Genomic DNA, 56,227 nt, shown 5'->3' with positions numbered 1-56,227 from the left:
GGAGCGCGGCATGTCCACGCTGCTCGTGGGCCATGTCACCAAGGACGGCGCGATCGCCGGGCCCCGGCTGCTCGAACACCTCGTGGACGTCGTCCTGTCCTTCGAGGGCGACCGGCACGCGCGCCTGAGGCTCGTCCGAGGGGTCAAGAACCGCTACGGCACGACGGACGAGGTCGGCTGTTTCGAGCTGCACGACGAGGGCATCACCGGGCTCGCCGACCCGTCGGGGCTCTTCCTGACGCGCCGCGCCGAAGCCGTCCCGGGGACCTGTCTGACCGTCACTCTCGAAGGCCGCCGTCCCCTGGTCGCCGAGGTCCAGGCGCTCACCGTGGACTCCCAGATCCCCTCCCCGCGCCGTACGACATCCGGTCTGGAGACCTCCCGCGTCTCGATGATGCTCGCCGTCCTGGAGCAGCGCGGCCGGATCAGCGCTCTCGGGAAGCGGGACATCTACTCGGCGACGGTCGGCGGGGTGAAGCTCACCGAGCCCGCCGCGGACCTCGCCGTCGCGCTCGCCCTGGCGTCCGCCGCCAGTGACGTCCCGCTGCCCAAGAACCTCGTGGCGATCGGCGAGGTGGGGCTCGCGGGCGAGGTCAGACGGGTCACGGGCGTCCAGCGCCGGCTGGCCGAAGCCCACCGTCTGGGCTTCACCCACGCCCTCGTACCGACCGATCCGGGCAAGGTCCCCGCCGGCATGAAGGTCCTGGAAGTGGCCGACATCGGCGCGGCTCTGAGTGTCCTTCCGCGCTCGCGTCGTAGAGAGGCCCCACGGGACGAGGAGCAGCGCCGGTAGACTTTGCCCTGGTCTCGCCCGTCCGTACGAACCGAGCGCGACCGGAAACCCGCGACCGGAGGAGTGCAGTGGCAGCCAACGACCGGGCAGCAGCTCCCGGAAAGTCCGGTGGGAGCTCCGGTGCCGATGGCCTGATGCGCGCCGCACTCAGCGCCGTGGCACCTGGCACGGCACTGCGTGACGGGCTTGAACGGATCCTCCGCGGCAACACGGGCGGACTCATCGTGCTCGGCTCCGACAAGACCGTCGAAGCGATGTGCACGGGTGGATTCGTCCTGGATGTCGAGTTCACGGCGACGCGTCTGCGCGAGCTGTGCAAGCTCGACGGCGGCATCGTCCTCGACAAGGACATCACCAAGATCCTCCGGGCGGGGGTGCAGCTCGTGCCCGACCCGACGATCCCGACGGAGGAGACGGGCACCCGGCACCGCACCGCGGACCGGGTGAGCAAGCAGGTCGGCTACCCCATCGTCTCGGTCTCCCAGTCGATGCGCCTGATCGCCCTGTACGTCGACGGTCAGCGCCGTGTCCTGGAGGACTCCGCCGCGATCCTCTCCCGCGCCAACCAGGCGCTGGCCACCCTGGAGCGCTACAAGCTCCGCCTGGACGAGGTGGCGGGCACGCTGTCGGCGCTGGAGATCGAGGACCTCGTCACGGTCCGGGACGTCTCCGCGGTCGCCCAGCGCCTGGAGATGGTGCGCCGTATCGCCACCGAGATCGCCGAGTACGTGGTGGAACTGGGCACGGACGGGCGGCTGCTGACCCTCCAGCTCGACGAGCTGATCGCCGGCGTCGAGCCCGACCGTGAGCTGGTCGTCCGGGACTACGTGCCCGAGCCGACCGCCAAGCGTTCGCGCACGGTCGACGAGGCGCTGTCCGAGCTGGACGCGCTCAGTCACGCCGAGCTCCTCGAACTGTCCACGGTGGCCAAGGCGTTGGGCTACACCGGCTCTCCCGAGGCGCTCGACTCCGCGGTCTCCCCGCGGGGGTTCCGTCTCCTCGCCAAGGTGCCGCGGCTGCCCGGCGCGATCATCGACCGGCTCGTGGAGCACTTCGGCGGTCTCCAGAAGCTGCTCGCCGCGAGCGTGGACGACCTCCAGACGGTCGACGGCGTGGGCGAGGCCCGGGCCCGCAGCGTCCGCGAGGGCCTGTCCCGTCTCGCGGAGTCGTCGATCCTGGAGCGCTACGTCTAGGACCCGTGCGGCGACGTCCGCCCGACGGGGCGAACGTCGCCCGCCGGGGTGCCAGGAGTCCTCGCGAGGGGACCCGGGCCCCGGGTCCGCCGGAGTTCACTTCCGTCGCGGCGGGCGCGCTCAGTCCTTGGACAGGACGAACGACGTCTGCGCCTTCGCCAGTCCCGGTGCCTTCGCCTCGACCAGGTAGGTGCCCGCGGAAGCCGAACCCGAAGGGGGCGTGGCGCACGCGGGGGCGCCGGGCTTGCGGTCCCACTTCACCGTGTGGACGGCCTGGCCGCCGGCCGGAACGCGGAACAGCATGGCGGCGGCGTCCTTCGGGCAGTCGTCCGAGGCCCAGATGTCCTTGTCGTCGCCCGCCTGAGTGATCGTCAGAACCGTGCTCTTCGGGCCGAGATCGACCTTGCAGTCGCCGCCCGAGGCGTTCTTGGCGATGAGCTCGATCTCGGGCTGCTCTCCGGGCGCGTAGGTGTTGCGCACGCTCTTGAGCGTCAACTTCACGGCGCCCGGGGTGCAGTTGGGGACGGTGGAACCGGCCGGGAGCCGGTCGGCCGCCCCGCCGCCGCCGTTCTTGGCACCGTCGTCGGAGCCGGCACCGCCGGTGCCCGATCCCGTGGAGCCGTCGCCCGAACCGTCGCCCGAGCCGTCCCCGGAACCGTCGTCCGACGCGCCGCCGTCGCCGCTCCCGCTCCCGCCGCTGTCACCGCCGCCGCTCGACTCGTCGCGTCCGCCCGGGTGTTGGCTGATCGCGGGGCCCGAACCGGAGGGTCCCGGCGTGATCGTGGAGGCGGGATTCTTGCCGTTCGACCCGCCGGCGCCGTTGTTGCCGCCCCCGCCTCCGGTGCCGACCACCCAGACCGTCAGAAGCGCCAACAGCCCTAGTACGGACAGCAGAACGGCCCTCCGACGCCAGTAGATGGTGGAGGGTAGCGGCCCGACCGGATTGCGCAGAGATCCCACGGCGCAAACTGTACGAGAGATCGACCCCGCCGCAGGCCCCACCCGCCGCCCCGGTACCAACTTTTCCGGATCATCATTCCGGCGGACACCCGTCCCGGGGCCGTGACGGCCGCGTATGCGGTCTTTCACCACCGCCCGCCCCCGGCGTCGTCCCCGCATCCTCACCGCCGCATGGCAGGATCGACATCGCCATGACTGCACCCACCAGGCCCACCGGGCCCATCCGGAACGCCCCCGGCGAGGACCTCCACACTCCCGTCATCGCCTGGTTCGACGAGCACGCCCGCGATCTGCCCTGGCGGCATCCCGATGCCGGCCCCTGGGCGGTGATGGTCAGCGAGTTCATGCTCCAGCAGACCCCCGTCAACCGTGTCCTGCCCGTCTACGAGCAGTGGCTGGCCCGCTGGCCGCGCCCCGCCGATCTGGCGAAGGACGCGCCCGGGGAGGCGGTCCGCGCCTGGGGACGGCTCGGCTATCCGCGCCGCGCCCTGCGTCTGCACGGCGCCGCGGTGGCCATAGCGGAACGGCACGGCGGTGACGTACCGACCGATCACGCGCAGTTGCTGGCGCTGCCCGGCATCGGGGAGTACACGGCCGCGGCGGTCGCCTCGTTCGCGTACGGCCAGCGCCATCCCGTCCTGGACACCAACGTCCGCAGGGTCTTCGCCCGAGCCGTCACCGGCGTGCAGTACCCGCCGAACGCCACCACGGCCGCCGAGCGCAAGCTCGCCCGCGCCCTGCTGCCCGAGAGCGAGAGCACGGCGGCGCGCTGGGCCGCCGCCTCCATGGAGCTCGGCGCACTGGTCTGCACGGCGCGGAACGAGGCGTGCCAGCGCTGCCCGATCGCCGCGCTGTGCGCCTGGCGGCAGGCCGGCAAGCCCGAGCACGACGGACCGCCGCGCAAGGGGCAGACGTACGCGGGCACGGACCGCCAGGTGCGCGGAAAGCTGCTGGTCGTTCTGCGGGAGGCGCACGTGCCGGTTCCGCAGACCGCGCTGGACCGGGTGTGGGACGAGCCGGTGCAGCGGGGCCGCGCGCTCGACGGACTCGTCGCCGACGGACTGGTCGAGCCGCTCCCCGGCGGTCTGTATCGGTTGCCCCTCACCTAGGGCCTGCCCGGCAAATGCCATAGCCGGATCAACCAGGCCATAGGGCCACGTTCCTCTACCCCGTTCCCATAGCCGTTACACAACCGACGGACAGCCGAGTGCTGGCCGCAGGCTGTCTCGGACAACCCCGTGACAACGGCTCCGTAGCTTCAGTGCCGTACCGCAGCGAGTGCCGCCCGACCGGCGGCACGGCAGCGGCGGTTCGCAGGCAACGGACAACCGGCAGCAGGCGGGTCGGAAACGGGGACGGAGGCGGTTGATCATGGCGCAGGGCGAGGTGCTCGAATTCGAGGAGTACGTCCGAACCCGGCAGGACGCGCTGCTGCGCAGTGCCCGCCGTCTGGTCCCCGACCCGGTCGACGCCCAGGACCTGCTCCAGACCGCGCTCGTGCGGACGTACGGCCGCTGGGACGGCATCGCGGACAAGCGTCTCGCCGACGCCTACCTGCGCCGCGTGATGATCAATACGCGTACCGAGTGGTGGCGGGCCCGCAAGCTCGAGGAGGTGCCCACCGAGCAACTGCCGGACGCGTGTGTGGAGGACGCCACCGAGCAGCACGCGGACCGTGCGCTGCTGATGGACATCATGAAGGTGCTGGCACCCAAGCAGCGCAGTGTGGTGGTGCTGCGACACTGGGAACAGATGTCCACGGAGGAGACGGCCGCCGCGCTCGGCATGTCGGCCGGAACGGTCAAGAGCACGCTGCACCGGGCGCTGGCCCGGCTCCGCGAGGAGCTGGAGAGCCGCGACCTGGACGCCCGCGCGCTCGAACGTGAGGAGCGGGAGCGTTGCGCGGCCTAGGAGTCCGGGGCAGAACGGCCCTGAAGGCGGGGAGTTCGGCGGCTGCCGGGCTCGCCGCCCTCGGCCTTTTCGTGACCGCGTGCGCCACCGGCGGCACCGGTGCCCGCGACGAGGGTCCGGCGGGCAGCGACGCGGTCGCCAAGGGCAGCATCAAGCCCGTGGTCTCCGGCTCGCCCTCCACGTCCCCGCGGCGCGTGGACGCGGTCAAGCTCGTCAAGGGCGATCCGGCGGTCAGCGCGGCGGTCAAGCGCGACCTGAAGCCGTGCGTCGCCGACGAGTACCCGGTCGACGTGTCGTACGGGGACCTCACCGGCGGCTCCGCGAACGACATCGTGATCAACGTGATGACCTGTGCCGACGCCGTGGGTGTCGGCAGCTACGTCTATCGCGAGGAGAACGGCCGGTTCCAGAACGTCTTCAAGGCCGAGGCGCCTCCGGTCTACGCCGAGATCGACCGGGGCGATCTCGTGGTCACCCAGCAGCTGTACGAGAAGGGCGACCCGGTGTCGTACCCGTCCAGCGAAGAAGTGATCACCTACGGCTGGTCCTCGACACGCTTCGTCGAACAGTCCAGGATCCACAACGACTACAGCAACGCGGTGGGCGGCTCCCCTTCGCCCGCCCCGGACGCGAACTGAGAGCGGGCGGAGCAGCCGGATGGCAGAACAGACCCACGTCCTGTTCGTCGAGGACGACGACGTCATCCGCGAGGCCACACAACTCGCCCTTGAGCGCGACGGCTTCGCGGTCACGGCCATGCCCGACGGGCTGTCGGGCCTGGAGGCGTTCCGCGCCGACCGTCCCGACATCGCCCTGCTGGACGTGATGGTCCCCGGGCTCGACGGTGTGTCGCTGTGCCGCCGTATCCGCGACGAGTCCACCGTGCCGGTCATCATGCTGTCGGCGCGCGCCGACTCGATCGACGTCGTGCTCGGCCTGGAGGCCGGCGCCGACGACTACGTGACCAAGCCCTTCGACGGTGCTGTGCTGGTCGCCCGTATCCGCGCGGTGCTGCGCCGCTTCGGGCACGCGAGCGGTGGCGCGGGCGCTGCGGCCGACGGGGCCGCTCCGGTGGAGGGCGGGGTGCTCGTCTTCGGTGAGCTGGAGGTCGACACCGAGGGCATGGAGGTGACCCGGGGCGGTGCGCCGGTGGCGCTGACGCCCACCGAGATGCGGCTGCTCCTGGAGTTCTCGTCCGCGCCGGGCACGGTGCTGAGCCGCGACAAGCTGCTGGAGCGGGTGTGGGACTACGGCTGGGGCGGGGACACCCGGGTGGTCGACGTCCATGTGCAGCGACTGCGTACGAAGATCGGCCAGGACCGTATCGAGACGGTCCGCGGCTTCGGCTACAAGTTGAAGGCCTGAGCACACCATGCGGGGGATATTTCAGCGTTCCGCGGCGGGGAAGCCCTCGGCCGCGGCGCGGGCACGGGTTCCGGGGGGACGGGTGGAAGCGGGGGCCGGCGTGAGCACGGGTTCGCGCGAGGGGACCGGCGCCGGGCCGGGTTCCGGCCGGGGCGAGGTACTCGGCGGGGGCAGGGGCGGCGGGCCCGGCGCGGTCACCGGCCGGGGCCGGGGGATCGGCATCGGGATAGACCGGTGCACGGATTCGGGTACGAGCATCCGTACGGGCATCCGCTGGAAGCTCAGCACCGCGATCGCCCTGGTCGGCGCGCTGGTCGCGGTCGCCCTGAGCCTGGTCGTGCACAACGCGGCCCGCGTCTCGATGCTGGACAACTCACGCGACCTGGCCGACGAGCGCATCCAGCTCGCCGAGCGCATGTACGGGCCGGGCCGGCCGCCGCCGTTCGGGGCGAAGATAGACGATCCCTCCATTCCGTCGGACCTGATGGTGAAGGTCTCGGAGGGGCGGCGGGCGACCTACGTCTCCGACAGCGCGACCGGTGTGCCGGACATCTGGGCCGCCGTGCCGCTCAGGAACGGCCAGGTGCTGTCCTGGCACGAGCGGTTCACGGACCGCAACGCGGACGTGATGAAGGACCTCGACCAGGCGCTGATCATCGGCTCGATCGCGGTCGTCTTCGGCGGCAGCGCGCTCGGTGTGCTGATCGGCGGCCAGTTGTCGCGCCGGCTGCGCAAGGCGGCGGCCGCGGCGAACCGGGTCGCCAAGGGCGAACCGGACGTCCGGGTCCGGGACGCGATCGGCGGTGTCGTGCTCGACGAGACCGACGACCTGGCGCGGGCCGTGGACGCCATGGCCGACGCGCTCCAGCTGCGCATCGAGGCCGAGCGCCGGGTGACCGCCGACATCGCCCATGAACTGCGCACCCCGGTGACCGGGCTGCTCACGGCGGCCGAACTCCTGCCGCCCGGCCGTCCCACCGAGCTCGTACGGGACCGCGCGCAGGCCATGCGCACGCTCGTCGAGGACGTCCTGGAGGTCGCCCGGCTCGACGGGGCCTCCGAGCGGGCCGAGCTGCAGGACCTCCTGCTCGGCGAGTTCGTGGCCCGGCGGATCTCCGCCAAGGGCGCGGACGTCGAGGTGCGGGTGGTGCACGAGTCGGAGGTCACGACGGACCCGCGCCGACTGGAGCGGGTCCTGCTCAACCTCCTGGCGAACGCGGCCCGGCACGGCAGGCCGCCGATCGAGGTCACCGTCGAGGGCAGGGTCATCCGCGTCCGCGACCACGGGCCCGGTTTCCCCGAGAAGCTCCTCGCCGAGGGGCCGAGCCGGTTCCGCACCGGCAGCACCGACCGTGCGGGAGACGGCCACGGACTCGGCCTCACCATCGCCGCGGGCCAGGCCCGGGTGCTCGGTGCACGGCTGACCTTCCGCAACGTACGGCCCGCCGGGGCTCCGGAAGGCGTGCCCGCCGAGGGCGCGGTCGCGGTGCTGTGGCTGCCGGAACACGCGCCGACGAACACGGGCAGCTACCCGATGCTGCCGCCCTCCGGGAAGTAGCCGCGGCGGCGGGCGCCGGTCCTGCCGGGTCCGTCCTAGCGGCTCCAGTCCTTGTCCAGGTCGAGCTCGCCCTCACGGTGCTGGGTGAAGGAGAACCAGTTCCCCGAGTCGTCGCGGAACAGCGCTTCCGTGCCGTACGGACGCTCCTGCGGTTCCTGGAGAAACTCCACGCCGCGGTCCTTGAGCTTCTTGAAGTCGCCGTGGATGTCGTCGGTCCGCAGCACGCCCGCGCCAAGCACGCCCTTGGCGATCAGCTTCTTCATCATCTCCGCGGACTCGGGGTCCATGGCGGGCGGTCCGGGCACCATGAGGGTCAGGTCGATCCCGGGCTGGCCCGGGGCACCGACCGTGAGCCAGCGCATGCCGCCCTCGCCCATCGTCATGTCCGTACGGACTTCGAGCCCGAGCTTCTCGGTGTAGAACTCCTTGGCCCGGTCCTGGTCGAGGACCCAGACGGTCGAGATGGCGAGTCCTTTGATCATGGTGTGCTCCAGGTGTGCGGGATCGCGAGGTGCGCGCGATCGGGCCCGGTCGTCGTCGGCCGCGCGCGCTCTGCCACGGTAGGCACCCGCCCCGTCACGGCGCTTCTCCGGAATTGCGCTCTCCGGCACCGGTGCCGTCATCGGCTGCCGCGCCCGGCCCGGTCCGGAAGCCGCCGGCCCAGAGCATCGCGTAGCAGCCGGGTATGAGGGCGGCACCCCGTCCGACGTGCTTCGCCCGGTACTCGCTCGGCGTCATCCCGGTCCATGTCCTGAAGCGCGAGGAGAAGGTGCCGAGGCTGCTGAAGCCGACCAGATGGCAGATCTCGGTCACCGAGAGGTTCGCGGTGCGCAGCAGGTCCTCCGCCCGGTCGATGCGCCGGTGCGTCAGATACCGGCCCGGGGTCTCGCCGTACGCCGCCTTGAAGGCGCGTACGAAGTGATACCGCGAATATCCGGCGCGCGCCGCCAGCGCGTCGAGATCGGTGCCGGGCTCGGCCCAGTCCCGGTCGATGACGTCCTTGGCGAGTCGCAACTGCCGCATCCGGTCCACGTTCCCGATGGTGGCACGCGGCACTGACAGTGACCCCGCGCGGAAAAGGCCGGCACAGCGCAGGAGAAGGCGGGCACAGGAGAAGGCCCCCGGGGCGGACAACGCCGGGGGCCTTCGGTGTGAGGAGTTCAGGGGCCGGGAGGGCCGGCCCCGCGATCAGGTCAGACCGGCTCGGCGAGCTGGACCTGGGGTGCCGCGTCCGACGCCTCGCCCTCGCCGGGCTTGGGCGCGCCCGCTCCCTTGAGGGCGACCTCCTTGACGAACACCGACGAGATCATCACGATCACGGCCACCGACGCGCCCAGCAGGAAGGCCGAGTGCGTACCGGCCGACACCGCGTGCTGGTAGGCCTCGCGCGCCGCCGCCGGCAGCTTCGCCAGGCTCGCCGCGTCGAGCTGCGGGGACTGCTCGGTGATCTTCGAGCCCAGGGCGCCGGCCTTCTCGGCCATGACGTCCTTGACGCGGTTGTTGAACAGCGCGCCCATGATGGCGACACCGAACGACGAGCCGAGCGTACGGAACAGGGTGCTGGAGGAGGACGCGACGCCCATGTCCTTCATCTCCACGCTGTTCTGCGCCACCAGCATGGTGACCTGCATCAGGCAGCCCATGCCCAGGCCGAGGACGGCCATGTAGACGCCGGACATGAAACGGGTGGTGTCCGTGTCCATCGTCGACAGCAGGTAGAGGCCGATCACCATCAGCACACCGCCGAGGACGGGGAAGATCTTGTAGCGGCCGGTGGCGGTGGTGACCCGGCCGGCGACCATCGACGTCACGAGCATCGCGCCCAGCATGGGCAGCAGCAGCAGACCGGAGTTGGTCGCGGACGCGCCCTGCACCGCCTGCTGGTACAGCGGCAGGAACAGCGTGGCGCCGAACATGGCGAAGCCGGTGACGAAGCCGATGATCGACATCAGCGTGAAGTTGCGGCTGCGGAAGATGTGCAGCGGCAGGATCGGCTCGGCGGCCTTGGTCTGCCAGAAGACGAACCCGACCAGCGCGGCGACACCGAGGCCGATGAGCTCCATGATCCGCGCGGACGACCAGGCGTACTCCGTGCCGCCCCAGGTGGTGACGAGGACGATGGAGGTGATGCCGATCGTCAGCAGCACGGCACCGAGGTAGTCGATGCGCGTCTCGGACCGCTTCTTCGGCAGGTGCAGGACGATGCTGATCGCGGCGAGCGCGACCGCGCCGAGCGGCAGGTTGATGTAGAAGGACCAGCGCCAGCCCCAGTTGTCGGTGATGGTGCCGCCGATCAGCGGACCGCCGATCATCGCCAGCGCCATGATGCCGGCCATCATGCCCTGGTACTTGCCGCGCTCACGGGGCGGGATCAGGTCACCGATGATCGCCATGACGCCGACCATGAGACCGCCGGCGCCGAGACCCTGAATGGCCCGGAATCCGATCAGCTCGCCCATGTTCTGGGCCATGCCGCTGAGCGCGGAGCCGATCAGGAAGATCACGATCGACGACATGAAGGCGCCCTTGCGCCCGTACATGTCGCCGACCTTGCCCCAGATCGGGGTGGAGGCCGCGGTGGCGAGCGTGTACGCCGTCACGACCCAGGAGAGGTGTTCGAGTCCGCCGAGCTCACCCACGATGGTCGGCATGGCCGTGCCGACGATCATGTTGTCGAGCATCGCCAGCATCATCGTGAGCATCAGCGCGAGCAGGACCACGCGCACGCTGCGCTGCGGCTTCTCGCCCTCGACCGGTTTCCCGGTCACCTCAGCGGCCGGTTCGGCCTCTTTTGTCTTGTCCGCCATCGCTTCCACTCCCCTGAGTTGCTTCTGCCGCCGTCCGGCCACTTACTTGCCGACCGGCAAGCTGACTACACTCAGGAAAATAGCTTCGCAACTAGCCGGGCGTCAAGTAAGTTGCACTAGTTTTGCCAGCCGGTCGACAGGTAAGTTTCAAGGGAGCGCTAGGAGTACGAGGATGGGCGGCACCATGGACGGCATCAAGCGGCAGCGCCGGGGCGACACCCGGCAGCGCATCCAGGACGTCGCTCTCGAACTGTTCTCCGAGCACGGCTACGAGAAGACCTCGCTGCGCGAGATCGCGGAGCACCTCGATGTCACCAAAGCGGCGCTCTACTACCACTTCAAGACCAAGGAAGAGATCCTGATCAGCCTCTTCCAGGATCTGACGCGGCCGCTCGACGAGCTGATCGAATGGGGCGGGCAGCAGCCCCACAGCCTGGAGACCAAGCAGGAGGTGCTGCGCCGCTACAGCGAGGCACTCGGCGGCGCGTCCCCGCTCTTCCGCTTCATGCAGGAGAACCAGGCGACGGTTCGCGAGCTGAGCATCGGCGAGACCTTCAAGGACCGCATGATCAGCATGCTGGAGATCATCAAGGAGCCCGAGGCACCGCTGACCGACCAGGTCCGCTGCATCAGCGCGCTCTTCACGATGCACGCCGGCATGTTCGTCCTCAAAGACGTCGAAGGCGACCCCGAGGACAAGCGCAAGGCCGTCCTGGAGGTCGCGATCGATCTGGTGACCCAGGCCCACGGAGAGGCCAACGGGGGCGGAGCCTCCTAGAGCCGGGCGGGGGCGGCGCCTCCCAGGGCCTGGCAGCCCTTCGCGTCGCCGCACCCCGCGCACAGAAGCGGGGGCCCCCCCCCCCCCCCCCCCCCCCGGGGCCCCGCGGGGGGGGCCCCGGCCCCCCCCCCGCCCCCCCCGCCCCCCCCCCCCCCCCCCCGCCGCCCCCCCCCCCCCCCCCCCCCGCCCGGGGGCCCCCGCTTCTGGTTCCGCCCTCCGGCGCTGCGCGCCGGGGCTCCGCGCCGGTCACCGGCGCGGGCGGGTCAGACCTTGACACCCATGTTGTGGAGGAACGTCACGGGGTTGACGGCCGAACCGTAGTTGGGGGTCGTACGGATCTCGAAGTGCAGGTGCGGGCCACTGGAGTTACCGGTGTTGCCGGACAGGGCTATGTGCTGACCGGTGGAGACGACCTGACCGATGTGCACGTCGATGCGCGACAGGTGGGCGTACTGCGAGTACGTACCGTTGGCGTGCTTGATGACGACGGCGTTGCCGTACGCCGGACCGTCACCGGCGCCGTTGCCGCCCGCCTTGACGACGGTGCCGCCGTGGGCGGCCATGACGTTGGTGCCCGTCGGCACGGCGAAGTCCTGGCCGGAGTGCTTGTGGGCCCACATGCCGCCGGCCTGGTTGAAGCTGGCGGACAGGGAGTACTTCGCGACCGGGTCGATCCAGGAGGCGGCCTTCTTCTTCGCCGCGGCCTTCTTGGCGACAGCCGCCTTGGTGGCGGCCGTCTTCTTCGCGACGGCGGCCTTGGCCTGAGCGGCGGCCTGGGTGTGGACGGCGTTGGCCGCGGTGACGGTGGCGCTGCTGCTGACGCCCGTTTCGGCGGCGGTCGCGACCCCTGCGCCCAGCACGACCGAGGCTCCCAGACCGACGGTCAGAACGGCCGCCCGAGTGCGGACCATGGACGTAAGGGACTTGCGGGACGTGACGCGCTTCGACATGAATACCTCGTGGAGACGGGGACAAGGGACTGAGCAACCACTCCGGCGAACTGCCTGCCGCCGTGTTGGCCATTCATTGGTAACCCGCGCCCCCAGCCGCACTCAAACCCCCCATCTACGGTGCGAAGTAGTACTTCACCCCGAAACTTCCCGAACCTTGACACCTCGGACATTTGGCGAAGGATCTTGTCCCTTTGGCCCGGAAAGCAGGGTTTAACCCCACTTCAGGCCTGCGCATCCCTTGCTAAACCCGCTCTCGGCCCGCTCGTCCGGACCACCTGCAGACAGCCCTCCCCACCCCGGGCCAAAGGTCCTTTTTGTCCGTTTTCGCATACCTACTACTCGCTCTAGTACCGGCCAAAACGCCTGTGCCGCATGTCACCGGGGGGCCCGGTCCGGGACCCCCCGAATGTGACGCGGGCTACGCCGCCGGCCCCTGTTCTCAAGGGTCTTGGGGGCGTTCGCGGACCCCTCGGGGGCACCCTCCGCGCCTCTGTGCCGATCGGCTGTCAGAACATACGGTTGTCCTTCTGGCTCAACGCTCTCCCGGGGGATCGTCATGGACCCAGTCACCGTCGGCACGCGCCTGGCCTCCAGCGTGGCCGCGCCGCTGGTCAGGAAGCTCTTCGTGGCCGAGGGCCCGGGAGCGGGCCTCGTGGACAGGCCCGTACGGATCTCGGCCCTCGTCTCCTTCAGGGGCGAGAAACGGGCCGTCGGAGAGAAGGAACTGGCCGGTCTAGCCGCCACCCTGGTCGGGCGGGCGCTGCGCGGCGGGGAGCGCCCCTTCCCCGCCGACGAGGAACAGGCCGTCGTGCACGCCCTCGGCGCCACACTGCACGCCCTGGGCGACCTCACCATGACGGACGTCCAGGCGGTCGAGCTCGGCCACCGGGCGCTCGCCCTGCGCCTGCGCGCGGCCGCCGGGAACCCCGACCGGGACCTGTCCCTCGACGCGACCGTCTTCTACGAGAGACTGCTCGACACCGCCTGCCTCCACATCCTGCACTTCTTCACCCAGCGCTCGGCGTTCGTCCCCCGCACCCTCGTGGAACAGAGCCGCAGACAGCGCGAACTCATCGCCAAGGTGGACGAGCTGATCGCCCGCACCCCCATGACGGGCGGCACGGACCAGGCCTTCGAGCAGCGCTATCTCGCCCATCTCGCCACCCGGCACAGCCACCTCACCATCTACGGCATCGACCTCGTCAACTCCCCGGAACGCTGGCCGCTGGACGCCGCCTACCTCAGCCTCCAGGCCTTACGCCCCGTGGAGGACGAGGAGACCGCCTCGCTGGACGGTGTGCGCATCGCCCCCGCGGCCGCTTCCCTGCCCGCCGAACAGGCCCTGTCGGAACAGGACCTCGTCCTGCTGCGCGGCGTGGCCGGTTCCGGCAAGACCACGCTGGTGCAGTGGCTTGCGGTGACCGCGGCGCGCGGCGAGCGGGGAGACCGCATCCCCTTCGTCCTCCCGCTGCGCACCCTCGCCCGCCGCCCCGACGGCCTTCCGGCCCCCGACGCCTTCCTGTCCGCCGTCCGGATCCCCTTCCACGCGACCCAGCCGGACGGCTGGAGCGACAGGGTGCTCCGCCACGGCCGCGGACTGCTGCTCGTCGACGGACTCGACGAGATCCCCGAACGGGACCGCGGACACACCCGCCGCTGGCTGCGCGAGCTCCTCGACGCCTACCCCGGCAATCAGTGGCTGGTCACGTCACGCCCCTCGGCCGTACGGGAGGACTGGCTCGCTCCCGACGGATTCACCGAACTCGTCCTCTCGGCGATGACCGGCGACGACGTGGCGGCCTTCATCCGCCGCTGGCACGCCGCGGCACGCCTCGACGCCTCCGGCAGGGACGGCCTCGACGGCTACGAGCGTTCCCTCCTCGACGCCGTCCGGACCAAGCCGGACCTCGGCCGCCTCGCCACCAACCCTCTGATGTGCGGCCTGATCTGCGCGCTGCACCGGGACAGGCGGGGCTATCTGCCGCACGGCAGGCAGGAGTTGTACGACGCCGCGCTCTCGATGCTGCTGTCGCGCCGCGACGAGGAACGCGACATGTTCGTCACCGGAAACGGTCACGACGGCGTCCATCTCACGGAACCGCCGCAGATCCAGCTCCTGCAACGGCTCGCCTACTGGCTCATCCGCAACAACCGGGCGGAGATGGACCGCGCCCGCGCCGAACGCATCGTCGCCGACGTCCTGCCCTCCCTCCCGGCCGCCGCCCGGCAGGGCGACGCCGCGCAGATCCTGCGCCACCTCATCGTCCGCAGCGGACTTCTCCGCGAACCCGTCCCGGGAACCGTCGAGTTCGTCCACCGCACCTTCCAGGACTACCTGGGCGCCAAAGCCGCCGTGGAGGACGGGGACTTCGGGCTGCTGGTGCGCAACGCCGGGGAGTCCCAGTGGGCGGATGTCATCCGCATGGCCGTTGCCCACGCCCGGCCACGCGAACGGGCCGAACTGCTCGGCTCCATGACCGGCGCCGCGGCCCGGCTCGACCAGGCGGCCGCGACCCGTGTACGGCTGCTCGCCCTCGCCTCGCTGGAACACGCCACCCAGCTCGCGCCCGAGGTACGGGCCGCCGTGGAGGGCGACGCGGCCGCGCTCATCCCGCCGAGAACGTCGGCGGAGGCCCGCGCCCTGGCCGAGGCGGGCCCCCTCGTCCTGGAGCTGCTGCCCGGACCGGAGGGGCTGACCGAGGACGAGGCCCACGGCGTCGTGGTCACCGCCTCCCTGATCGGCACCGACGCGGCCATCCCCGTACTGGCGCGCTTCCGCTCGCATCCGGCCCGGTCCGTACGAGCCCAACTCGCCTGGGGATGGCACAGGTTCGACACCGAGCGGTACGCGTCCGAGATCATCGCCCGGCTGGACCCGGCCGGCCTGTACTTCTCCGCGCACTCGACCGCCCAGCTCCACGTGCTGCGCGACCTGGGCGGCCGGCCCCAGGTGCAGATCGTGGGAGACATCGACCCGGCGGAGCTGCGCACCTGCCTGCTCCCGGACCAGGTGACCCGGCTGATGCTGCGGCACAACCACCGCCTCGGGGATCTGGGCTTCCTGACGGCACAGCGGCGACTGGAGCAGCTCAACCTCGACGGGTGCACGGGGATCGGTGATCTCGCGCCGCTCGCGGAGCTGCCGCTGCGGGGGCTTTACCTGATGTCCGACTCGGGACGGCCCCCGGTCCCCGACGGTCTGGCGCGGCTGACCTCGCTGCGGGAACTGAACGTCGGACACCGGCTCACGGGCCGGTCGCTGAGCGAGACCCTCCCCCTGGACGCGCCGCTGGAGGTCATCTGCTTCGGGCGGGACGTGCTCCGCGACACCGGGATGCGGGGGCTGCGCCACTGGCGGTCCCTGCACACCCTGTGGCTGAGCCGGGAGCCCGGCGAGCTCACCCCCGACGACTGGTCCGAGGTCGCCGCGCTGCCCGCGCTCAGGGAACTGCGGATCCACCGGGCCGCCCTCGGATCCCTCGCGTCGGCGCCGCCGCTGCCGTCCGTCGAACACCTGGAACTGAGAAAGCCCGCGGGGAACGAGGACCTTTCCGGACTCCGGGCCTTGCTGCCGAATCTGCGGACGGTCAATTTCGCCCTCACTTCGGACACCGGAACCGTGCCGGAACAACTCTCGGGTCAATTGCCGGGCGAACACACGACGACCACGACCCACAACGTTCTGTGACTCCCGCCCGGTCGAAAGGGCTGCTCCGGGACCGGGGAAAGGGACCGGCCCCGGAACCGGAAAAAAGGGGCTGCCCCGGGACCGAGGTCCCGGGGCAGCCCCTTTTCAGGCGGACCCTGAGGTCACGCCTCCTTGCTCAGGTTCGGACCGGCACCGCCGGCGGCCTGCTCGATCGGCGGGACGTCGGGAAGCGCCGACTTCTCCTCACCGCGGAAGGTGAAGGCCTTGGCCTCGCCCTCGCCCTCCGTGTCGACGACCACGATGTGGCCGGGACGGAGCTCGCCGAAGAGGATCTTCTCGGAGAGGACGTCCTCGATCTCGCGCTGGATGGTCCGGCGCAGCGGCCGGGCGCCCAGCACGGGGTCGTAGCCCTTCTTCGCGAGGAGCGACTTGGCACTGGGGCTGAGCTCGATGCCCATGTCCCGGTCCTTCAGACGCTCGTCCACCTTCGCGACCATGAGGTCGACGATCTGGATGATGTCTTCCTCGGTCAGCTGGTGGAAGACCACCGTGTCGTCGACACGGTTCAGGAACTCGGGGCGGAAGTGCTGCTTCAGCTCCTCGTTGACCTTGGCCTTCATCCGGTCGTAGTTGCTCTTGACGTCACCCACGGCCGCGAAGCCGAGGTTGAAGCCCTTGGAGATGTCCCGGGTGCCGAGGTTGGTCGTCATGATGATGACCGTGTTCTTGAAGTCCACGACCCGGCCCTGGGAGTCGGTCAGACGACCGTCCTCCAGGATCTGCAGCAGCGAGTTGAAGATGTCCGGGTGGGCCTTCTCGACCTCGTCGAAGAGGACGACGGAGAACGGCTTGCGACGGACCTTCTCGGTCAGCTGGCCGCCCTCTTCGTAGCCCACGTAACCGGGGGGCGAACCGAAGAGACGCGAGACCGTGTGCTTCTCGCTGAACTCCGACATGTCGAGGGAGATCAGCGCGTCCTCGTCACCGAAGAGGAACTCCGCGAGGGTCTTCGACAGCTCCGTCTTACCGACACCCGAGGGGCCGGCGAAGATGAAGGAACCACCGGGACGCTTCGGGTCCTTCAGACCCGCTCGCGTACGGCGGATCGCCTGCGAGAGCGCCTTGATGGCGTCCTTCTGGCCGATGACCCGCTTGTGGAGCTCGTCCTCCATGCGCAGCAGACGCGAGGACTCCTCCTCGGTCAGCTTGAAGACCGGGATGCCGGTGGCGGTGGCCAGGACCTCGGCGATCAGCTCGCCGTCGACCTCGGCCACGACGTCCATGTCGCCGGCCTTCCACTCCTTCTCGCGCTTGGCCTTCGCCGCCAGCAGCTGCTTCTCCTTGTCGCGGAGAGAGGCCGCCTTCTCGAAGTCCTGGGAGTCGATGGCCGACTCCTTGTCGCGGCGCACGCCCGCGATCTTCTCGTCGAACTCGCGGAGGTCCGGCGGCGCGGTCATCCGGCGGATGCGCATCCGGGAGCCGGCCTCGTCGATCAGGTCGATCGCCTTGTCGGGCAGGAAGCGGTCCGAGATGTACCGGTCGGCGAGCGTCGCCGCCTGCACCAGGGCCTCGTCCGTGATGGACACACGGTGGTGGGCCTCGTACCGGTCGCGCAGACCCTTGAGGATCTCGATCGTGTGGGGGAGGGAAGGCTCCGCCACCTGGATCGGCTGGAAGCGGCGCTCAAGGGCCGCGTCCTTCTCAAGGTGCTTGCGGTACTCGTCCAGCGTCGTCGCACCGATGGTCTGGAGCTCACCACGGGCCAGCATGGGCTTCAGGATCGAAGCGGCGTCGATGGCGCCCTCGGCGGCACCCGCACCGACCAGCGTGTGCAGCTCGTCGATGAACAGGATGATGTCGCCGCGGGTGCGGATCTCCTTGAGGACCTTCTTCAGGCGCTCCTCGAAGTCACCGCGGTAGCGGGAGCCGGCGACCAGCGCGCCGAGGTCCAGGGTGTAGAGGTGCTTGTCCTTGAGGGTCTCGGGCACCTCGCCCTTGACGATGGCCTGGGCGAGACCCTCGACGACGGCGGTCTTGCCGACGCCGGGCTCACCGATGAGCACCGGGTTGTTCTTCGTGCGGCGGGACAGCACCTGCATGACCCGCTCGATCTCCTTCTCGCGCCCGATGACCGGGTCGAGCTTGGACTCACGAGCGGCCTGGGTGAGGTTCCGGCCGAACTGGTCGAGGACCAGGGACGTGGAGGGGGTGCCCTCAGCAGGACCGCCACTGGCGCCGGCGGTCTCCTTGCCCTGGTAGCCGGAGAGCAGCTGGATGACCTGCTGCCGCACCCGGTTGAGGTCTGCGCCCAGCTTGACGAGGACCTGGGCGGCGACACCCTCGCCCTCGCGGATCAGGCCGAGCAGGATGTGCTCCGTGCCGATGTAGTTGTGGCCCAGCTGAAGGGCCTCGCGGAGCGACAGCTCCAGGACCTTCTTGGCACGGGGGGTGAAGGGGATGTGGCCTGACGGGGCCTGCTGGCCCTGGCCGATGATCTCCTCCACCTGCTGGCGGACCGCCTCGAGCGAAATCCCGAGGCTCTCCAGGGCCTTAGCGGCGACACCCTCACCCTCGTGGATCAGGCCCAGGAGGATGTGCTCGGTGCCGATGTAGTTGTGGTTGAGCATCCGGGCTTCTTCCTGAGCCAGGACGACAACCCGCCGCGCGCGGTCGGTGAACCTCTCGAACATCGTTAATCGCTCCTCAGAGCGGTCAGGCAGTAAGGGGACGCTCCCCTCCCTGTCCTTCCGCAGCTTAGTCCCGCAAGCGGGGACCGCTCATTCCAACTGCCGACACCGTCCTTGGCCTCCTGACCCCGAACGCCGACATCTGCTCCAACCTGATGGTGCGAGACGATGTTCCCGCAGGCCAGGCAGATACCCTCTCCCGCTGTACGCCGATGGCGAACGTGAGATGCCCGAGCCCTGCGTGTCGCCCCTCCCACTAGGCATGTCTTACCCGTGCGCACGGACAGTCCATGCCGCGCGCACCGGTTCCCTCCGCTACGGGCGAACATCCATGCCCGGCGGAACGCTCCCGCACGCCCCTTTTCTCGGCACTCTGCGCGTTCGCAGAAACACCCAGCGTAACTCCGGGGGCTTTTGACGGTTGCTCCTTGCATGGTTCCCACCGTCCCTGTGCCCCGCCGGCCGTCCGATCCGGGTGATCCGGTCGATCCGGTACGTCATTGGTACGAGAACGAACTGGGCTGGGCGACAGTGCCCGGGCCGCCGGTACGGCTGGTCACGGGGCTGTGCTTCGACGTCCTGGAGGTGCCGGCGGAGGCGGGACTGCCCGCCCTGCGGCATCTGGGCCGGCATCTGGGACCGGCTTCTCCGGTGGCCCTGTACGGGGAGCGGATGCGGCTGCTGGTGGCCGCGGGGAGCGCGGAGGAGCTGCCGGGACTGCTCGACTGGCTGGAGTGGGGAAGTCTCGCGCTGGATCTCACGGCGATCGGCGCGGGCGGAAGCGTCGAGGCTCCCCCGCCGCCGGATCCCGGGGGCGCGGTGACGCCGGATGCCGGGGCTCCGGCGTCGCCGGGTCCCCTCGCTCCGCCGCCGGCCGGGTTCGGGGCCCGGCCCGAGGGCCGGCCCGAAAACGGTCCGCGAGCCCGTACCGGCGACCGCCGGCCGGCCGGTCCGGAAACGCGGAGAGGCCCACGAGGGGCCGCCCGCTGGCTGCGGCCCCCGATGCCCGGCCGCTCGGTGGAGGCGGCACTGCCGACACTGTCGGCGCTGGGCGGCGGGGCCGTCGGCGGGGGCGTTGGGGGCGCCCCCGATCTCGTACGACTGGTGCAGACGATGGCGACGCAGTGCCACCGCGTCAGGCTGCGGCGAGCGGGTGCTCAGCCGTTGGCCTTCTCGTAGGCCTCGCGAATGGACGCGGGAACGCGGCCGCGGTCGTTGACCTCCAGGCCGTTCTCCTTCGCCCAGGCGCGGACCTGCGCGGTGTCCTGGCTGCCACCGGAAGCGACGCGGGCCTTTCCGCGTCCGCCCGAAGCGCGGCCTCCGGTACGACGGCCACCCTTCACGTACGCGTCGAGAAGGCCACGGAGCTTGTCCGCATTGGCGGTCGTGAGATCGATTTCGTACGTCTTGCCGTCGAGCGCGAACGTCACGGTCTCGTCCGCCTCGCCGCCGTCGAGGTCGTCGACAAGAAGGACCTGAACCTTCTGTGCCACCGGATTTCCTTTCATCGATAACTTCAGGGCAAGGAGGGCCCCGCGGCGTCCGCCGTTTCGCCGTCCCTTGTTATATGCAGTACTGCAGTACGTCGGAAAGCAAACCGCTTTTGCTGGAAAAACACAAACCCCTGGCAGAGACTCACTGGACTCCGCCCGTCCGGAAACGTGCGCGTTTCGGACATAGGGAACGTGGGCAGCGCACTCCGCCGGAATAGCCGGTCGCGATCACAGATGCAGAAGCATCCGGCTGTTGCCCAGGGTGTTCGGTTTCACTCGTTCGAGACCGAGGAACTCCGCGACGCCCTCGTCATAGGAACGCAGGAGCTCGGCGTACACATCGGTGTCGACGGGTGTCTCACCGATCTCCACGAAGCCGTGCTGCGCGAAGAAGCCGACTTCGAAGGTCAGACAGAAAACCCGTCGAACACCGAGCCAGCGGGCGGTCTGGAGCAACTTCTCCAGCAACTGATGACCGACACCCAGGCCCTTGACCGTGGGGTTCACCGCGAGAGTGCGGACTTCCGCGAGGTCTTCCCACATCACGTGCAGGGCACCGCAGCCGACCACCTCGGCGTTGTCGTCGCGTTCCGCGACCCAGAACTCCTGGATGTCCTCGTAAAGGGTGACCGTGGCTTTGTCGAGCAGGATACGGCGGCGCACGTTCGCGTCGAGGAGTCCTCGTACGGCCGCGACATCGCTGGTCCTGGCCCGCCGGACGGTGACGGCTTTTGCGGTGACTTCGGGATGCTCCGCCGGAAGCCCTGCCGGAACCTCCGCGGGATGCTCTGCTGACATGAGCGGACGCTATCGCCCGGAGGCGTCCCCGTCAGCGGCGGGGTTCTCGCCGGAGGGCCCGGGCGCCGGTGGCCTTTCGGCGGCTTCGGGGGCCTGTGGTTCCGGCCCTTGCACCATGCGTACGGCATCCCTGAGGGCGACCCGCTGTTCCTCGCTCATCATCCCGAAGAAGGCGACGAGGGCGGCCGCCGGGTTGTCGCTCTGCGACCAGGCGTCGTTCATCAGCGCAGCCGAGTAGGCGGCCCGTGTGGAGACCGCCTCATATCGATAGGCCCGGCCTTCCGCCTCGCGGCGGACCCAGCCCTTCTGATGGAGATTGTCCAAAACGGTCATCACCGTGGTGTAGGCGATGGACCGTTCCTGTTGAAGGTCTTCCAGGACTTCCCGAACGGTCACCGGGCGGTTCCACTTCCACACCCGCGTCATGACCGCGTCTTCGAGTTCTCCCAATGGGCGAGGCACAGTTCAGAACAATAGTGGGAGATGGCCAACAAAAAGGGCGTACGACTCGAAGGACGCAGGAAACGTCCGAGTCGTACGCCGATGACAGCGCGGCCGGGCGCGGGGCGGGCGGCCACCGACGGGGGCTCGCCCGGAGCCCCGCGGGGCCGCCCGGGGCTCAGGCCCCGGCGTCCTTGGGGGCCGAGGCCTGCTGGGCGGCCTCCACGCGGGCGAGGGCGGCGTCGACGACGCCGTCCTCCTTGGCCTTGTTGGCCCCGCCCTGGCTCTTCACGATCGTCACGATGAGCCCGATGAAGAACACGGCCATCACTACCGGGGGCACGAGCGCGGAGACATAGTCCATGCCCCCAGAGTAGCTAGCCCGCCGCGAGCTGCCGCGGCGGGTCCGCCGGGGGCGGGCCGGGCTTGCGCCGCGGTGGGAAGACCTCGCCCGGGGTGGGGATGGGCCGGTCCGGGCGGGGCGCCCCGGCGGGCGGCCGGGGCTGCGGTCCCGGCTCGGGCCTCCTGTCGGGCTCCTCGGCGGCGCGGCCGCCGGGCAGGGCCAGCAGACGGGTGCGGGACGGGGGGACCGAGGCGAGCGCGCGGCCGGAGAGCCGGGCCCGCACGTCCTGCTCGGCGATGACCCGGCAGCGCTCCAGAAGAGCCGCCGCGGCGGGGTTGCCGCGCAGCGCGCGGAGCGCGGCGAGGTCGTCGGGGTTCGGCCGGTACCCGGAGGCGAGGGCCTCCTCCAGGAGGGGGAGGTAGCCGGCGACGGTGCCCGGCAGGGCGGCCCGGTAGCGGGCGAGGTCGGCCAGCAGGAAGGCCCGGAGCCTGGCCCCCTCGTGGGCCGCCTCGTCGAGGGACTCGGCGAGGCGGAGGCAGTCCTGGACGTCCTCGGCCGAGACGGGGCTGGGGTGCAGGGCGAGGGCGAGGGCACGACGGAGCACACGCAGCTCCTCCGCGCCGAACGCCATGCCGCCGTGGGATCCGTAGGGCGTGGGCATGGGGCGACGATACGTGCTAATCAGACAAAATCCGCATAGCGGAAGAAATGTGGCGCGTCCTGTCTCCCCTGAGGGCGCGGGGGCGAGCGCGCCGCGCGACCGGGAGCGCCGTGAGAGAACCGCGTGCGGGAGAACCGCGTGCGGAGCCGCGGTGAAGGAGAGCACCGAGGCGGGGAACACCGGGCAAAGGGACCTCGGCGGGGAATTCCGTTCCGGATTCCGGAGGAGCGCCCGGCCGCCGCCCCGCCGAAAGGGAAGGAAAGCCGAAGGGGCCCCGCGTTCGCGGGGCCCCTTCGGTACCGGCTGCCCGCGTCACGCGGGCGCGGTTCACATGCGCGAGACGTTCCGCTCGTACACCAGACGCAGCCCGATCAGCGTGAGCCACGGCTCGTGCTCGTCGATCACCGAGGACTCGCCGAGGACCATCGGAGCCAGTCCGCCGGTGGCGATGACGGTGACGTCCTCGGGGTCGCCTGCGAGCTCGCGCGCCATCCGGTTCACGACGCCGTCGACCTGGCCGGCGAACCCGTAGATGATGCCGGACTGCATCGCCTCGACGGTGTTCTTGCCGATCACCGCGCGCGGCCGGGCCACCTCGATCTTCCGCAGCTGCGCGCCCTTGACGCCGAGCGCCTCGACGGAGATCTCGATGCCGGGAGCGATGACACCGCCGACGTACTCACCCCGCGCGCTGACCGCGTCGAAGGTGGTCGCGGTGCCGAAGTCGACGACGATCGCCGGTCCCCCGTACAGCTCGACGGCCGCCACGGCGTTGATGATCCGGTCGGCGCCGACCTCCTTGGGGTTGTCCGTGAGGATCGGCACGCCCGTCTTGACGCCGGGTTCGACGAGGACGGCGGGGACATCGCCGTAGTAGCGCCGCGTCACCTCGCGCAGCTCGTGCAGCACGGACGGCACGGTCGCGCAGATCGCGATGCCGTCGATGCCGTCGCCGAGCTCCTCGCCGAGCAGCGGGTGCATGCCCATGAGGCCCTGGAGCAGCACGGCGAGTTCGTCGGCCGTCCGGCGCGAGTCCGTGGAGATGCGCCAGTGCTCGACGATCTCCTCCCCGTCGAAGAGGCCGAGGACCGTGTGGGTGTTGCCCACGTCGATGGTCAGCAGCATGGCCGGGGTTACTCCGCCGCTCGCAGGTCGAGACCGATGTCGAGGATCGGGGAGGAGTGCGTGAGCGCGCCCACCGCGAGGAAGTCGACGCCCGTCTTCGCGTAGGCCCCGGCGGTGGCGAGGGTGAGCCGGCCGGACGCCTCCAGCAGGGCACGGCCCGCGACCAGGGCGACCGCCTCCTCGCACTCCGCGGGCGTGAAGTTGTCCAGCAGGATCAGGTCGGCGCCCGCGTCGACGACGTCGCGGAGCTGGTCCAGGGTGTCGACCTCGACCTCGACGGGCACCTCCGGGAACATCTCCCGTACGGCCTTGAAGGCCTCGGCCACACCGCCGGCGGCGACCACGTGGTTGTCCTTGACGAGTGCCGCGTCGGACAGCGACATGCGGTGGTTGACCCCGCCGCCGCAGCGCACCGCGAACTTCTCCAGGGAGCGCAGGCCCGGCGTGGTCTTGCGGGTGTCCCGCACCTTCGCCTCGGTGCCCTCCAGGGCGTCCGCCCACGCGCGCGTGGCGGTCGCGATGCCGGACAGACGGCACAGGAGGTTGAGGGCGCTGCGTTCGGCCGTCAGCAGGTCGCGGGTGCGCGTGGTGACACTCAGCAGCTTCTGGCCGGCCTCGACGCTGTCGCCGTCCTCGACGTGCCGCTCGACCTCGAACTCGTCGGTGCAGACCACGGACAGGACGGCCTCGGCGACGCGCAGGCCCGCGACGACGCCCGCGTCCCGGGCGGTGAAGTCCGCGGTGGAGACCGCGTCCTCGGGGATGGTCGCGACCGTCGTCACGTCCACGCCGTGGTCGAGGTCCTCCTGGATCGCCACGTTCGCGATGTCCTCGACCTCCAGGGGGTCGAGTCCGGCGTCGGCGAGGAGCTGGGCCAGAGCGGGATCGAGGCCGCACTCCATGTACGCCTCGTCCATGTCTGCGCCACAGCCGCAGCCGTCGCCGCAGCCGCCGCTCTCGGCGAGGGGAAGGTCGTGGGTGCTCACTTCGGTCACTGCTCCTGGGGACGGGACGGGGGCGCCGGGTGGGGCTGCCGGGATGTCGGGGGGAAGTCTGCGGTATCGGTGGTGCCGACGGCGAGCGTCCGGTCGGGATTCAGCCGTACGACGATGTGGCGGCGCCACTGGTCGTCGTCGCGGTCGGCGTGGTCCTCCCGCCAGTGGCAGCCCCGGGTCTCCTCGCGCAGCAGGGCGGCGGCGACCAGGACACGGGCCACGCACATGAGGTTGGTGGCCTCCCAGGTGTCGACGCCGGGCTCGGAGGTCTTGCCGTTCTCGTCGAGGGCGTCCCGCGCGTCGGTGTGCAGCCGCTGGAGCTGCTCGGCCGCGGTCCGAAGGGACGCGGCGGAGCGCAGTACGCCGGCGCCGCCCGTCATGATCCGCTGGATCGCGAAACGGGTCTCGGGGGCGAGCAGCGGGTGCGCGGGCGTCTCGGGGCGCGGCACCGGCTGGGGCACGCGCGCGCGCAGACCGTCCTCGGCGTGGCTCGCCGCGATGTCCGCGGCGATCCGCTCGGCGTAGACGAGGCCTTCCAGAAGGGAGTTGGAGGCGAGCCGGTTGGCGCCGTGGACGCCCGTGCAGGCGACCTCTCCGCACGCGTACAGGCCGGGGACCGTGGTGCGGCCCCGGGCGTCGGTACGTACGCCGCCGGAGGCGTAGTGGGCGGCCGGGGCGACCGGGACGGGCTCGGTCACCGGGTCGATGCCGTTGACGCGGCAGGCGGCGAGGATCGTGGGGAAGCGGTGCTCCCACATGGCGGCGCCGAAGTGCCGGGCGTCGAGGAACATGTGCTCGGCGTCCTGCTCCTGCATGCGGCGCATGATGCCCTTGGCGACGATGTCCCGGGGCGCCAGTTCGGCCAGCTCGTGCTGTCCCACCATGAAGCGCACGCCGTCCGCGTCGACCAGGTGGGCGCCCTCCCCCCGTACCGCCTCGGAGACCAGCGGCTGCTGGCCCTCCGCGTCGGCTCCGAGGAAGAGCACGGTCGGGTGGAACTGGACGAATTCGAGGTCGGAGACCTCGGCGCCCGCGCGCAGTGCGAGGGCCACGCCGTCGCCCGTGGAGACGGACGGGTTGGTGGTCGCGGAGTAGACCTGGCCCATGCCGCCGGTCGCGAGGACCACGGCGGGGGCGTGGACGGCGCCCACACCGTCGTGCTGGCCCTCTCCCATCACGTGCAGGGTCACGCCCGCGGTGCGGCCCTCGGCGTCCGTGAGGAGGTCCAGGACGAGCGCGTTCTCGACCGTGCGCAGGCCGCGCGCGCGGACCGCCTCGACCAGGGCCCGGGAGATCTCGGCGCCCGTCGCGTCGCCGCCCGCGTGCGCGATGCGGCGACGGTGGTGGCCGCCTTCACGGGTGAGTTCGAGGCGGCCCTCGGAGGACTCGTCGAAGTGGGCGCCGGTCGCGATGAGCCGCCGCACCGCGTCGGGGCCCTCGGTGACGAGGATGCGCACGGCCTCCTCGTCGCACAGGCCCGCGCCCGCGACCAGGGTGTCGTCGAGGTGCTGCTCGGGGGTGTCGCCCTCGCCGAGGGCGGCGGCGATGCCGCCCTGCGCCCAGCGGGTGGAGCCGTCGTCCAGGCGGGCCTTGGTGACGACGACGGTCCGCAGCCCCGCGGCCTCGCAGCGCAGCGCGGCGGTGAGCCCGGCGACGCCGGAGCCGACGACGACGACGTCCGCGGTCAGGGCCCAGCCCGGGGCGGGCGCGTGCAGGCGTATGCCGGTGCCAGTGGCGGTCTCTGAACCTGTGCCTTTGCCGGTCACGAGGCGGCTCCGAAGGTGAGGGGAATGTTGTCGATCAGGCGGGTCGTGCCGACCCGGGCGGCGACGGCGAGGACCGCCTCGCCGGTGAAGTCGTCCGGGACCTCCGTGAAGTCGTCCGGGTCGACGAGCGCGAGATAGTCCAGGACCAGCGGGGGCCGCAGGCGGGCCGCCTCGTCGAGGACCAGCCGGGCGGCCGAGCGGACCCCGCCGGGCCAGCCGGGGACGGCCTTGGCGACGGCGTGCGCGTCGGCAGCGGCCCGGGACTCGCCCAGGGCGCTGAGGGCCTCGGCGCGCTCGCGCGTGGCGGGCACCTCCAGGGCCCGCGCGCGCAGCGCCTCCTGGGCGGCGTGCCGGTCACGACCCGCGAACAGGGCCTGAGACAGGGCGAGCGCGGTGCGCCGCTCCTCGGCCGAGAGGTAGCGGTTGCGGCTGGAGAGGGCGAGCCCGTCCTCCTCGCGCACGGTGGGGACGCCGGTGATCTCCACGCCGAAGTTCAGGTCGCGTGCCATGCGCCGGATCAGGGCGAGCTGCTGGGCGTCCTTCTGGCCGAACAGGGCCACGTCGGGCCGGGTCAGGTGCAGCAGCTTGGCGACGACGGTGAGCATGCCGTCGAAGTGACCGGGGCGCACGGAGCCTTCCAGGCGCTCCCCCATCGGGCCCGCGGAGATCCGGACCTGGGGCTCGCCCCCGGGGTAGACCTCCTCGACGGAGGGCGCGAACACGACGTCCGCGCCCGCCTGTTCGGCGATCTTCAGGTCGGCGTCGAGCGTGCGCGGGTAGCGGTCGAGGTCCTCGCCCTGCCCGAACTGGAGAGGGTTCACGAAGACGGTGACGACCACCTCGCCCCCGTCACCCGCGATCTCACGGGCGGTGCGGATCAAGGTGGCGTGGCCCTCGTGGAGGGCGCCCATGGTCATCACGACGGCTCTGCGGCCGGTCCGGGCCCGCGCGGACAGTTCGTCGGCGGTGCGCAGCAGGGCGGTGGTCATCGGGTGTCTCCCTCGGTCCCCTGGGTCGCGTCCGTCCCGGCGGCGAGTACCCCCAGGAGGTCCTCGGCGAGTTCCGGCTTGAGCAGTCCGTGGGCGAGCGCGCGGTCGGCGGTCGCGCGGGCCATCGCCAGATACCCGGCGACGGTCCCCGGGGCGTGCCGGCGCAGTTCGGCGACGTGCGCGGCGACCGTGCCCGCGTCCCCGCGCGCGACGGGTCCGGTCAGGGCCGCGTCGCCCGACCTGAGCGCGTTGTCCAGAGCGGCGCCGAGGAGCGGGCCGAGCATGCGGTCGGGGGCCGCGACACCGGCGGTGCGCAGCAGTTCCATCGATTCGGCGACCAGGGTCACCAGGTGGTTGGCGCCGAGCGCGAGGGCCGCGTGGTAGAGCGGCCGGGACTCCTCGGCGATCCACTCGGGCTCGCCGCCCATCTCGATCACGAGGGCCTCGGCCGCCAGTCGGAGCTGCTCGGGGGCGGTGACCCCGAAGGAGCATCCGGCGAGCCGCTGGACGTCCACGGCGGTGCCGGTGAACGTCATCGCGGGGTGCAGGGCGAGCGGCAGCGCGCCCGCCCTGAGGGCCGGGTCGAGCACGCGCGAGCCGTACCGTCCCGAGGTGTGCACCAGGAGCTGTCCGGGCCGGACGGCGCCCGTCTCGGCGAGTCCCTCGACGAGCCCGGGGAGCGCGTCGTCGGGAACGGTCAGCAGCACGAGGTCGGCGCGCTCCATGACCTCGGCCGGGGACACCAGCGGAACGTCGGGCAGGAGCTGCGCGGCACGCCGCCTGGAGGCGTCGGAGACGCCGGAGACGGCCACCGGGCGGTGTCCGGCGAGCTGGAGCGCGGCGGCGAGCGCGGGTCCGACACGGCCGGCGCCGACGACGCCGACGGTCAGCCGCGCGGGGCGGTCCTTGGGCTCTGGCTGGGGATACGTACTCACGCGAGGGCGGCCTTCCGTTCCAGTCCGCTCGGGGTACCGGACGATTTCTCGTCATGTTAACGCGATTGGTCAAAGGGCTGTTCGGCCATCCACAGGCTGTGGGTTTCCGCCGGCCGCGGGAACAGCGCGCGCTCCGACGGGTGAACGGCGTTTGCGCAGGTCACCGTCGCGTGGAATTCGGGGTGCCCGTGAGGCCCGGCTCGGGACATGATCCTGGGATGAGCGATACGGCGGCAGGAAGCGGTGCGGAACCCGCGGAGCGGGTCGGTACGGAGCCCACGGAGCGGGGCGGGAAGGAGACGTCGGGGCTGTCTCCCGAGGAGCAGTTCGAGCGGCGCGTGGTCGCCTGGAGGGCGGCCGGACGGGTGCTGTGGCGGCCCGGCTATCAGCTGTCGCTCCGCGAGCGCCTGGCCTGGCTGAGCGAGGGCGCCGGTGAGGTGTGCGACCTGGACGAGCGGGTCGACATGTACGGCAACGGCCTCGTCGAGACCCTGGAGGAGCGGGTCGCCGCGCTCCTGGGCACGGAGGCGGCGGTCTTCTTCCCGACCGGGACCATGGCGCAGCAGGTCGTCCTGCGCTGCTGGGCGGGCCGGACCGGCGACGCGACCGTGGCCCTGCACGGGCTCAGTCACCCCGAAGTCCATGAACGGCAGGCATTCAGCCAGGTCAGCGGCCTGCGCCCGGTCCGTCTGACGAACGAGCCCCGGATGCCGACCGCCGAGGAGGTACGGGACTTCCCCGAGCCGTTCGGCGCGCTGCTGCTGGAGCTGCCGCTGCGGGACGCCGGGTTCGTCCTGCCCTCCTGGGAGGAGCTCACCGAGGTCGTGGAGGCGGCCCGGGAGCGGGACGCGGTGGTCCACATCGACGGGGCCCGGCTGTGGGAGTGCGCCCCGCACTTCGGCCGCCCCCTGGAGGAGATCGCCGGACTCGCGGACAGCGTGTACGTCTCGTTCTACAAGTCGCTCGGCGGCTTCGGCGGTGCCGCCGTCGCGGGGCCGAAGACGCTCGTGGACGAGGCGAAGACCTGGCGGCACCGGTACGGCGGCATGATCATCCAGCAGTTCCCGACCGTCCTGTCGGCACTGATCGGCCTGGATCGGGAGCTGCCCCGGCTGCCGGAGTACGTCGCCCACGCGCGCGTGGTGGCCGGCGCCCTGCGCGAGGGTTTCGCCGAGGCCGGGGTCCCCTGGGCCCGCGTCCACCCGGAGGAGCCGCACACCCACCAGTTCCAGGTCTGGCTGCCGTACGAACCGGACGTCCTCGGGGACGCGGCGCTGCGGCAGGTCGAGGAGACGGGCACGGGCCTGTTCGCCCAGGGCTGGAACCGGGGCGGCCCGGGACTGGCGTACACCGAGATCACGGTGGCCGAACCGGGTCTGGAGTGGACGGCGGACGACGTGAGGGCGGCGGTCCGGACGTTCGTGGACAGACTGCCGGACCGGAACGCCTCGTAGTCCGGGGCCGCGAGCGGTCTCTGGTAGGACGGGGGCCCGAGCGGTCTCTCGTAGGACGGAAGACCGAGCGGTCACGGCACGGGGTCCCGGGGGCGGGGCGGGTCTCAGCGGACCGGCCGGCCCGGCCCGCCGTGCAGCCACCGGCCCAGGGCCCCGCGCAGCCGGCCACGGGCCGGATGTCCGGCCACGACGGCCCGGAACCGCCGGTAGTCGCGCAGCTCCCGCGCGACCTCCCGGTCGTGGCTGCCGGGTGCCGGTGGAGAGGCCTCCCCGTGCTGCGAGGCCCGGTAGCTGTCCAGGAGGTACTGCTGGGTGATGCTCATGACCGATCGCCTCTCGGGACGAGGGATGGGATCCGAAGGCCCCGCGCGAACTGCCCCGGTCGTCCCAGGCTGCGCCTGATCACAGCGGCTGTCGCTCCGATTGACGGCCGTCGTCAATCGACGGCGGTCCGTTGTCGGTGGCGGGGTGCACCATGGGGACATGAGCGTGCACATCGACATCCGCGGCCTCCGGCCGGAGCGGGTCGCCGTCGTGCCCTCGCCGCTGGCCGAGCTCGGGATGGCGCTGCACGCTCTGGCCGAGCCGGGACACCACCCCGGGCTCCAGGGCTGGGCGACCGGGGTCACCGCCGGGCTCGATCCCCATCTCGCGGACCGGATGTGCGAGGCGGACTTCCTGTGGCGGACGACGTTCTCGGACCTGTTCCTGCCGTGCGCGGGTGTCCCGGGCGGGGTCTCGGTGCCGGGCGCGACGCTCGCCGAGGACCTGGACCTGCTGGACAAGCTCACCGACGAGCAGTTCGTGGACGCGGCCCTGGAGTTCACCTGCGCGCTCGCGTACGGCTCCGAGGGGCCGCACGCTCTCTCCGATCCCGAGGTGCAGCGGCGGGCCGTGGATCTGGCCGCCTCACGGGGGCCGCAGCAGACGCGGTTCACCGAGCGGCTGCTGGTGGACCCACCGGGCGTGCGGGCGTGGCTGCGGCAGTTCCTGGAGGACTGCGACGAGGCCTTCTTCGCCGAGACCTGGTCCCGGCTGCGCCACCCGCTGGCCGCGGAGGCCCGGCACAAGACGGATCTGCTCCGGCACAAGGGCCTGTCCGAGGCGCTGACCTCCGTCTCCTCCGCGCTGTCCCTGGACGAGACGGTGCGGATCATCACCGTCGACAAGCTGACCGAGGGGAGCACGGTGGTCACGGCGGACGGCGGTCTGCTGCTGGTCCCCACCAGTCTCGGCCGTCCGCACCTGATGGTGCTGCACCGCTATCGGTGGCAGCCGGTGCTGCACTACCCCGTCAGTTCCCCCGAGCTCTCCGCCCCGCCCTCCGTCGAGCAGCTGACCCTGCGGATGACCGCCCTGTCCCACCCGGTCCGGATGCGCATCTGCCGTCATCTGGCACGCAGCGCGTACACCACCGGCGAGCTCGCCCAGGTGCACGGCATGACCGCGCCGGAGATATCCCGGCACCTGGGCGTGCTCAAGAAGGCGGGCCTGATCACCACGCGGCGCCGCGGCCGCTATGTGCTGCACCAGCTCGACGTCGGCGTGGTGGCCCGCCTGGGCAGCGATTTCCTGGAGGGGATCCTGCGCTGAGCCCCTCAGCGGCCCGGGTCCGGTGGGTGGGTCGGGGCCGTGCCGGTGCATCAGCCCGTCGCCGTCGGACGGAGATGTGACCGTCGGTGGCGACGGGCGTCGAGGTGCCGGCACGGCCCCGACGGCGCGTTCCCGGCTGCGGAATGCGGGATCCAGACGGTCACAGCCCCGGCCGGGGAAAGTTTCAGCCCCTCCGGCGTTTGGGGAGCGGGGTCCGGGGCGGAGCCCCAGGGGTGGGTCGGGGGGGCGGAAATCCGCGGCCGACTCGGGCAGAAACCCGGGCGGGGTCAGTCGAGGCGGATGTGGCGCAGGCTCGTGCGTGCCCGCCGCAGGCGCCCGCGCAGCACCCCGTCGCGGTTCGGCGTGAGCGTCAGCCCGGCGAGGACGGCGATCCGGTCGGCGGTCCTGGCGACCGTCGTCCGGTCGGTCCACAGATGCTCGGCGAACTCCGGCTCGCGCAGCCGCTCCAGACAGTGGTCGAGCTGCCCCACGGCCCAACTCTCGCGCCGCAGGGGGGCGTCCTTCCCGGCGACGCGGGCGACAAGGCGCCCGAAGCCGCGTTCGCGCAGCCGCCGAAGGACGGTCTCACGCTCGGCCAGCAGCGTGAAGTGCCGTACGTCGTGGCCCAGTTCACGCAGCCGCCCGACCGTCTCCGCGAAGTGCGCGGGGTTCGTGACCGTCATGGGGGCGATGACCACACCGTCCCGTTGGCCGAGCGCGAGGTCGAGCACCTCGACCACACCCTGCCGCCAGGACACCAGATCCTGGAAATCGCCGCGGAGTTCGGGCGGAAGCATGCGGCGCAGGCCGAAACCGGCGTGTTCCGGATCGCAGATGACGCTGCCCGGCAGCCTGCGCCGGATCTCGTGCGCGGTCTGTGTCTTGCCGCCCCCGAAGGGCCCGTTGATCCACAGGAGCATGCGCCGACCCTAGTGCACGCCGGTCACGTCCCGGTCACGCGAAGGCCGGGCCGGAGGGACACCGCGCCCCGCCCCGGGCACGGCTCGTACGGCGCCGGCCGCGGGGTGGGTGGGCGTCCGGGCGTCAGCCGAGCCCGCCCGCCCTGACGAGCCCCGTCTCGTAGGCGAGGACGACCACCTGGACCCGGTCACGCAGGCCGAGCTTGGTGAGGATGCGCCCGACGTGGGTCTTCACGGTGGCCTCCGAGAGGACCAGCCGGGCCGCGATCTCGCCGTTGGACAGACCCTGCGCGACCAGGATCATGACCTCGCGCTCGCGCTCGGTGAGCCGCTCCAGACCCTTGTGCCGCGGCTCCTTGCCGGCGTTGGGCAGCAGCGGCGCGAACCGGTCGAGCAGGCGCCGGGTGGTGGACGGCGCGACCACGGCGTCGCCGCTGTGCACGGAACGGATGGCGGCGAGCAGCTCTCCCGGGGGCACGTCCTTGAGCATGAAGCCGGAGGCGCCGGCCTTCAGTCCGGAGAACGCGTACTCGTCGAGGTCGAAGGTGGTGAGGATCAGGACCTTCGGCGGGTTCGGGTCCGAGCAGATGCGGCGGGTGGTCTCCACGCCGTCGAGCTTCGGCATGCGCACGTCCATCAGGACCACGTCGACCTCGGTGGCGCTCAGCACCTGGAGGGCCTCGACGCCGTCGCCCGCCTCGGCCACGACCTCCATGTCCGGCTGGGCGGCGAGCACCATCCGGAAGCCGGTGCGCAGCAGCACCTGGTCGTCGACGAGCATCACGCGGATCGCCATCGGGGGCCTTTCACTTCGTCGGGCCGGTCGTCGGGACCGGTGTGTACAGGTGTCAGTGGGCCGCTTTGAGCGGCAGCAGGGCGCTGATGCGAAAACCCCCGCCGGGCCGCGGCCCGGCGTCCAGGGTGCCGCCGACCATGCCGACACGCTCCCGCATGCCGATCAGGCCGTGGCCCTGCCCGTCGGCGCCGCCCTCCTCGTACAGCTCGTGGGGGGCGCCCTTGCCGTCGTCCTCGACGAGCAGGCCGAGACCGTCGTCGAAGTAGACCAGACGAACGCTGGCGCCCGCGTTCGGGCCTCCGTGCTTGCGGGTGTTGGTCAGCGCCTCCTGGACGATGCGGTACGCCGTGAGCTCCACACCGCTGGGCAGCGGGCGCGGGGTGCCCTCCACCTTGAAGTCGACGGGCAGGCCCGAGGTGCGGCACTGCTCGATGAGGTCGTCGAGCTGCTCGACGTCGGGCTGCGGCACGTACTCGCCGCCCTCCTGGTGCTCGCCGGTGCGCAGGACGCCGAGCAGCCGGCGCATCTCGGCGAGGGCCTGCCTGCCGGTGCCCGAGATGGTCTCCAGCGCCTTCCTGGCCTGCTCGGGGGCGGCGTCCATGACGTACGCGGCGCCGTCGGCCTGAACCACCATCACCGAGACGTTGTGCGCGACGACGTCGTGCAGCTCGCGCGCGATCCGGGCGCGTTCGGCGGCGACCGCGACCTTGGCCTGCGCCTCGCGCTCCTTCTCCAGACGGGCGGCTCGTTCCTCCAGCTGCGCGAGGTAGGCGCGGCGGGTGCGGATCGAGTCGCCGAGCACCCAGGCGAGCGCGAACGGGACCGTCTGGAAGATCGCTATGAAGACACCGCCCGGCCCGCTGGCCTCGGTGGGCCAGCGGAGCTGCGCGAGCGTGCCCGCGCACAGGCCGCCGATCAGCGCAAGCCGGGAGGCCCAGCCGGCACCGTCCGCGGCGACGGTGTAGATGATCACCAGCATCGCGAAGTCCTCGGGCGCCGACGGGACGTCCAGGACCAGCTGTGCGAGGCCCGCCGCCACGGCCAGCACCAGCATCTTCTCGGGCATGCGGCGGCGCAGCGCGACGACCGCGCTCAGCGCGACGGCGATCGGGAGCGCCGTGGCGGTCGACGACGGACCCGTCGCGGCGCCGTTGACATTGCTGATGCTGACCCAGGAGATCCCGAGCAGGGCGACGGCCCAGAAGCTGTCGACCCATGTCGGGTACCTGCGGAGAAGGTCATAGAGGCGCTGCACGTAACCCAGAGTAGGGAGGCGCGCGGTGTGCCCGGGTCAACCGGAGGACCGATCCGGGGCCGCCCCTCGTACTCCCCAAGGTGGATGTCCCCCACTCCGGGACGCTCAAAAGGTGCCTTCCGCACCGGTCCGGACCGGGCGGCCCGGCCCGCACCGGTGGGACCGCCCTTAGCCTGGCCCCGTGGAACGTGCGGCGGCGGATGAGTGGCGTGGGTGGCGCGAGGCGACGGAGGAGGCGCTGTACGGCCCGGGGGGCTTCTATCTCCGGCCCGAGGGACCGGCGGGGCATTTCCGGACCTCGGTGCACGCCTCCCCGCTGTTCGCGGGTGCCGTGGCGCGCCTGCTGTGCCGCCTCGACGCGGCCCTCGGCCACCCGGATCCGCTGGCCTTCGTCGACATGGCCGCCGGACGCGGCGAGCTGGTGACCGGGGTCCTCGCCGCCCTCCCCGCCGACGTGGCCGGCCGTGTGCGCGCGTACGCCGTCGAGCGGGCGGAGAGGCCGGCCGGCCTCGACGGGCGCATCACGTGGCTCACCGAGCCGCCGCGCGGGATCACCGGGCTGCTGTTCGCCAACGAGTGGCTGGACAACGTGCCCGTGGACGTCGCCGAGGCAGGGCCCGACCGGGTGCCGCGGCGGGTCCTCGTCCGCGGCGACGGAACCGAACGTCTCGGGGAGCCGGTCACCGGGGAGGACGCCCGGTGGCTGCGGGACTGGTGGTGGCCGGCGGCCGGAGACCGGCCCGCGCCGGGAGCGCGGCCGGACCCCGGACCCGCACAGGAAGCACCCCGAACACCGGGGGCGGGCGGCTCTCCCGAGGCGCCCCTCGCACCCGCCGAGGGCGCCCGTGCCGAGATCGGGCTCCCCCGGGACCTCGCCTGGGCCTCCGCCGTGTCCGCGCTCGACCGGGGTCTCGCCGTCGCCGTCGACTACGCGCACGTCGTGGGCGGACGGCCGCCCTTCGGGACACTCACCGGCTTCCGGGAGGGACGCGAGACGGCACCGGTGCCGGACGGCTCGTGCGACATCACCGCGCATGTGGCGCTCGACGCGTGCGCGCTGCCCGGGGGCCGCGTGGTGACCCAGCGCGCGGCGCTGCGCGCGCTGGGCGTGAGCGGCGCCCGCCCCCCGCTCGCCCTGGCGACGACGGACCCGGCCGCCTATGTGCGCGCCCTCGCGGGTGCCGGACAGGCGGCGGAACTCACCGCGCCGGGCGGGCTGGGCGACTTCGGCTGGCTGCTCCAGCCCGTCGGCTTCCCCGACGGGTTCCCGGACTCCCCCGACGCCGGCCCGCGCGACGCCCTGCTGGTCGACGCCCTACTTGTCGACGCCCTACTTGTCGATGTCCCCGACCACGAAGAACAGTGACCCCAGGATCGCCACCATGTCGGCGACCAGCGTCCCGGGCAGCAGTTCGGTGAGCGCCTGGATGTTGTTGAAGGACGCGGAGCGCAGCTTCAGCCGGTACGGGGTCTTCTCGCCCTTGCTGACGAGGTAGTAGCCGTTGATGCCGAGGGGGTTCTCGGTCCAGGCGTACGTGTGTCCCTCGGGCGCCTTCAGGACCTTCGGCAGACGCTGGTTGACCGGGCCGGGCGGCAGCTCGGCCAGCCGGTCGAGACAGGCGTCCGCGAGGTCCAGGGAGTTGTGCGTCTGCTCCAGGAGACACTCGAAGCGGGCCAGGCAGTCGCCCTCCTCGCGTGTGACGACCTTCAGGGTGTCCTGGAGCTCCCCGTACGCGAGGTAGGGCTCGTCGCGGCGCAGGTCGAAGTCGACGCCGGAGGCCCGCGCGATGGGACCGCTCACGCCGTACGCGTGCACGGCCTCCGGCGCGAGGACGCCCACATCGCGGGTACGCCCCCGGAAGATCTCGTTGCCGAGCACCAGGTCGTCGTACACGCCCATCCGCGTGCGCAGAGCGGCGACACAGGCACGCGCGCGGGTGGCCCATCCGGCCGGAAGGTCCTCCTTGAGTCCGCCGACGCGGTTGAACATGTAGTGCATGCGCCCGCCGGAGATCTCCTCCATGACGTGCTGGAGCTCCTCGCGCTCCGTGAAGGCGTAGAAGATCGGGGTGATCCCGCCCAGCTCCAGGGGATAGGAGCCGAGGAACATCAGGTGGTTGAGGACCCGGTTGAGTTCCGCGAGGAGCGTGCGCATCCACACCGCGCGCGCGGGGACCTCCATGCCGAGCATCCGCTCCACGGCGAGGACGACGCCCAGCTCGTTCGAGAAGGCCGACAGCCAGTCGTGGCGGTTGGCGAGCATGATGATCTGGCGGTAGTCGCGCGCCTCGAAGAGCTTCTCGGCGCCGCGGTGCATGTAGCCGATGACCGGCTCCGCGTGCTGGATCCGCTCACCGTCGAGCACGAGCCGCAGGCGCAGCACGCCATGGGTCGAGGGGTGCTGGGGGCCGATGTTGAGCACCATGTCGGTGCTCTCGGCAGCGCCGCCGATGCCGACCATGGTCTCCGTCGTGGGAGTCATGGCCACAGTCTCTCGTACGTACGCTTGCTCCATGGAGACGGGGAGCGCGCGGATCGAGGAGAGCGCGCCGGGGGAGCCGGTCTGGGCCGGACTGCCTCCGGGGCTGCTGCGCATGCGAAGGCTGTTGCTGGTGGTGTGGCTGGGACTCCTGACGATCGCCGTCGGCCTGCTCCTCGCCCTGTTCGCCGGTCCGGGCTGGGCGGCCTTCGCCCTGCTGCCGCTCGCCCTCACCGCCTGGGGCTGGCACATGCTGGGGCGCAACTGGCGCTCCTGGCGGTACGCGGAACGCGCGGACGACCTGCTGATCAGCCGGGGGGTGCTGTGGCGTGAGGAGACCGTGGTGCCGTACGGGCGCATGCAGCTCGTCGAGGTGACCTCCGGGCCCCTGGAACGCCACTTCGGGCTCGCCAGCGTGCAGCTGCACACCGCCGCCGCGGCCACCGACGCGTGCATCCCGGGTCTCGACCCGGCCGAGGCCGAGCGGCTGCGCGACCGGCTGACCGAACTGGGCGAGGCACGATCGGCGGGCCTGTGAGCACGGCCTCCCCGGACCCCTCGGGGCACCCGTCCGCCGTGCCCGGCGCCCTCCCCGGCGCCGGGGCCGTGCCGGGCGACGAGGGTTCCGTACCGGCGGAGAGGCCGCTGTCCGAGCGGCGGTTGCACCCCGTGACGCCGTTCCGGCGAGCCTGGGCGCCGGTGGCCGTCCTCGCCGGCTGGGCCGTCCACGACCCGGGCCAGGCACAGGAGCAGCTCGCCCGGCTCACGACGACCGTGCTGCTCCTGGCTCTCGCCGTGATCGTCCCGGGCGCCGCCCTCTACGGCTTCGTGAGCTGGTGGTTCACGCATTTCGCGGTGACCGACACCGAGCTGCGCATCCGTACCGGCCTGTTGTTCCGCCGCACCGCGCACATCCGGCTCGAACGGCTCCAGGCCGTCGACATCACCCAGCCGCTGCTGGCCCGCGTCGCGGGTGTCGCCAAGCTGAAGCTCGATGTCGTCGGGACCGACAAGAAGGACGAGCTGGCCTATCTGGGCGAGGGCGAGGCCCGCAGGCTGCGTGCCGAACTCCTCGCCCGGGCCGCCGGGTTCGCGCCCGAGTCCGCCCGCGAGGTCGGCGAGGCGCCGGTCCGGCGGCTGCTGCACGTCCCGCCCGGCGTCCTCGCCGCCTCCCTGCTGCTCACCGGTGCCACCTGGGCCTCCCTGGCCGCCGCGATCGTCGTGCCCACGCTGCTGTGGTTCGCCACGCACAGCGTGTGGACGGTCCTCGCGACCGGACTGCCCCTGCTCGGCGCGGCGGGCGCGAGCAGCGTCGGGCGGTTCGTCGCCGAGTACGACTGGACGGTGGGCGAGTCGCCCGACGGCCTGCGCATCGATCACGGGCTCCTGGACCGGACGCACGAGACCGTGCCGCCCGGACGCGTGCAGACCGTACGGATCGTCGAACCCCTGCTGTGGCGCGGCAGATGGGTGCGGGTCGAGCTGGACGTGGCCGGGTCCTCGAACTCGGTCCTCGTGCCCGTCGCCCCGCGCGAGGTCGCCGACGCCGTGATCGCCGCCGTGCTGCCCGGTGTGACGGTCCCCGCGTCGCTGGACCGGCCGCCGCGGCGGGCCGGCTGGTGCGCGCCGTTCTGGTGGTGCGGATACGGGCTCGCCGTCACCGGCACCGTGTTCGCCGCGCGCCGCGGGCTGTTGCGGCGCCGCCTCTCCCTCGTCCCGCACGCCAAGGCGCAGAGCGTCCGGCTGACACAGGGGCCTTGGGAGCGCTTCAAGGGGCTCGCCGACGTCCACATCGACGCCGGTGCCGGCAGGACGGTGACGGCGCGGCTGCGGGACGCCACGGAGGCGGCGGAGCTCCTCCAGGCACAGGCGGACCGGTCCCGCACGGGACGGCGGGAAGCCCGGCCGGACCGGTGGATGGCCTGAGGGCCGCCGGGGCGGGGGCGGAGTCGGCACCGGGGGAGGCGGCGGCGCCGGGTGCGGAGCCGGCGTCGGCGGCGGCGCCGGAGTCGGGTGCGGACTCGGCGGCGGCGGAGGCGCCGACGGCGGGTGCGGAGCCGGAGTCGGCGGAAGCGGCGGCGGAGGCGGAGGCGTCGGGTGCGGAGCCGAAGCCGGAGTCGGCACCGGGGGAGGCGCCGGCGGCGGGTGCGGAGGCGGCGGCGGCGTCGTCGGGGCTCCGCCGAGGGAGCGGGAACGGGTGAGGGCAGTGGCGTCACGCCACTGCCCTCACTTCGTCACGCCACCCGGCGGGAGCGTGCGGCTCAGGAAGCCGCGCTCCGCAGCCCGGTCATGTCGATGTGCTCGGTCTCGTCGTGCTCGGTCAGGTCGATGACCTGGCGATCGGCACCGTCCGACGCCTCGCCCGCGGGCTGGGACCCGGACTCGGCCTCGGCCTTGTGCGCGGCGAGCACCTCCTGGCCGACCACGTCGGCGAGGTCCTCGTTCTGCACGGCCTCCATCGCGGAGGCGTCGGACTGCTCCATCTGCGTACCGAAGAAGTCGAACCCTCCCTCGACCGAGGGGCGCCGCACGGGCGCGGTCTGCGGGACGACGGCCACCGCGGTCGGCACGGTGAAGTGCCCCGAGCGCTGGGCCGTCCTGGCGGGCGGAAGCGCCGCCCGCGCCGGCGGTGCCGTCACGGCCCGGCGGGACCTCTCGGGTGCGGCGGCCGGCGACTCTGCCTCGGCGGCCGCGCGCTGGTGCTCGCGGGCCGCCTCGGGCTTCCCCTGCGCCCCACCCGCCTCCGCGACGGAATCCGCGGACGGACCCGTCTCGGTGGCCGGAGCGCTGTGCGGGGCGGCCTCGCCGTGCGCGACCGCGTCCCGCTGGGCCGCCGGGTCCCTGGTCGCGACCAGGTCCTTCGTGACGGCCGCGCCCTTCCGCATCGCCGCGCGCTGCTTCGCCGCCGCGTCCCTCCTGACGGCCGCGTCCAGCGCGGACCCGGCCGGGGCGGGCATGTCGTTCAGGGACCCGGCCGTCGCCGAGCGGGCGTCGGGGACGCTCGCCGGGTCGGTGCCGGGGTCCGTGTCCGGCACCGCGAGGGCCACGGACGTCGAGGCCGTCCCGGTCTCGGCGCGCTCCGCCCCCTGGCCGTCGCCCGCGATCCGGCCCGACGCCGCTCCGCCGCGCAGGAAGAGCGACGACCCGGTCGGGGAGAAGACCTCGGCGGACTCGTCGGTCCCGGCACCGGCCTGCGCCTTCGCGTCCTCGTCGTCCTCCGCGTCCGGGACAACCGTGTCCTCGTCCGGCGCCATGAAGGCCTCGATGGCGTCCGACCCGCTCCCGGGCGCGGACACTCCGTCCCCGGGACCCTCGGACGGTGCCGTCTCCCCGGAGGTCTCGGACCGCTCCGGGCTCTCGGACGCGTCCGCTCCCCCGGTCGTCCCGCCCGTCTCGGACGTGTCCGGCGCGTCCGCCGCTCCGGAGGAGTCCGTGTCGTGGGCCTCCGGCGTGCCGGACGGGTCCTCGGTCTCGATCTCGTCCGGAGCCGTCCGCGCGGCCGGCAGGGCACGGGCCGGCACCGAAGCCTCTATGGCGAGCTGCCGGCGGCCCTCCAGGGCGGTGGCCCGCTCCGTCTCGGCCGTGGCGTACCGGCGCAGCAGCGCCGCGTGCTCGTTGCGCAGGCCGGCCAGCTCGGTGCGCTTGGCGCGCAGCTTCTGCTCCAGCTTGGCGCGCAGTTCGCGCGACTCCTCGAGGTCCGTCTCCAGCTCGGCGACGCGCTCCTCATAGCGCCACTCGTCGCTCGCACGCGCGCGCGTGAGGTCCGCGACGCGTTTGCCCGCCGCGGTGTCCCATTGGCGCAGGACGACCGCGCTGACGACCGCCGTCGCCGCGGCACCCGCGGCCAGGACACGGAGCGCGAACGCGTCCGTGAACAGCCAGGGGCCTATGGCGCAGACGAGCGACACGCCGGCGATCGCCGAAGAAGGCAGCACCCTGTGCAAGGGCGGGGAATGGCGGTGGCGTCCACGTGGCATGGCCAGAAACTTACCGCGCGTAGGCGAATCTTGGTGCCCCGCACGGTAAAAACACAGTCTCCCCGCAGGCTTTGTCCTGTACCAAGCGCCTGCAGGGCACACCGCTTGTCCCACAAAGCCCGTCACGCCCCCGATCGCACCGGCTCCCCGATCAATTCCGCCGACTCCGAACGGTTTCCGAATCGTCATCTCCGGGCGGGGCATTCCCTTCGGGAGCGCCATTTCCCCGGGCCGCTCCCGGCCCCGGCGCGGCACGCGTCAGCGGTCGCTCAGGCGTCCGCTGAGCCACTGAAGGGCACCCGGAATCTCCCGCCGCCAGGTGTTGAAGTTGTGGCCACCGCTGTCGAGGATGATCGACGAGATCCTGGTGGGCTTCTTCGATTTCACGAGGTCTATGAAGTCGAGCGTGGCCTTGTAGTTGGATTCGCCCACCTTGCTGCTCGTGACGAGGAGCGAGGTGTCCGGGGCGGGCATGTTCCTCAGGTACCAGCGCAGATCGGCGCGGTCGCGCAAGGCCTTGTCGCCCCGGAAGAGGTCGCCCGTCGTGCGGTCGATCGGAGCCTTGTAGTACGGCGACAGTCCGGCGCCCGCCGCGTACACCCCCGGGTGGTGGGCGGCGAGTTTCAGCGCGCAGTACCCGCCCGTCGAGTCGCCGATGACGCCCCAGCTCCGGGGCTTCGCGCCCACCCGGTAGTGGGCCGACACGGCGTCGGGGAGGTCCTTGGCGAAGAAGGACTCGGTCTGCGGGCCGCCCGGGATGTCCACGCACTCGGTGTCCCGCGGCGGAGCGACCGTCGGCCGCAGCATCACGAGGATCATCGGCTGGATCCTGCCGCTCCTGACCAAACGATTCGCCGTCTGCGGGAAATGCAGCGCCTTGATGAGCGCCTTGGCCGTGCCGGGATAGCCGGTCAGCACGGTCACCGCCGGGAACGTACGGGTGCGGTAGCGCGGCTGGAAGTACTCCGGCGGCAGATACACGTACGCCGGTGTGGCGATGCGGGTCGTACGGCCGACGATGTCGATCTTCTGGATCTGGCCGCCGCTCCGCGGCCGGGCACCGCCCGAGACGGCCACCTGCTCGGTGTCCACGACCTGGAGGGGGCCGCCGCCCGGACCGCTCGCGCCGTTGTGGTCGACGACCACGCCCTCGCCTCTCTCCCGGCCGAGGAGATCCGCCCAGCTCGCGTAGAACCCGAACGCCTGGTTGGCCGACAGCCCGATCGACGCGAACAGCATCACCTGGGTCGCCAGCAGCAGCCCGACCCGCCCGCTGACGGACCGCCAGGTACGCCTGGCGAGCCGCGGCCACCACCACACCGTGCCGACGAAAAGCAGCACGGCGAGCAGGATCACCAGTACCAGCACCTTGTTGCTCGTGAGACCCATGAGCTGCTCCGCCTGCGCTTTCCGCCCCGGACCGTCCCACCCATTGGCGAGCCCTTGCCCTGGACTTTCCTTGCCTTTTGAACCGGCTTTCCTGAAGGGAGTGAACCTGTCTCCCCAAGACACCGTCCTAGAGGGCGCAATGTCGCCGGATGCCGGAATGGCACCGGATTCAAGGTCTCTCGCAGAACCACGGGATGCGATGTCTGTCAGGATAGATGGGGAATTGTCGGGTGGGGTTCCAGGCCGGACAGGCCGGACACGGCGCGCACTGCGCGGTCCGAGCCCGGAGGCCGTCCCCGCCCTGATCGCCAGGGCCTGCACGCTCGTGGGCATCCTGGACATCGCCGCGGGCGTCTTCCCGCGCTTCCGTCACAGCCGTATGCACGCCCTGGCCGAGGTGCTGCCCGGCTCGTTCGGGCCCTTCGCCGCGGCGCTGTCGCTCAGCGCCGGCGTGCTCCTGCTGCTGCTCGCCCACGGGCTGCGGCGCCGCAAGCGCCGGGCATGGCGCGCCGCGGTCCTGCTGCTGCCCGCGGGTGCCGCCGCGCAGTTCGCGTACCGCCACTCGGTGATCGGCGTCGTCATCTCGGCCGCGCTGCTCGCCCCGCTGCTGCGCCACCGCGACGAGTTCGCCGCGCTGCCCGATCCACGCAGCCGCTGGCGCGCACTCGCCAACTTCGTTCTCATGGGCGCCGGTTCCCTCGTCCTCGGACTCGTCATCGTCAGCGTCCACGAGGACCGCATGATCGGCGACCCGAGCCTGGCCGACCGGATCAGTCACGTCCTGTACGGCCTGGTCGGCTTCGAGGGCCCCGTCGACTACGCGGGACCCACGTCCTGGACCGTCGCCTTCTCCCTCGGCGCGCTCGGCTGGCTCACCGCCGTGACCACCGTCTACTTCGCCTTCCGGCCCGAACACCCCGCCGCCCGCCTCACGGAGGACGACGAGACCCGGCTGCGCGGTCTCCTGGACAGGCACGGCGGCCGCGACTCGCTCGGCCACTTCGCGCTCCGCCGCGACAAGGCGGTCGTCTTCTCGCCCAGCGGCAAGGCGGCGGTCACCTACCGGGTCGTCTCCGGGGTGATGCTCGCCAGCGGTGACCCCATCGGCGACGTGGAGGCCTGGCCCGGCGCGATCGAGCGCTTCATGGACGAGGCCAGGGCGCACTCCTGGACACCCGCCGTCATGGGCTGCTCCGAGACCGGCGGCGAGGTGTGGACCCGCGAGACCGGCCTCGACGCCCTCGAACTCGGGGACGAGGCGGTGGTGGACGTCGCGGATTTCTCCCTGTCCGGGCGCGCGATGCGCAACGTGCGCCAGATGGTCAAACGCATCGAGCGCGCCGGTTACGAGACCCGGGTACGGCGCATCCGTGACCTCGGCGAAGGCGAGCTGGAGCGGATACGGCGCGCGGCGGAGGACTGGCGCGGCACCGACACCGAACGAGGTTTCTCCATGGCACTCGGCCGGATCGGTGACCCGTCCGACGGCGACTGCCTGATCGCCACGGCGCACAAGACCGACGATCCGCCCGGTCCGTACGGCGATCTGAAGGCCGTCCTGCACTTCGTCCCCTGGGGCACGGACGGCGTGTCGCTCGACCTCATGCGCCGCGACCGCGCCGCCGACCCCGGTATGAACGAACTCCTCATCGTGGCGGCGCTCCAGGCGTCCCCCCGCCTCGGCATCGAACGGATCTCGCTCAACTTCGCGATGTTCCGCTCGGCGCTCGCACGCGGCGAGAAGATCGGCGCGGGACCGGTGCTGCGCGCCTGGCGCGGACTGCTCGTGTTCCTGTCCCGCTGGTTCCAGATCGAGTCCCTGTACAAGTTCAACGCCAAGTTCCGCCCGCGCTGGGAGCCGCGCTTCGTGGTCTACGCCGCCTCTCGCGACCTCCCCCGCATCGGACTCGCCGCCATGCGGGCCGAGGGCTTCGTGAACCTCGCCCTGCCCCGGATCCTGCGCCGCCGGGCACCGGCCCCGCGTCCCTGCGCCCACGCGGCGACGGAGCGGGGGATCAGGGCGGCGTAGCCGGGTGCGCACCGCCCGGCCCCGCCCCCGGGACCGGCGGAGGCCCCTGGGCCCGTCAAGGGGCGATGAGGCCTCCCGTAAGAGGCCTAGGCTGGACGTATGAGTATTGAGCGCGGGCGCGGCCGAGTCGCGGGACTGCCGACGTGGGACCGCTGCGCGGTCATGGGGGTCGTGAACGTCACTCCCGATTCCTTCTCCGACGGCGGCCGCTGGTTCGACACGACGGCCGCGGTCAAGCACGGCCTCGGCCTGGTCGCCGAGGGCGCCGACCTCGTGGACGTGGGCGGCGAGTCCACCCGCCCCGGAGCCACCCGCGTCGACGAGGCCGAGGAGCTCAAGCGCGTCATCCCCGTCGTCCGCGGCCTCGCCTCCGAGGGCGTCACCGTCTCCGTGGACACGATGCGCGCCTCCGTCGCCGAGCGGTCGCTCGCCGCGGGCGCCGCCCTGGTCAACGACGTCAGCGGCGGCCTCGCCGACCCCGCGATGATCCCGGCCGTCGCGGCCGCGGGCGCCCCCTTCGTGGTCATGCACTGGCGTGGCCTCCTGGCGGGCGGCAACGTCCAGGGGACGTACGAGGACGTCGTCTCCGAGGTCCTCGACGAACTCCACGCGCGCGTGGAGGCCGTCCTGGCGGGCGGCATCGCCCCCGACCGCGTCGTCGTCGACCCCGGGCTCGGCTTCTCCAAGGACCCCGAGCACGACCTGGCCCTCCTGGCCCACCTGGACCGCCTGCGCGGGCTCGGCCACCCCCTGCTGGTCGCCGCCTCCCGCAAGCGCTTCCTCGGCCGCGTCCTGGCCGGCCCCGAAGGCGCCCCGCCTCCCGCGCGCGAGCGCGACGCCGCCACCGCCGCCGTCTCGGCCATCGCCGCCCAGCAGGGCGCCTGGGCGGTCCGCGTGCACGAGGTACGGGCCACCGCCGACGCCGTACGGGTCGCCCGCGCCGTCGAGGGCGCCCGCGCCGCCGGGACATCCGACGCCGCCGGCGGTCCGGCCGCCGAGGGCGCCCGGTGAGCACACCCCGTACCGACATCGAACAGGTCGAACTCGCCAACACCACGTACTACGAGGCGATGGAACGCGGGGACTTCGAGGAACTGACCTCGCTGTGGCTGGCCCCGCTGGACACGTCCGACGACGACTTCGAGGGCGAGGGCGCGGTCGTGTCCTGCGTCCACCCCGGCTGGCCCGTCCTCAACGGCCGCGGCGAGGTGCTCCGGTCGTACGCGCTGATCATGGCGAACACGGAGTACATCCAGTTCTTCCTCACCGACGTGCGCGTCTCCGTGTCCGGCGACACGGCCCTGGTGACCTGCACCGAGAACATCCTCAGCGGCGGTCCCGCCCCCGACGAGGGCGGCGAGCTCGGCCCGCTCGTCGGCCAGCTGGTCGTCGCCACGAACGTGTTCCGGCGTACCCCCGACGGATGGAAACTCTGGTCCCACCACGCCTCCCCCGTGCTGGCCGAGTCCGGCGAGGAAGAAGACGGGGACACCGCCGGTTGAGTGGGTAGGGGTCCCAGGGAGACCAAAGGGTGATTGGAATCTCCGGTCCGGGGTAGGGGCGGCTACCAGCCCGTGAGCCGCCGCGTTCCCCAAGGGAAACGCCCGGTGAAACCTCATGACCTTCACCGGGGCGCCCGTCCTCGCGGGCGGGCGTTGTCAGTGCTCGCAGGTAGATTCGTTCGAGGCCGGTGTGCCGACCGCGGTCGGCGTACGACGGCCTTCCCCGACAATTGCAGGAGTGATTCGCGTGGATCGTGTCGCGCTGCGCGGCCTCAAGGCCCGTGGGCACCACGGCGTCTTCCAGAAGGAGCGCGAGGAGGGCCAGACCTTCATCGTGGACCTGACGCTGGGCCTGGACACCCGCCCGGCCGCGGCCGACGACGACCTGGCGAAGACCGTGCACTACGGCATCGTGGCGGAAGAGGTCGTCGCCGTGGTCGAGGGCGAGCCGGTCGATCTCATCGAGACGCTGGCCGAGCGCATCGCCCAGACGTGCCTCAAGCACGACGGAGTCCAGGAGGTCGAGGTCTGCGTCCACAAACCGGACGCGCCCATCACGGTCCCCTTCGACGACGTGACCGTCACGATCATCCGGAGCCGAGTATGACCACATCCTTCACCGAGGGTCAGAGCGACCCGACCGTCCAGCCGGTGCCCGCCTCCGTGGTCGAGCAGGTCGACGCGGCCGACACGACCCTGAGCAACCCCAAGCGCGCGGTGATCTCCCTCGGCTCGAACCTGGGCAACCGCCTGGAGAACCTCCAGGGAGCCGTCGACGCCCTGGAGGACACCCCGGGCGTCCGGGTCAAAGCGGTCTCCCCCGTCTACGAGACCGAGCCGTGGGGCGTCGAACCGGGCAGCCAGCCCTCGTACTTCAACGCGGTCGTGGTGCTCAGGACCACCCTCCCGCCGTCCTCGCTCCTGGAGCGGGCCCACGCGGTCGAGGAGGCCTTCCACCGCGTACGGGACGAGCGCTGGGGTCCGCGCACGATCGACGTGGACATCGTGGCGTACGCCGAAGTCGTCTCCGACGACCCGGTGCTGACCCTCCCTCACCCCCGCGCCCACGAGCGGGCCTTCGTCCTCGCCCCCTGGCACGACGTGGATCCCGAGGCGCAGCTCCCCGGCCACGGCGCCGTCGCCCGGCTCCTGGACACCATCACCCGGGACGGTGTCGCGGCCCGCGCCGACCTGGAACTCCGGCTGCCCGAGTAGTCGTTAAGGTCAAGACGACCACAGGCCGGCCCCGACACGGGCCCGGCCGCACACGGGCTACCGAAGGGGCAACGTGAAACAGCTGCGGATCAGGACACTGGCTGCCGTGTTCGTGGTGGCCGGAGTGCTGTCCTGGGCGGGCGCCCGCCTGTGGAACGCGGTGGGCACACTTCCCCGGGTCCCGCTGGCCGCCCCCATCGTCCTCGCCCTGATCGCGATCGTCCTCCTCGCCACGGCCCTGTCGCTGCGCGCCCGCCTCAAGGCCCAGCGCGAGCGCCGCCCCGGCGCCAAGGGCGTCGATCCGCTGATGGCCGCCCGCGCGGTCGTCTTCGGTCAGGCGAGCGCCCTGGTGGCCGCCCTGGTGGCGGGCATGTACGGCGGCACGGGGGTCTACCTCCTGGGGTGGCTGGAGGACCCCGCTCGCCGCGACCAGGCCATCTACGCCGGCCTCTCGGTCCTCGCCGGAATCGGCGTGATAGCGGCCGCCTTCTTCCTGGAACGCGTCTGCCGGCTCCCGGAGGACGACGACCAGCACCGCGACGGGACGGCCCCGGTGGCGTAGTCCGTCACCGCGCGCGCAGTCCCCGCAGGGCGGTTCCAGTCCGGTCTGGTCCGGTTCGGTTCGGTTCGGTTCGGTCCAGTCCGGTGGATCGCCCAGAGCGGGCCGCGGATCTGATGGGCCGATCCAGCGGTCCGAGCCGGCGGTCCGGGCTAGCGGGCCGAGCTGGCGGGCCGAGCTGGCGGGCCGGGCTAGCGGGCCGGGCTAGCGGGCCGGGCTAGCGGGCCGGGCTAGCGGGCCGGGCTAGCGGGCCATGATGAGGCTCATCGCCTCGTTGCGGGTCGCTGCGTCCCGCAGCTGTCCGCGCACCGCCGACGTGATGGTCTTCGCGCCGGGCTTGCGGATACCGCGCATGGACATGCACATGTGCTCGCACTCGATGACCACGATCACACCGCGCGGCTCCAGGATCTCCATCAGGGAGTCGGCGACCTGCGTCGTCAGCCGCTCCTGGACCTGGGGACGACGGGCGTAGACGTCGACGAGACGGGCCAGCTTGGACAGGCCGGTGATCTTGCCGCTGGTCGACGGGATGTAGCCGACGTGCGCGACACCTCTGAACGGGACCAGGTGGTGCTCACAGGTGCTGAACACCTCGATGTCCTTCACCAGGACCATCTCGTCGTGGCCCAGGTCGAACGTCGTCGTCAGCACGTCCTCCGGCTGCTGCAGCAGGCCCGCGAATATCTCCTTGTACGCCCGCGCGACCCGCCCGGGTGTCTCTCGCAGTCCCTCGCGGTCCGGGTCCTCGCCGACCGCGATCAGGAGTTCGCGTACGGCGTTCTCGGCTCGCTTCTCGTCGAACTCGCCGATCACGGCCTCGCCGTCCAGCGTCACGGGGTCGGTCATCTGGTCCTCGTTCCTGTGGCTCCTGCGCGTGCCTCGACGCGTCCCAAAGGTGCGGGCACACCAAAATGCCGCGCCCCCCAGGCTAGAACCTGGGGGGCGCGGCATCCATTCCGGGCCTGATGAGGCCGACCGGAGCCGAGCGGGCTCAGCTGTCGGTGCGGTCCTCCGGGGCCGTCTCGGTGACCGGGACGGCCTCCGTCGCGGTGGCGATGGCCGCCGCCGATCCGTTCGCCCCGTTCGTCAGCGACAGCTCCTTGGGGGAGAGCACCGGCGGGCGGGTGGACGGGGTACGACGGGAGGAGCCGGTCCACGCGGGGCGGGCCGGGCGCTTCACGATGGGAGCGAAGACCTCGGCGATCTGCTCCTTGCTCAGCGTCTCCTTCTCCAGCAGCTGGAGCACCAGCGCGTCGAGGACGTCGCGGTTCTCGACCAGGATCTCCCAGGCCTCGTTGTGCGCGTTCTCGATGAGCTTCTTGACCTCTTCGTCGACGAGCGCGGCTACCTCTTCCGAGTAGTCACGCGGGTGCGACATCTCCCGGCCCAGGAAGGGCTCGGTGTTGTCGCCGCCGAACTTGATCGCGCCGAGACGCTCGGTCATGCCGTACTGCGTGACCATCGCGCGAGCGGTGGCCGTGGCCTTCTCGATGTCGTTCGCGGCACCGGTGGTCGGGTCGTGGAAGACAAGCTCCTCCGCGGCGCGGCCGCCCAGCATGTACGCGAGCTGGTCCAGCATCTCGTTGCGCGTGGTGGAGTACTTGTCCTCGTCCGGCAGGACCATCGTGTAGCCGAGGGCACGGCCGCGCGACAGGATCGTGATCTTGTGGACCGGGTCGGAGTTCGGAGAAGCCGCCGCGACCAGGGCGTGTCCGCCCTCGTGGTACGCGGTGATCTTCTTCTCCTTGTCCGACATGATCCGGGTCCGCTTCTGCGGGCCCGCGACCACACGGTCGATCGCCTCGTCCAGCATGCTGTTGTCGATCAGCTTCTGGTTGCTGCGCGCGGTGAGCAGCGCAGCTTCGTTCAGCACGTTCGCCAGGTCGGCACCGGTGAAGCCGGGGGTCCGGCGAGCCACCGCGGAGAGGTCGACGTTCGGAGCGACCGGCTTGCCCTTCTGGTGAACCTTGAGGATCTCCAGACGGCCCTGCATGTCCGGACGGTCGACCGCGATCTGGCGGTCGAAGCGGCCGGGGCGCAGGAGGGCCGGGTCGAGGATGTCGGGCCGGTTCGTGGCGGCGATCAGGATGACGCCGCCCTTCACGTCGAAGCCGTCCATCTCGACGAGCAGCTGGTTGAGGGTCTGCTCGCGCTCGTCGTGACCGCCGCCGAGGCCGGCGCCGCGATGACGGCCGACCGCGTCGATCTCGTCGACGAAGACGATCGCCGGGGCGTTCGCCTTGGCCTGCTCGAACAGGTCACGGACTCGGGAGGCACCGACACCGACGAACATCTCGACGAAGTCGGAACCGGAGATGGAGTAGAAGGGAACGCCGGCCTCGCCCGCGACGGCGCGTGCGAGGAGCGTCTTGCCCGTACCAGGAGGCCCGTAGAGCAGGACGCCCTTGGGGATCTTCGCGCCGACGGCCTGGAACTTCGCCGGCTCCTGGAGGAACTCCTTGATCTCGTGGAGCTCCTCGACGGCCTCGTCCGAGCCCGCGACGTCCGAGAACGTCGTCTTCGGGGTGTCCTTGGTGATGAGCTTCGCCTTGGACTTCCCGAAGTTCATGACCCGGGAGCCGCCGCCCTGCATCTGATTCATCAGGAACAGGAACACGACGACGATGAGAACGAAGGGCAGCAGGGACAGCAGGATGCCCACGAAGGGGTTCTGCTTGGACGGCGAAACGGTGTAGCCGTCCGGGATCTGCTTGTTCTGGTACTTGTCCTGAAGAGTGTTGGCCAGGGCCACGCCCTGGTCGCCGATGTAGCTCGCCTGGATCTTCGAGCTGCCGTCAACCTTCTCGCCGTCCTTCAGCGAGACCTTGATGACCTGCTCGTCACCGGTGGTGATCTTGGCCGACTCGACCTGGTTGTCATTGATCGCCTTGACGACCTGGCCGGTGTCCACCGTCTTGTAGCCGCCGGACGAACCGACGACCTGCATCAACACGACCACGGCAAGGACGGCCAGCACGATCCACATGACCGGCCCACGGAAGTATCGCTTCACGTCCATCCATACGGAGCGGTGCCGCCCCGTCCCTCCTGCCATAGTGAGTTTGATAAAGACTGTTCTTCGGACGGTACCCCAGCATTGTCACCCGAAGCCGCAGGGGACTGCTGGCAATCCCGTCCACGCATGCTCCAACGGCGCGAAACCCGCTGGGGTTCCCGATCCGTCCCACGAGGACTGAGCCGCCCTCAGGAAGAGGGCTCTCAGCCGCCGTAGACGTGAGGCGCGAGCGTACCGACGAACGGGAGGTTGCGGTACTTCTCGGCGTAGTCCAGGCCATAGCCGATGACGAACTCGTTCGGGATGTCGAAGCCGACCCACTCGACGTCGATCGCGACCTTGGCCGCGTCCGGCTTGCGCAGCAGCGTGCACACCTTGAGCGAGGCGGGCTCGCGGGAGCCGAGGTTGGAGATCAGCCAGGACAGGGTCAGCCCGGAGTCGATGATGTCCTCGACGATCAGGACGTGCTTGCCCTTGATGTCGGTGTCCAGGTCCTTGAGGATCCGCACCACGCCGGAGGACTGGGTGCCCGCGCCGTACGACGACACGGCCATCCAGTCCATGGTGACGGGGGTGGACAGCGCACGCGCGAGGTCCGCCATGACCATCACGGCGCCCTTGAGCACTCCGACGATCAGCAGGTCCTTGCCCGCGTACTCCGCGTCGATCTTCGCGGCCAGCTCTGCCAGCTTCGCGTCGATCTCTTCCTTGGTGATGAGCACCGACTTGAGGTCGGTGCCCATGTCTTTCGCGTCCACCCGCATCACTTTCGGTCGTCCGTCCCACTTTTTTGGGCTCGTCACCTACAGGGCGCCATGTAACCGGCGACGGTCCCCTTCGGCTCTCCCGCGCGGCCGTTCGGACCGCCCGCGACCCGAGCGAAGGGGTCCCGGGGAGCCGCGTGAGCGGCCCCGGTGCAGGGTCCGGTTTCAGCCTTGCCGAATCACCAGTCTGCCACCCTGGCGCTGGGCGACGACTTTGCCCGGGAGATTGATGGCCCCCTGACCGCGCCATCCGGTGATCAGCCGGTCGATCTCCTCGATGTGCCGGGCGAACAGCGAACCGGCCGGAGCACCCGCCTCGATGGCCGCGCGGCGCAGGATCCGGCGGCGTACGGCGGGCGGCAGGGCGTAGAGCTTGGCGCACTCCAGGAGGCCGGCCGCGTCGCGAACGGACGCCTCGGCCTGGCTGGCCCACGCGTCGAGGGCGTCGGCATCGTCCCGGGAGAGCTGGGCCGTACGGGCGAGAGCCTCGACGACTCCTTTGCCGAGGGCCTTCTCGAGGGCGGGCAGACCCTCGTGGCGCAGCCGGGAGCGGGTGTAGGCCGGATCGGCGTTGTGCGGGTCGTCCCAGACGGGCAGCGACTGGACCATGCACGCCTTGCGGGCGGTCTGCCGGTCCAGGTGCAGGAAGGGACGGCGGTAACGGCCGTCGGCCCCCGAGACCGCGGCCATTCCGGACAGGGAGCGGATACCGGAGCCGCGCGCGAGGCCGAGCAGGACGGTCTCGGCCTGGTCGTCGCGGGTGTGCCCGAGGAGGACCGCGGTGGCGCCGTGGCGTTCGGCGGCGGAGTCCAGGGCGGCGTACCGGGCGTCGCGGGCGGCGGCCTCGGGGCCTCCGTCGCGGCCGACGGTGACGGCGATCGACTCGGCCGGGGCGAGCCCCAGCTCGGTGAGGCGCAGCACGACTTCGTCGGCGCGCAGCTCGGAGCCGGGCTGCAGACCGTGGTCGACGGTGACGCCACCGGCGCGGATACCGAGTTTGGGGGCTTCGAAGGCGAGGGCGGAGGCGAGCGCCATGGAGTCGGCGCCGCCGGAGCAGGCGACGAGCACGAGCGGCGCCGGGGAGACGTCCTCGCCCGGACGGGGCCGGGCGCTCGTGAGGGTCTGGTCGTGCGGGGCGCGCGCGGGCGCGGCGACGCTGCGCCGCGTTCCGGGGGCGGGGACGCGTTCCGCGTCGGGCGCGCAGGGGCGCGCGGCACCGCGTACGGGCGTGCGCCGGGTGTCGTGGGCGGGCGGTTGCTCGGTCAGGATGTCGTGGAGTACGCGGCGGACCGCCAGGCGTATCGCCGCGACCGCAGGATGGGGACCCATGTCCGGTTCCCTTCATGAAGTTTTCGGGGGGTTGGCCCCGGGGATCTGTCACTCAGAGTGTGTAGATGGTGACAGAACCGGGGCGTTCCCCGAGCATTGCACGCCTACCCATGCTCCACGGTCCCTCGGACGGGTGATAGCAGGAGCGTTTGCCTGCCATCGGCCGGATTCGTTTCACCACCGTCGCGGCGGGTTCACGACTCCGCCCTGCGGTGCACCCGCGCGACCCAGTCCGCCGGTTTGGCGATCTCCGCCTTGGTCGGGAGCGTGTTCGGAGAGGTCCACACACGGTTGAAGCCGTCCATGCCGACCTCGTCGACGACCGCCCGTACGAACCGCTCGCCGTCCTTGTACTGCCTGAGCTTGGCGTCCAGGCCGAGCAGCTTGCGCAGGGCCACGTCGAGACGGGAGGCGCCCTTGGCGCGGCGCTGCTGGAATTTCTCGCGGATCTCGGCCACGGAGGGGACCACGGCGGGTCCGACGCCGTCCATCACGAAGTCGGCGTGTCCCTCCAGGAGGGACATCACGGCGGTGAGCCGGCCGAGGATCTCGCGCTGGGCGGGCGTCTGCACGATTTCCACGAGGGAACGTCCGCCGTCGTCCTCCTCGGTGTCGGGGCGGGAGCCGGAGAGCGACTGCGCGGCCTCCCTGATGCGCTCCAGGACGGTCATGGGGTCGACCTCGGTCTCCCCCAAGAACGACTGGATTTCGCCCTCCAGGTGGTCGCGCAGCCAGGGCACGGCCGTGAACTGGGTGCGGTGCGTCTCCTCGTGGAGGCACACCCACAGGCGGAAGTCGTGGGGCTGGACGTCGAGTTCGCGCTCCACGTGCACGATGTTCGGGGCGACCAGCAGGAGCCTGCCGCCGCCGCTGCCGGAGGCGGAGGGCGCCCCCGCGGGCAGGTCCCGGGTCGCGGGAGCGAACGTCTCGTACTGCCCGAGAACCCGCGAGGACAGGAACGACAGCAGCATGCCCAGTTCGACGCCGGTGACCTTGCCCCCGACGGCTCCGAGGACGGCTCCGCCCGCGCTGCTCCCGCGTCGTTCCTGCATCTTGTCCAGAAGGGGCTTGAGGATCTCCCGGAACCCGGCGACGTTCGCCCGGACCCAGCCGGGGCGGTCGACGACGAGTACGGGGGTGTCGTGGACGACGTCCGCACCCATGCGGGTGAAGCCCCGGACGTGCTCCTCCGACGCCTTCGCGTGCCGGCGCAGCTCGGCGACGATGGCCCGGGCCTCGTCGCGGCTCACCTCCGGGCCCGGCCGTACGAGCCGGGTCGCGGTCGCCACCGCGAGATTCCAGTCGACCATCCCAGGAGATGCAGCACCACCGATGCTCGTCATGCGTCAACCGTACGTGAGCGGGTCCGGCTGCGGTGAGGGTCCGACGCCGGATGCCCCCCGGCCGAGGGGCTGGTGGTGCCCCTGGTTCCCACGGGCCGGAAGGGGCCGGGTTCCCGGTCCGGCGCCCGCTACCGGCAGCCGCACGCCACGAGTGCCGTCGCCGCGTGGTCCAACGCCGCCCGGGCCTCCAGGGGGTTCGGGGGGCTGGCCGCGTCGGAGGTCAGGAAGGCGAACGCCAGCAGGCGGCCGTCCTTGTCGACGACGGTGCCGGCGAGGGTGTTGACCCCGGTCAGGGTGCCCGTCTTGGCGCGGACGACTCCGGTGGCGGTGGGGGCGTCGGTGTACCGGGCGCTGAGGGTGCCGGTGAAGCCGGCGACGGGCAGGCCGGTGAGGACCGGCCGGAGTTCGGGGTGGGCCGGGTCGCCGGCCTTGGCCAGCAGGGCGGTGAGCAGGTCGGCGGAGAGCCTGTCGGCGCGGTTCAGGCCACTGCCGTCGGCGAACTGCGCCCCGGCCAGCGGGAGTCCGAGCTTCTTCAGCTGGGCGCGGATCGCCTTCGCGTCGCCGTCGAAACTGGGTTCCTCGCCGGCCGCGAGGGCGACCTGGCGGGCCAGCGCCTCGGCGATGTCGTTGTCACTGTTGGTCAGCATCCGCTCGACCAGGGCGGACAGCGGCGGCGAGGAGACGGAGGCGAGGGCCTGGGAGCGGCTCGTCGCCTTCGAGGGGCCGGGCGCCGTGGCGGTGACGCCGTGGTCGTGCAGCAGGTCCGCGAACGTCCGCGCGGCGTCCGCGGCCGGGTCCATGGCGCGCCCGGCCGGTCCGCTGGACGAGTGGTCCAGGCGGCCCTCGTCGGCCATCAGAGGGGTGACCTTCGCGATGTTGTCGTTCACCCCGATGGGGTGAAGGCCGGGGCCGGAGTACAGCGAGGTGTCGTAGGAGAGCGTCACGTGGTCCATGTGACGGGCCTTCAGGGCCGTGGCCGTCCGTTCGGCGAGGGTCTCCAGGTCCGCCCAGCCGTCCGCGGGCTTGCGCGCGGTCAGCGTCGGGTCGCCGCCTCCGACGAGCACGACCTCCTTGGTGTCGGGCTCCAGGACCGTGCGGGTCTCGACGCGGTGGTCGGGGCCCAGCGCGTCGAGGGCGGCGACCGCGGTCGCGATCTTCGTGGTGGAGGCCGGCGTCTGGACCTGGTCGGCGTTCTTGCCGTAGAGCCGCTTGCCGGTCGCCACGTCGACCACGACGGCGGTGCGCACCGAGCCGAGGACGGGATTGGCCAGCAGCGGGTCGAGCACCTCGGCGAGGGCCTTCCCGGCGGGCGCGGGCGTGGCGCTCGCCTCGCCCCCGAGCCCGGCGAGCACGGAGGCGGCGCTGGGGGCGGGCCTGGGTGACGTTCGGTGCGTACCGGACGTACGTGCGTGATCTGTGCCACCCTCGGGCGTCCGCGATGCGGCCCAGTCCCGCTCCGCCGTACGCTGACCGGTGGAGTCCCAGGGACCGGCCGTGGTCACCACCCCGGCCGCGAGCGCCAGGCCGACCGTCGTCGCGACGGCTGTGACCTGCGGCGTCGTCAACCGCACGGCACGCGGCCGGACGGCTCGGGTGACCCGCGCCACATGCGGTCTCACCATCCGCGCGACCCGCACCACATGCGGTCTCGCGGCCCGCCAAGCCCTCAGCTCTGGCACGACCACCAGCCCCTTTCGCGATCACCCACCTGCGTGAGGGACACTTAATCACCAGAACTATGTGTTGATCATGGAGGAGCCACCGGTGGAGTTCGACGTCACGATCGAGATTCCGAAGGGTTCACGGAACAAGTACGAGGTGGACCACGAGACCGGTCGGATCCGTCTGGACCGTCGACTCTTCACCTCGACCAGCTACCCGGCCGACTACGGCTTCGTCGAGAACACCCTCGGCGAGGACGGCGACCCGCTGGACGCCCTTGTCATCCTGGACGAGCCGACCTTCCCGGGCTGCCTCATCCAGTGCCGCGCGATCGGCATGTTCCGTATGACGGACGAGGCCGGCGGCGACGACAAGCTGCTGTGCGTCCCGGCGCACGACCCGCGCGTGGAGCACCTGCGCGACATCCACCACGTGTCGGAGTTCGACCGCCTGGAGATCCAGCACTTCTTCGAGGTCTACAAGGACCTGGAGCCGGGCAAGTCCGTCGAGGGCGCCGACTGGGTCGGCCGCGCGGAGGCCGAGGCCGAGATCGAGCGTTCCTACAAGCGCCTCAAGGACCAGGGCGGTCACTGACCCCCTCACGGGCGGTCGCCGACCTCCCCTGCCTTCCGAACGGGCCGCGGGGCCCCCCCGGGGGGGCCGGGCCCCTGATGGGTGGGGACCGAGACTGCGGGGTTCGGGAATCGCACTTGAGTCCGCCAACCCCCGGGGCCGGGGCGGG

General features: G+C 71.7%; 51 protein-coding genes (1 of these 51 only partly in view). 22 read left to right on the top strand and 29 right to left on the bottom strand.

From position 1 onward, the window contains the following. Positions 1 to 793 carry the 3' portion of a DNA repair protein RadA gene (gene radA / locus ACF07B_RS37805; protein ID WP_362395915.1) on the top strand. Its footprint begins 617 nt before the window's first position, so 793 of the gene's 1,410 nt are visible here — the last part of the coding sequence; its start codon lies off the left edge, out of view; it ends in the stop codon at positions 791 to 793. 68 nt (positions 794 to 861) lie between these two features. Continuing rightward, entirely contained in the window at positions 862 to 1,986 is a 1,125-nt protein-coding gene (disA, locus tag ACF07B_RS37800; protein WP_326786298.1) for a DNA integrity scanning diadenylate cyclase DisA, read from the top strand. A 120-nt stretch (positions 1,987 to 2,106) separates the two neighbouring features. Here disA and ACF07B_RS37795 read toward each other — a convergent pair whose 3' ends face one another. Continuing rightward, positions 2,107 to 2,946 (bottom strand): hypothetical protein, encoded by an 840-nt coding sequence (locus tag ACF07B_RS37795; protein WP_392182246.1) that lies wholly within the window; start codon positions 2,944 to 2,946, stop codon positions 2,107 to 2,109. A 191-nt stretch (positions 2,947 to 3,137) separates the two neighbouring features. Between ACF07B_RS37795 and ACF07B_RS37790 the strand changes: the two genes are divergently transcribed. The 5 genes from ACF07B_RS37790 to cseC all read left to right on the top strand — a co-directional run bounded on the left by ACF07B_RS37790 (position 3,138) and on the right by cseC (position 7,780). Beyond that, a complete protein-coding gene (locus tag ACF07B_RS37790; RefSeq protein ID WP_392182245.1) occupies positions 3,138 to 4,055 on the top strand; it encodes an A/G-specific adenine glycosylase in 918 nt (305 codons plus the stop codon). 262 nt (positions 4,056 to 4,317) lie between these two features. Continuing rightward, positions 4,318 to 4,857, top strand: coding sequence for a SigE family RNA polymerase sigma factor (locus tag ACF07B_RS37785; protein WP_328449706.1), 540 nt, complete (start codon positions 4,318 to 4,320; stop codon positions 4,855 to 4,857). After that, positions 4,845 to 5,495: a hypothetical protein gene (locus ACF07B_RS37780; RefSeq protein ID WP_392182244.1), complete on the top strand. Its 651-nt coding sequence runs from the start codon at positions 4,845 to 4,847 to the stop codon at positions 5,493 to 5,495. Before ACF07B_RS37785 ends, ACF07B_RS37780 begins: the two co-directional genes overlap by 13 nt. A gap of 19 nt (positions 5,496 to 5,514) precedes the next feature. After that, positions 5,515 to 6,222 carry a two-component system response regulator CseB gene (cseB, locus tag ACF07B_RS37775; RefSeq protein ID WP_369485164.1) on the top strand — a complete coding sequence of 236 codons (708 nt, stop codon included), beginning with the start codon at positions 5,515 to 5,517 and terminating at the stop codon, positions 6,220 to 6,222. Between the two features lie 7 nt (positions 6,223 to 6,229). Next, complete coding sequence (cseC, locus tag ACF07B_RS37770) at positions 6,230 to 7,780, top strand: two-component system sensor histidine kinase CseC (protein ID WP_392182243.1); 1,551 nt, start codon at positions 6,230 to 6,232, stop codon at positions 7,778 to 7,780. A gap of 35 nt (positions 7,781 to 7,815) precedes the next feature. Here cseC and ACF07B_RS37765 read toward each other — a convergent pair whose 3' ends face one another. The 3 genes from ACF07B_RS37765 to ACF07B_RS37755 all read right to left on the bottom strand — a co-directional run bounded on the left by ACF07B_RS37765 (position 7,816) and on the right by ACF07B_RS37755 (position 10,587). Continuing rightward, positions 7,816 to 8,262, bottom strand: a complete 447-nt coding sequence (locus ACF07B_RS37765; protein WP_392182242.1) for a VOC family protein — start codon at positions 8,260 to 8,262, stop codon at positions 7,816 to 7,818. A 94-nt stretch (positions 8,263 to 8,356) separates the two neighbouring features. Then, entirely contained in the window at positions 8,357 to 8,803 is a 447-nt protein-coding gene (locus ACF07B_RS37760) for a helix-turn-helix transcriptional regulator (RefSeq protein WP_392182259.1), read from the bottom strand. Between the two features lie 170 nt (positions 8,804 to 8,973). Beyond that, the gene (locus ACF07B_RS37755) at positions 8,974 to 10,587 is read right to left on the bottom strand and encodes an MDR family MFS transporter (RefSeq protein ID WP_392182241.1); all 1,614 of its coding nucleotides are present in this window, start codon (positions 10,585 to 10,587) and stop codon (positions 8,974 to 8,976) included. A gap of 172 nt (positions 10,588 to 10,759) precedes the next feature. Between ACF07B_RS37755 and ACF07B_RS37750 the strand changes: the two genes are divergently transcribed. Continuing rightward, on the top strand, positions 10,760 to 11,365 hold the full coding sequence (locus ACF07B_RS37750; protein WP_392182240.1) for a TetR/AcrR family transcriptional regulator: 606 nt from the start codon (positions 10,760 to 10,762) through the stop codon (positions 11,363 to 11,365). Between the two features lie 263 nt (positions 11,366 to 11,628). Here the strand turns inward: ACF07B_RS37750 and ACF07B_RS37745 are convergent, their stop codons facing one another. Beyond that, the gene (locus ACF07B_RS37745; RefSeq protein WP_362395889.1) at positions 11,629 to 12,315 is read right to left on the bottom strand and encodes a M23 family metallopeptidase; all 687 of its coding nucleotides are present in this window, start codon (positions 12,313 to 12,315) and stop codon (positions 11,629 to 11,631) included. A 559-nt stretch (positions 12,316 to 12,874) separates the two neighbouring features. Here ACF07B_RS37745 and ACF07B_RS37740 point away from each other — a divergent pair. Beyond that, positions 12,875 to 16,006, top strand: coding sequence for an NACHT domain-containing protein (locus tag ACF07B_RS37740; protein ID WP_392182239.1), 3,132 nt, complete (start codon positions 12,875 to 12,877; stop codon positions 16,004 to 16,006). A gap of 122 nt (positions 16,007 to 16,128) precedes the next feature. On the opposite strand, the gene ACF07B_RS37735 is transcribed toward ACF07B_RS37740, so the two are convergent. Next, a complete protein-coding gene (locus ACF07B_RS37735) occupies positions 16,129 to 18,657 on the bottom strand; it encodes an ATP-dependent Clp protease ATP-binding subunit (protein ID WP_362395883.1) in 2,529 nt (842 codons plus the stop codon). A 429-nt stretch (positions 18,658 to 19,086) separates the two neighbouring features. Here ACF07B_RS37735 and ACF07B_RS37730 point away from each other — a divergent pair, with 429 nt between their 5' ends. Then, complete coding sequence (locus ACF07B_RS37730) at positions 19,087 to 19,833, top strand: SCO3374 family protein (protein ID WP_392182238.1); 747 nt, start codon at positions 19,087 to 19,089, stop codon at positions 19,831 to 19,833. Here the strand turns inward: ACF07B_RS37730 and ACF07B_RS37725 are convergent. From ACF07B_RS37725 to ACF07B_RS37680, 10 genes are all read right to left on the bottom strand, one after another. Further along, positions 19,812 to 20,147, bottom strand: a complete 336-nt coding sequence (locus tag ACF07B_RS37725; RefSeq protein WP_326786311.1) for an Lsr2 family protein — start codon at positions 20,145 to 20,147, stop codon at positions 19,812 to 19,814. The two genes, ACF07B_RS37730 and ACF07B_RS37725, sit on opposite strands and share 22 nt — an antisense overlap. 228 nt (positions 20,148 to 20,375) lie before the next feature. Next, positions 20,376 to 20,945 carry an amino-acid N-acetyltransferase gene (locus tag ACF07B_RS37720; protein WP_392182237.1) on the bottom strand — a complete coding sequence of 190 codons (570 nt, stop codon included), beginning with the start codon at positions 20,943 to 20,945 and terminating at the stop codon, positions 20,376 to 20,378. Positions 20,946 to 20,954: 9 nt separating this feature from the next. Beyond that, positions 20,955 to 21,407, bottom strand: coding sequence for a BlaI/MecI/CopY family transcriptional regulator (locus ACF07B_RS37715; protein ID WP_328449727.1), 453 nt, complete (start codon positions 21,405 to 21,407; stop codon positions 20,955 to 20,957). A 157-nt stretch (positions 21,408 to 21,564) separates the two neighbouring features. Beyond that, positions 21,565 to 21,750, bottom strand: a complete 186-nt coding sequence (locus tag ACF07B_RS37710) for a hypothetical protein (RefSeq protein WP_328554209.1) — start codon at positions 21,748 to 21,750, stop codon at positions 21,565 to 21,567. 13 nt (positions 21,751 to 21,763) lie between these two features. Next, positions 21,764 to 22,360 carry a hypothetical protein gene (locus ACF07B_RS37705; protein ID WP_384239372.1) on the bottom strand — a complete coding sequence of 199 codons (597 nt, stop codon included), beginning with the start codon at positions 22,358 to 22,360 and terminating at the stop codon, positions 21,764 to 21,766. 357 nt (positions 22,361 to 22,717) lie between these two features. Continuing rightward, positions 22,718 to 23,515 carry a type III pantothenate kinase gene (locus ACF07B_RS37700; RefSeq protein WP_392182236.1) on the bottom strand — a complete coding sequence of 266 codons (798 nt, stop codon included), beginning with the start codon at positions 23,513 to 23,515 and terminating at the stop codon, positions 22,718 to 22,720. Positions 23,516 to 23,523: 8 nt separating this feature from the next. Then, the gene (gene nadC / locus ACF07B_RS37695; protein ID WP_392182235.1) at positions 23,524 to 24,501 is read right to left on the bottom strand and encodes a carboxylating nicotinate-nucleotide diphosphorylase; all 978 of its coding nucleotides are present in this window, start codon (positions 24,499 to 24,501) and stop codon (positions 23,524 to 23,526) included. A 5-nt stretch (positions 24,502 to 24,506) separates the two neighbouring features. Then, positions 24,507 to 26,276, bottom strand: a complete 1,770-nt coding sequence (locus tag ACF07B_RS37690) for an L-aspartate oxidase (RefSeq protein WP_392182234.1) — start codon at positions 26,274 to 26,276, stop codon at positions 24,507 to 24,509. Continuing rightward, positions 26,273 to 27,265 (bottom strand): pantoate--beta-alanine ligase, encoded by a 993-nt coding sequence (gene panC / locus ACF07B_RS37685; RefSeq protein WP_392182233.1) that lies wholly within the window; start codon positions 27,263 to 27,265, stop codon positions 26,273 to 26,275. The genes ACF07B_RS37690 and panC overlap by 4 nt, the downstream gene beginning before the upstream one ends. Next, complete coding sequence (locus tag ACF07B_RS37680; RefSeq protein ID WP_369484838.1) at positions 27,262 to 28,200, bottom strand: Rossmann-like and DUF2520 domain-containing protein; 939 nt, start codon at positions 28,198 to 28,200, stop codon at positions 27,262 to 27,264. The genes panC and ACF07B_RS37680 overlap by 4 nt, the downstream gene beginning before the upstream one ends. Before the next feature lie 218 nt (positions 28,201 to 28,418). On the opposite strand from ACF07B_RS37680, the gene ACF07B_RS37675 reads away from it, so the two are divergent. Then, on the top strand, positions 28,419 to 29,654 hold the full coding sequence (locus tag ACF07B_RS37675) for a threonine aldolase family protein (RefSeq protein WP_392182232.1): 1,236 nt from the start codon (positions 28,419 to 28,421) through the stop codon (positions 29,652 to 29,654). A 104-nt stretch (positions 29,655 to 29,758) separates the two neighbouring features. On the opposite strand, the gene ACF07B_RS37670 is transcribed toward ACF07B_RS37675, so the two are convergent. Further along, positions 29,759 to 29,977, bottom strand: coding sequence for a hypothetical protein (locus ACF07B_RS37670; RefSeq protein WP_392182231.1), 219 nt, complete (start codon positions 29,975 to 29,977; stop codon positions 29,759 to 29,761). Between the two features lie 160 nt (positions 29,978 to 30,137). On the opposite strand from ACF07B_RS37670, the gene ACF07B_RS37665 reads away from it, so the two are divergent. Further along, on the top strand, positions 30,138 to 31,247 hold the full coding sequence (locus tag ACF07B_RS37665) for a DUF5937 family protein (RefSeq protein WP_392182230.1): 1,110 nt from the start codon (positions 30,138 to 30,140) through the stop codon (positions 31,245 to 31,247). A gap of 287 nt (positions 31,248 to 31,534) precedes the next feature. Here ACF07B_RS37665 and ACF07B_RS37660 read toward each other — a convergent pair whose 3' ends face one another. The 3 genes from ACF07B_RS37660 to ACF07B_RS37650 form a co-directional block, all read right to left on the bottom strand. Beyond that, positions 31,535 to 32,167 carry an AAA family ATPase gene (locus tag ACF07B_RS37660; protein WP_384236977.1) on the bottom strand — a complete coding sequence of 211 codons (633 nt, stop codon included), beginning with the start codon at positions 32,165 to 32,167 and terminating at the stop codon, positions 31,535 to 31,537. A 124-nt stretch (positions 32,168 to 32,291) separates the two neighbouring features. After that, a complete protein-coding gene (locus tag ACF07B_RS37655) occupies positions 32,292 to 32,963 on the bottom strand; it encodes a response regulator transcription factor (protein ID WP_351866206.1) in 672 nt (223 codons plus the stop codon). A 52-nt stretch (positions 32,964 to 33,015) separates the two neighbouring features. Further along, positions 33,016 to 34,218, bottom strand: coding sequence for a sensor histidine kinase (locus tag ACF07B_RS37650; RefSeq protein WP_369484843.1), 1,203 nt, complete (start codon positions 34,216 to 34,218; stop codon positions 33,016 to 33,018). Between the two features lie 181 nt (positions 34,219 to 34,399). Here ACF07B_RS37650 and ACF07B_RS37645 point away from each other — a divergent pair, with 181 nt between their 5' ends. Continuing rightward, positions 34,400 to 35,584, top strand: a complete 1,185-nt coding sequence (locus ACF07B_RS37645) for an SAM-dependent methyltransferase (protein WP_392182229.1) — start codon at positions 34,400 to 34,402, stop codon at positions 35,582 to 35,584. Here the strand turns inward: ACF07B_RS37645 and ACF07B_RS37640 are convergent. Then, complete coding sequence (locus ACF07B_RS37640) at positions 35,549 to 36,700, bottom strand: NADH-quinone oxidoreductase subunit D (RefSeq protein WP_326786327.1); 1,152 nt, start codon at positions 36,698 to 36,700, stop codon at positions 35,549 to 35,551. The two genes, ACF07B_RS37645 and ACF07B_RS37640, sit on opposite strands and share 36 nt — an antisense overlap. Before the next feature lie 31 nt (positions 36,701 to 36,731). On the opposite strand from ACF07B_RS37640, the gene ACF07B_RS37635 reads away from it, so the two are divergent. Together ACF07B_RS37635 and ACF07B_RS37630 are read left to right on the top strand one after the other, a co-directional pair. Beyond that, on the top strand, positions 36,732 to 37,235 hold the full coding sequence (locus ACF07B_RS37635; protein WP_392182228.1) for a PH domain-containing protein: 504 nt from the start codon (positions 36,732 to 36,734) through the stop codon (positions 37,233 to 37,235). Positions 37,236 to 37,303: 68 nt separating this feature from the next. Continuing rightward, complete coding sequence (locus ACF07B_RS37630) at positions 37,304 to 38,623, top strand: PH domain-containing protein (RefSeq protein WP_392182258.1); 1,320 nt, start codon at positions 37,304 to 37,306, stop codon at positions 38,621 to 38,623. A 335-nt stretch (positions 38,624 to 38,958) separates the two neighbouring features. On the opposite strand, the gene ACF07B_RS37625 is transcribed toward ACF07B_RS37630, so the two are convergent. Next, complete coding sequence (locus ACF07B_RS37625) at positions 38,959 to 40,674, bottom strand: hypothetical protein (RefSeq protein WP_392182227.1); 1,716 nt, start codon at positions 40,672 to 40,674, stop codon at positions 38,959 to 38,961. 258 nt (positions 40,675 to 40,932) lie between these two features. Next, the gene (locus tag ACF07B_RS37620) at positions 40,933 to 42,063 is read right to left on the bottom strand and encodes an alpha/beta hydrolase (RefSeq protein WP_392182226.1); all 1,131 of its coding nucleotides are present in this window, start codon (positions 42,061 to 42,063) and stop codon (positions 40,933 to 40,935) included. A 199-nt stretch (positions 42,064 to 42,262) separates the two neighbouring features. Between ACF07B_RS37620 and ACF07B_RS37615 the strand changes: the two genes are divergently transcribed. The 6 genes from ACF07B_RS37615 to ACF07B_RS37590 all read left to right on the top strand — a co-directional run bounded on the left by ACF07B_RS37615 (position 42,263) and on the right by ACF07B_RS37590 (position 47,371). After that, on the top strand, positions 42,263 to 44,092 hold the full coding sequence (locus ACF07B_RS37615) for a phosphatidylglycerol lysyltransferase domain-containing protein (protein ID WP_384236990.1): 1,830 nt from the start codon (positions 42,263 to 42,265) through the stop codon (positions 44,090 to 44,092). Positions 44,093 to 44,191: 99 nt separating this feature from the next. After that, a complete protein-coding gene (gene folP, locus ACF07B_RS37610; protein ID WP_362395827.1) occupies positions 44,192 to 45,103 on the top strand; it encodes a dihydropteroate synthase in 912 nt (303 codons plus the stop codon). Next, positions 45,100 to 45,594, top strand: coding sequence for a nuclear transport factor 2 family protein (locus ACF07B_RS37605; protein ID WP_369484852.1), 495 nt, complete (start codon positions 45,100 to 45,102; stop codon positions 45,592 to 45,594). Before folP ends, ACF07B_RS37605 begins: the two co-directional genes overlap by 4 nt. A 247-nt stretch (positions 45,595 to 45,841) precedes the next feature. Further along, entirely contained in the window at positions 45,842 to 46,201 is a 360-nt protein-coding gene (gene folB / locus ACF07B_RS37600; RefSeq protein ID WP_037625942.1) for a dihydroneopterin aldolase, read from the top strand. Further along, on the top strand, positions 46,198 to 46,809 hold the full coding sequence (folK, locus tag ACF07B_RS37595) for a 2-amino-4-hydroxy-6-hydroxymethyldihydropteridine diphosphokinase (RefSeq protein WP_369484853.1): 612 nt from the start codon (positions 46,198 to 46,200) through the stop codon (positions 46,807 to 46,809). The genes folB and folK overlap by 4 nt, the downstream gene beginning before the upstream one ends. Positions 46,810 to 46,882: 73 nt before the next feature. Then, complete coding sequence (locus ACF07B_RS37590) at positions 46,883 to 47,371, top strand: DUF3180 domain-containing protein (protein WP_362395818.1); 489 nt, start codon at positions 46,883 to 46,885, stop codon at positions 47,369 to 47,371. 240 nt (positions 47,372 to 47,611) lie between these two features. Here the strand turns inward: ACF07B_RS37590 and folE are convergent, their stop codons facing one another. The 6 genes from folE to dacB form a co-directional block, all read right to left on the bottom strand. Continuing rightward, the gene (gene folE, locus ACF07B_RS37585) at positions 47,612 to 48,217 is read right to left on the bottom strand and encodes a GTP cyclohydrolase I FolE (protein WP_369484854.1); all 606 of its coding nucleotides are present in this window, start codon (positions 48,215 to 48,217) and stop codon (positions 47,612 to 47,614) included. A gap of 145 nt (positions 48,218 to 48,362) precedes the next feature. Beyond that, positions 48,363 to 50,390, bottom strand: coding sequence for an ATP-dependent zinc metalloprotease FtsH (gene ftsH / locus ACF07B_RS37580; RefSeq protein ID WP_392182257.1), 2,028 nt, complete (start codon positions 50,388 to 50,390; stop codon positions 48,363 to 48,365). A gap of 200 nt (positions 50,391 to 50,590) precedes the next feature. After that, complete coding sequence (hpt, locus tag ACF07B_RS37575) at positions 50,591 to 51,151, bottom strand: hypoxanthine phosphoribosyltransferase (RefSeq protein WP_037625953.1); 561 nt, start codon at positions 51,149 to 51,151, stop codon at positions 50,591 to 50,593. Positions 51,152 to 51,316: 165 nt separating this feature from the next. Continuing rightward, positions 51,317 to 52,480 (bottom strand): tRNA lysidine(34) synthetase TilS, encoded by a 1,164-nt coding sequence (gene tilS, locus ACF07B_RS37570; protein ID WP_392182225.1) that lies wholly within the window; start codon positions 52,478 to 52,480, stop codon positions 51,317 to 51,319. Positions 52,481 to 52,674: 194 nt separating this feature from the next. After that, positions 52,675 to 53,823 carry a zinc-dependent metalloprotease gene (locus tag ACF07B_RS37565; RefSeq protein WP_369484855.1) on the bottom strand — a complete coding sequence of 383 codons (1,149 nt, stop codon included), beginning with the start codon at positions 53,821 to 53,823 and terminating at the stop codon, positions 52,675 to 52,677. 128 nt (positions 53,824 to 53,951) lie between these two features. Then, positions 53,952 to 55,508: a D-alanyl-D-alanine carboxypeptidase/D-alanyl-D-alanine-endopeptidase gene (dacB, locus tag ACF07B_RS37560; RefSeq protein ID WP_392182224.1), complete on the bottom strand. Its 1,557-nt coding sequence runs from the start codon at positions 55,506 to 55,508 to the stop codon at positions 53,952 to 53,954. A 79-nt stretch (positions 55,509 to 55,587) separates the two neighbouring features. On the opposite strand from dacB, the gene ACF07B_RS37555 reads away from it, so the two are divergent. After that, complete coding sequence (locus tag ACF07B_RS37555; protein WP_326786340.1) at positions 55,588 to 56,079, top strand: inorganic diphosphatase; 492 nt, start codon at positions 55,588 to 55,590, stop codon at positions 56,077 to 56,079. Positions 56,080 to 56,227: the final 148 nt, after the last annotated feature.

Origin of the sequence: Streptomyces sp. NPDC015532 (assembly GCF_043078065.1) — a bacterium.
In the GTDB taxonomy this organism is placed as follows: domain Bacteria; phylum Actinomycetota; class Actinomycetes; order Streptomycetales; family Streptomycetaceae; genus Streptomyces.
The sequence above is the reverse complement of the archived record's forward strand: the minus strand, read 5'-3'. Positions and strand labels throughout refer to the sequence as shown.

Excerpts from the sequence above, each read along its gene's own strand:
- ACF07B_RS37565 (WP_369484855.1), bottom strand. The coding sequence starts at position 53,823 with ATGACGAGCATCGGTGGTGCTGCATCTCCTGGGATGGTCGACTGGAAT.
- ACF07B_RS37760 (WP_392182259.1), bottom strand. The coding sequence starts at position 8,803 with ATGCGGCAGTTGCGACTCGCCAAGGACGTCATCGACCGGGACTGGGCC.
- ACF07B_RS37755 (WP_392182241.1), bottom strand. The coding sequence starts at position 10,587 with ATGGCGGACAAGACAAAAGAGGCCGAACCGGCCGCTGAGGTGACCGGG.
- ACF07B_RS37675 (WP_392182232.1), top strand. The coding sequence starts at position 28,419 with ATGAGCGATACGGCGGCAGGAAGCGGTGCGGAACCCGCGGAGCGGGTC.
- ACF07B_RS37625 (WP_392182227.1), bottom strand. The coding sequence starts at position 40,674 with ATGCCACGTGGACGCCACCGCCATTCCCCGCCCTTGCACAGGGTGCTG.
- folK (WP_369484853.1), top strand. The coding sequence starts at position 46,198 with ATGACCACATCCTTCACCGAGGGTCAGAGCGACCCGACCGTCCAGCCG.
- ACF07B_RS37730 (WP_392182238.1), top strand. The coding sequence starts at position 19,087 with ATGGTTCCCACCGTCCCTGTGCCCCGCCGGCCGTCCGATCCGGGTGAT.
- ACF07B_RS37660 (WP_384236977.1), bottom strand. The coding sequence starts at position 32,167 with ATGCTCCTGTGGATCAACGGGCCCTTCGGGGGCGGCAAGACACAGACC.
- folP (WP_362395827.1), top strand. The coding sequence starts at position 44,192 with ATGAGTATTGAGCGCGGGCGCGGCCGAGTCGCGGGACTGCCGACGTGG.
- ACF07B_RS37765 (WP_392182242.1), bottom strand. The coding sequence starts at position 8,262 with ATGATCAAAGGACTCGCCATCTCGACCGTCTGGGTCCTCGACCAGGAC.
- panC (WP_392182233.1), bottom strand. The coding sequence starts at position 27,265 with ATGACCACCGCCCTGCTGCGCACCGCCGACGAACTGTCCGCGCGGGCC.
- ACF07B_RS37705 (WP_384239372.1), bottom strand. The coding sequence starts at position 22,360 with ATGGCGTTCGGCGCGGAGGAGCTGCGTGTGCTCCGTCGTGCCCTCGCC.
- folE (WP_369484854.1), bottom strand. The coding sequence starts at position 48,217 with ATGACCGACCCCGTGACGCTGGACGGCGAGGCCGTGATCGGCGAGTTC.
- ACF07B_RS37735 (WP_362395883.1), bottom strand. The coding sequence starts at position 18,657 with ATGTTCGAGAGGTTCACCGACCGCGCGCGGCGGGTTGTCGTCCTGGCT.
- hpt (WP_037625953.1), bottom strand. The coding sequence starts at position 51,151 with ATGCGGGTGGACGCGAAAGACATGGGCACCGACCTCAAGTCGGTGCTC.
- ACF07B_RS37720 (WP_392182237.1), bottom strand. The coding sequence starts at position 20,945 with ATGTCAGCAGAGCATCCCGCGGAGGTTCCGGCAGGGCTTCCGGCGGAG.
- ACF07B_RS37790 (WP_392182245.1), top strand. The coding sequence starts at position 3,138 with ATGACTGCACCCACCAGGCCCACCGGGCCCATCCGGAACGCCCCCGGC.
- ACF07B_RS37635 (WP_392182228.1), top strand. The coding sequence starts at position 36,732 with ATGGAGACGGGGAGCGCGCGGATCGAGGAGAGCGCGCCGGGGGAGCCG.
- cseC (WP_392182243.1), top strand. The coding sequence starts at position 6,230 with ATGCGGGGGATATTTCAGCGTTCCGCGGCGGGGAAGCCCTCGGCCGCG.
- ACF07B_RS37615 (WP_384236990.1), top strand. The coding sequence starts at position 42,263 with ATGTCTGTCAGGATAGATGGGGAATTGTCGGGTGGGGTTCCAGGCCGG.
- ACF07B_RS37670 (WP_392182231.1), bottom strand. The coding sequence starts at position 29,977 with ATGAGCATCACCCAGCAGTACCTCCTGGACAGCTACCGGGCCTCGCAG.
- cseB (WP_369485164.1), top strand. The coding sequence starts at position 5,515 with ATGGCAGAACAGACCCACGTCCTGTTCGTCGAGGACGACGACGTCATC.
- ACF07B_RS37640 (WP_326786327.1), bottom strand. The coding sequence starts at position 36,700 with ATGACTCCCACGACGGAGACCATGGTCGGCATCGGCGGCGCTGCCGAG.
- ACF07B_RS37620 (WP_392182226.1), bottom strand. The coding sequence starts at position 42,063 with ATGGGTCTCACGAGCAACAAGGTGCTGGTACTGGTGATCCTGCTCGCC.
- ACF07B_RS37655 (WP_351866206.1), bottom strand. The coding sequence starts at position 32,963 with ATGGCGATCCGCGTGATGCTCGTCGACGACCAGGTGCTGCTGCGCACC.
- ACF07B_RS37700 (WP_392182236.1), bottom strand. The coding sequence starts at position 23,515 with ATGCTGCTGACCATCGACGTGGGCAACACCCACACGGTCCTCGGCCTC.
- ACF07B_RS37710 (WP_328554209.1), bottom strand. The coding sequence starts at position 21,750 with ATGGACTATGTCTCCGCGCTCGTGCCCCCGGTAGTGATGGCCGTGTTC.
- ACF07B_RS37665 (WP_392182230.1), top strand. The coding sequence starts at position 30,138 with ATGAGCGTGCACATCGACATCCGCGGCCTCCGGCCGGAGCGGGTCGCC.
- ACF07B_RS37745 (WP_362395889.1), bottom strand. The coding sequence starts at position 12,315 with ATGTCGAAGCGCGTCACGTCCCGCAAGTCCCTTACGTCCATGGTCCGC.
- ftsH (WP_392182257.1), bottom strand. The coding sequence starts at position 50,390 with ATGGACGTGAAGCGATACTTCCGTGGGCCGGTCATGTGGATCGTGCTG.
- ACF07B_RS37785 (WP_328449706.1), top strand. The coding sequence starts at position 4,318 with ATGGCGCAGGGCGAGGTGCTCGAATTCGAGGAGTACGTCCGAACCCGG.
- ACF07B_RS37740 (WP_392182239.1), top strand. The coding sequence starts at position 12,875 with ATGGACCCAGTCACCGTCGGCACGCGCCTGGCCTCCAGCGTGGCCGCG.
- tilS (WP_392182225.1), bottom strand. The coding sequence starts at position 52,480 with ATGGGTCCCCATCCTGCGGTCGCGGCGATACGCCTGGCGGTCCGCCGC.
- ACF07B_RS37750 (WP_392182240.1), top strand. The coding sequence starts at position 10,760 with ATGGGCGGCACCATGGACGGCATCAAGCGGCAGCGCCGGGGCGACACC.